Source organism: Flammeovirga sp. AWQ4_249, from assembly GCF_056161045.1.
On record NZ_JBSWYJ010000020.1, the window covers coordinates 57,672 to 110,981 of the forward strand.

At 33.6% G+C, this 53,310-nt stretch carries 49 protein-coding genes and 2 tRNA genes (1 of these 51 cut by a window edge); 12 read left to right on the forward strand and 39 right to left on the reverse strand.

Features of this window, described 5'->3' with window-relative positions; genetic code table 11:
• Together ACXAHM_RS15310 and ACXAHM_RS15315 are read left to right on the forward strand one after the other, a co-directional pair.
• A protein-coding gene (locus ACXAHM_RS15310) for a transglycosylase domain-containing protein (protein ID WP_474961330.1) crosses the window boundary here: on the forward strand, positions 1-1,134 show its 3' portion. The gene continues 1,296 nt to the left of window position 1, outside the view; the window shows 1,134 of its 2,430 coding nt (coding positions 1,297-2,430); its start codon lies beyond the left edge, outside the window; the stop codon is at positions 1,132-1,134.
• A 74-nt stretch (positions 1,135-1,208) separates the two neighbouring features.
• Complete coding sequence (locus ACXAHM_RS15315) at positions 1,209-2,024, forward strand: AraC family transcriptional regulator (RefSeq protein ID WP_474961331.1); 816 nt, start codon at positions 1,209-1,211, stop codon at positions 2,022-2,024.
• Positions 2,025-2,060: 36 nt separating this feature from the next.
• On the opposite strand, the gene ACXAHM_RS15320 is transcribed toward ACXAHM_RS15315, so the two are convergent.
• The 7 genes from ACXAHM_RS15320 to ACXAHM_RS15350 form a co-directional block, all read right to left on the reverse strand.
• Positions 2,061-5,735 carry a S8 family serine peptidase gene (locus ACXAHM_RS15320; protein ID WP_474961332.1) on the reverse strand — a complete coding sequence of 1,225 codons (3,675 nt, stop codon included), beginning with the start codon at positions 5,733-5,735 and terminating at the stop codon, positions 2,061-2,063.
• A 5-nt stretch (positions 5,736-5,740) separates the two neighbouring features.
• Positions 5,741-6,661: a hypothetical protein gene (locus ACXAHM_RS15325; protein ID WP_474961333.1), complete on the reverse strand. Its 921-nt coding sequence runs from the start codon at positions 6,659-6,661 to the stop codon at positions 5,741-5,743.
• 12 nt (positions 6,662-6,673) lie between these two features.
• On the reverse strand, positions 6,674-8,167 hold the full coding sequence (locus ACXAHM_RS15330; RefSeq protein ID WP_474961334.1) for a SusD/RagB family nutrient-binding outer membrane lipoprotein: 1,494 nt from the start codon (positions 8,165-8,167) through the stop codon (positions 6,674-6,676).
• Between the two features lie 4 nt (positions 8,168-8,171).
• Positions 8,172-11,300, reverse strand: a complete 3,129-nt coding sequence (locus ACXAHM_RS15335; protein ID WP_474961335.1) for a SusC/RagA family TonB-linked outer membrane protein — start codon at positions 11,298-11,300, stop codon at positions 8,172-8,174.
• Between the two features lie 332 nt (positions 11,301-11,632).
• The gene (gene hslU / locus ACXAHM_RS15340; RefSeq protein ID WP_474961336.1) at positions 11,633-13,003 is read right to left on the reverse strand and encodes an ATP-dependent protease ATPase subunit HslU; all 1,371 of its coding nucleotides are present in this window, start codon (positions 13,001-13,003) and stop codon (positions 11,633-11,635) included.
• Positions 13,004-13,044: 41 nt separating this feature from the next.
• The gene (gene porQ / locus ACXAHM_RS15345) at positions 13,045-14,109 is read right to left on the reverse strand and encodes a type IX secretion system protein PorQ (protein ID WP_474961337.1); all 1,065 of its coding nucleotides are present in this window, start codon (positions 14,107-14,109) and stop codon (positions 13,045-13,047) included.
• Positions 14,109-15,347, reverse strand: coding sequence for a M16 family metallopeptidase (locus ACXAHM_RS15350; RefSeq protein WP_474961338.1), 1,239 nt, complete (start codon positions 15,345-15,347; stop codon positions 14,109-14,111). Before ACXAHM_RS15350 ends, porQ begins: the two co-directional genes overlap by 1 nt.
• 181 nt (positions 15,348-15,528) lie before the next feature.
• On the opposite strand from ACXAHM_RS15350, the gene ruvB reads away from it, so the two are divergent.
• The 6 genes from ruvB to ACXAHM_RS15380 all read left to right on the forward strand — a co-directional run bounded on the left by ruvB (position 15,529) and on the right by ACXAHM_RS15380 (position 26,314).
• A complete protein-coding gene (gene ruvB, locus ACXAHM_RS15355) occupies positions 15,529-16,560 on the forward strand; it encodes a Holliday junction branch migration DNA helicase RuvB (protein WP_474961339.1) in 1,032 nt (343 codons plus the stop codon).
• A 161-nt stretch (positions 16,561-16,721) separates the two neighbouring features.
• Positions 16,722-18,893, forward strand: a complete 2,172-nt coding sequence (locus ACXAHM_RS15360) for a tetratricopeptide repeat protein (RefSeq protein WP_474961340.1) — start codon at positions 16,722-16,724, stop codon at positions 18,891-18,893.
• A gap of 49 nt (positions 18,894-18,942) precedes the next feature.
• Positions 18,943-20,442: a glycerol kinase GlpK gene (gene glpK, locus ACXAHM_RS15365; protein WP_474961341.1), complete on the forward strand. Its 1,500-nt coding sequence runs from the start codon at positions 18,943-18,945 to the stop codon at positions 20,440-20,442.
• A gap of 90 nt (positions 20,443-20,532) precedes the next feature.
• Positions 20,533-21,717, forward strand: coding sequence for an efflux RND transporter periplasmic adaptor subunit (locus ACXAHM_RS15370; RefSeq protein WP_474961342.1), 1,185 nt, complete (start codon positions 20,533-20,535; stop codon positions 21,715-21,717).
• Positions 21,717-24,884: an efflux RND transporter permease subunit gene (locus ACXAHM_RS15375; protein ID WP_474961343.1), complete on the forward strand. Its 3,168-nt coding sequence runs from the start codon at positions 21,717-21,719 to the stop codon at positions 24,882-24,884. The genes ACXAHM_RS15370 and ACXAHM_RS15375 overlap by 1 nt, the downstream gene beginning before the upstream one ends.
• 2 nt (positions 24,885-24,886) lie before the next feature.
• On the forward strand, positions 24,887-26,314 hold the full coding sequence (locus tag ACXAHM_RS15380) for an efflux transporter outer membrane subunit (protein WP_474961344.1): 1,428 nt from the start codon (positions 24,887-24,889) through the stop codon (positions 26,312-26,314).
• Positions 26,315-26,366: 52 nt separating this feature from the next.
• Here ACXAHM_RS15380 and ACXAHM_RS15385 read toward each other — a convergent pair whose 3' ends face one another.
• The 30 genes from ACXAHM_RS15385 to ACXAHM_RS15530 form a co-directional block, all read right to left on the reverse strand.
• Complete coding sequence (locus tag ACXAHM_RS15385; RefSeq protein WP_474961345.1) at positions 26,367-27,470, reverse strand: sulfotransferase family protein; 1,104 nt, start codon at positions 27,468-27,470, stop codon at positions 26,367-26,369.
• Between the two features lie 579 nt (positions 27,471-28,049).
• Complete coding sequence (locus ACXAHM_RS15390) at positions 28,050-29,330, reverse strand: M16 family metallopeptidase (RefSeq protein WP_474961346.1); 1,281 nt, start codon at positions 29,328-29,330, stop codon at positions 28,050-28,052.
• Positions 29,331-29,433: 103 nt separating this feature from the next.
• A complete protein-coding gene (gene porV, locus ACXAHM_RS15395) occupies positions 29,434-30,654 on the reverse strand; it encodes a type IX secretion system outer membrane channel protein PorV (protein WP_474961347.1) in 1,221 nt (406 codons plus the stop codon).
• Positions 30,655-30,803: 149 nt separating this feature from the next.
• The gene (gene porU / locus ACXAHM_RS15400; RefSeq protein ID WP_474961348.1) at positions 30,804-34,199 is read right to left on the reverse strand and encodes a type IX secretion system sortase PorU; all 3,396 of its coding nucleotides are present in this window, start codon (positions 34,197-34,199) and stop codon (positions 30,804-30,806) included.
• Between the two features lie 142 nt (positions 34,200-34,341).
• Entirely contained in the window at positions 34,342-35,436 is a 1,095-nt protein-coding gene (carA, locus tag ACXAHM_RS15405; protein ID WP_474961351.1) for a glutamine-hydrolyzing carbamoyl-phosphate synthase small subunit, read from the reverse strand.
• A gap of 144 nt (positions 35,437-35,580) precedes the next feature.
• On the reverse strand, positions 35,581-36,051 hold the full coding sequence (gene rplQ, locus ACXAHM_RS15410) for a 50S ribosomal protein L17 (RefSeq protein ID WP_474961353.1): 471 nt from the start codon (positions 36,049-36,051) through the stop codon (positions 35,581-35,583).
• Positions 36,052-36,205: 154 nt separating this feature from the next.
• Positions 36,206-37,201, reverse strand: coding sequence for a DNA-directed RNA polymerase subunit alpha (locus ACXAHM_RS15415; RefSeq protein ID WP_474961355.1), 996 nt, complete (start codon positions 37,199-37,201; stop codon positions 36,206-36,208).
• 100 nt (positions 37,202-37,301) lie between these two features.
• A complete protein-coding gene (gene rpsD / locus ACXAHM_RS15420) occupies positions 37,302-37,907 on the reverse strand; it encodes a 30S ribosomal protein S4 (RefSeq protein WP_062618555.1) in 606 nt (201 codons plus the stop codon).
• Between the two features lie 140 nt (positions 37,908-38,047).
• Positions 38,048-38,443: a 30S ribosomal protein S11 gene (gene rpsK, locus ACXAHM_RS15425; RefSeq protein WP_044203107.1), complete on the reverse strand. Its 396-nt coding sequence runs from the start codon at positions 38,441-38,443 to the stop codon at positions 38,048-38,050.
• Positions 38,444-38,478: 35 nt separating this feature from the next.
• Positions 38,479-38,847, reverse strand: coding sequence for a 30S ribosomal protein S13 (gene rpsM / locus ACXAHM_RS15430; RefSeq protein WP_474961357.1), 369 nt, complete (start codon positions 38,845-38,847; stop codon positions 38,479-38,481).
• Between the two features lie 64 nt (positions 38,848-38,911).
• A complete protein-coding gene (gene rpmJ, locus ACXAHM_RS15435) occupies positions 38,912-39,028 on the reverse strand; it encodes a 50S ribosomal protein L36 (protein WP_082026427.1) in 117 nt (38 codons plus the stop codon).
• A 223-nt stretch (positions 39,029-39,251) separates the two neighbouring features.
• Positions 39,252-39,470: a translation initiation factor IF-1 gene (gene infA, locus ACXAHM_RS15440; protein WP_044203105.1), complete on the reverse strand. Its 219-nt coding sequence runs from the start codon at positions 39,468-39,470 to the stop codon at positions 39,252-39,254.
• Between the two features lie 11 nt (positions 39,471-39,481).
• Positions 39,482-40,255 carry a type I methionyl aminopeptidase gene (gene map / locus ACXAHM_RS15445; RefSeq protein ID WP_474961361.1) on the reverse strand — a complete coding sequence of 258 codons (774 nt, stop codon included), beginning with the start codon at positions 40,253-40,255 and terminating at the stop codon, positions 39,482-39,484.
• Positions 40,255-41,580 (reverse strand): preprotein translocase subunit SecY, encoded by a 1,326-nt coding sequence (secY, locus tag ACXAHM_RS15450; RefSeq protein ID WP_474961363.1) that lies wholly within the window; start codon positions 41,578-41,580, stop codon positions 40,255-40,257. The genes map and secY overlap by 1 nt, the downstream gene beginning before the upstream one ends.
• Before the next feature lie 6 nt (positions 41,581-41,586).
• Positions 41,587-42,036, reverse strand: a complete 450-nt coding sequence (gene rplO, locus ACXAHM_RS15455; protein WP_474961365.1) for a 50S ribosomal protein L15 — start codon at positions 42,034-42,036, stop codon at positions 41,587-41,589.
• A gap of 59 nt (positions 42,037-42,095) precedes the next feature.
• The gene (gene rpmD, locus ACXAHM_RS15460; protein WP_044203100.1) at positions 42,096-42,275 is read right to left on the reverse strand and encodes a 50S ribosomal protein L30; all 180 of its coding nucleotides are present in this window, start codon (positions 42,273-42,275) and stop codon (positions 42,096-42,098) included.
• A 19-nt stretch (positions 42,276-42,294) separates the two neighbouring features.
• Complete coding sequence (gene rpsE, locus ACXAHM_RS15465; RefSeq protein WP_044203098.1) at positions 42,295-42,810, reverse strand: 30S ribosomal protein S5; 516 nt, start codon at positions 42,808-42,810, stop codon at positions 42,295-42,297.
• Between the two features lie 14 nt (positions 42,811-42,824).
• A complete protein-coding gene (gene rplR, locus ACXAHM_RS15470; RefSeq protein WP_474961370.1) occupies positions 42,825-43,178 on the reverse strand; it encodes a 50S ribosomal protein L18 in 354 nt (117 codons plus the stop codon).
• Between the two features lie 5 nt (positions 43,179-43,183).
• Complete coding sequence (rplF, locus tag ACXAHM_RS15475) at positions 43,184-43,741, reverse strand: 50S ribosomal protein L6 (protein ID WP_474961372.1); 558 nt, start codon at positions 43,739-43,741, stop codon at positions 43,184-43,186.
• 80 nt (positions 43,742-43,821) lie between these two features.
• The gene (rpsH, locus tag ACXAHM_RS15480; RefSeq protein WP_062619153.1) at positions 43,822-44,220 is read right to left on the reverse strand and encodes a 30S ribosomal protein S8; all 399 of its coding nucleotides are present in this window, start codon (positions 44,218-44,220) and stop codon (positions 43,822-43,824) included.
• Between the two features lie 55 nt (positions 44,221-44,275).
• Entirely contained in the window at positions 44,276-44,545 is a 270-nt protein-coding gene (gene rpsN, locus ACXAHM_RS15485; protein ID WP_044203093.1) for a 30S ribosomal protein S14, read from the reverse strand.
• 15 nt (positions 44,546-44,560) lie between these two features.
• Entirely contained in the window at positions 44,561-45,109 is a 549-nt protein-coding gene (rplE, locus tag ACXAHM_RS15490) for a 50S ribosomal protein L5 (protein WP_474961376.1), read from the reverse strand.
• A complete protein-coding gene (gene rplX, locus ACXAHM_RS15495; protein ID WP_474961378.1) occupies positions 45,109-45,432 on the reverse strand; it encodes a 50S ribosomal protein L24 in 324 nt (107 codons plus the stop codon). Before rplX ends, rplE begins: the two co-directional genes overlap by 1 nt.
• Positions 45,433-45,437: 5 nt before the next feature.
• Positions 45,438-45,806 (reverse strand): 50S ribosomal protein L14, encoded by a 369-nt coding sequence (gene rplN, locus ACXAHM_RS15500; RefSeq protein WP_044203087.1) that lies wholly within the window; start codon positions 45,804-45,806, stop codon positions 45,438-45,440.
• Positions 45,807-45,878: 72 nt separating this feature from the next.
• The gene (rpsQ, locus tag ACXAHM_RS15505; protein ID WP_044203085.1) at positions 45,879-46,133 is read right to left on the reverse strand and encodes a 30S ribosomal protein S17; all 255 of its coding nucleotides are present in this window, start codon (positions 46,131-46,133) and stop codon (positions 45,879-45,881) included.
• A gap of 21 nt (positions 46,134-46,154) precedes the next feature.
• Entirely contained in the window at positions 46,155-46,487 is a 333-nt protein-coding gene (rpmC, locus tag ACXAHM_RS15510) for a 50S ribosomal protein L29 (RefSeq protein WP_474961381.1), read from the reverse strand.
• A gap of 9 nt (positions 46,488-46,496) precedes the next feature.
• Positions 46,497-46,922: a 50S ribosomal protein L16 gene (gene rplP, locus ACXAHM_RS15515; RefSeq protein WP_044203083.1), complete on the reverse strand. Its 426-nt coding sequence runs from the start codon at positions 46,920-46,922 to the stop codon at positions 46,497-46,499.
• Positions 46,923-47,275: 353 nt separating this feature from the next.
• Entirely contained in the window at positions 47,276-48,163 is an 888-nt protein-coding gene (locus ACXAHM_RS15520; protein WP_474961384.1) for an SdiA-regulated domain-containing protein, read from the reverse strand.
• Positions 48,164-48,167: 4 nt separating this feature from the next.
• Positions 48,168-49,514, reverse strand: a complete 1,347-nt coding sequence (locus ACXAHM_RS15525) for a hypothetical protein (protein ID WP_474961386.1) — start codon at positions 49,512-49,514, stop codon at positions 48,168-48,170.
• Positions 49,515-49,572: 58 nt separating this feature from the next.
• Complete coding sequence (locus ACXAHM_RS15530; protein WP_474961388.1) at positions 49,573-50,055, reverse strand: NADH-quinone oxidoreductase subunit A; 483 nt, start codon at positions 50,053-50,055, stop codon at positions 49,573-49,575.
• An 83-nt stretch (positions 50,056-50,138) separates the two neighbouring features.
• On the opposite strand from ACXAHM_RS15530, the gene sdaAA reads away from it, so the two are divergent.
• Positions 50,139-51,041 carry an L-serine ammonia-lyase, iron-sulfur-dependent, subunit alpha gene (gene sdaAA, locus ACXAHM_RS15535; protein ID WP_474961390.1) on the forward strand — a complete coding sequence of 301 codons (903 nt, stop codon included), beginning with the start codon at positions 50,139-50,141 and terminating at the stop codon, positions 51,039-51,041.
• Positions 51,042-51,112: 71 nt separating this feature from the next.
• Here the strand turns inward: sdaAA and ACXAHM_RS15540 are convergent, their stop codons facing one another.
• Together ACXAHM_RS15540 and mazG are read right to left on the reverse strand one after the other, a co-directional pair.
• The gene (locus tag ACXAHM_RS15540) at positions 51,113-51,280 is read right to left on the reverse strand and encodes a hypothetical protein (RefSeq protein ID WP_474961392.1); all 168 of its coding nucleotides are present in this window, start codon (positions 51,278-51,280) and stop codon (positions 51,113-51,115) included.
• A 108-nt stretch (positions 51,281-51,388) separates the two neighbouring features.
• The gene (gene mazG, locus ACXAHM_RS15545) at positions 51,389-52,207 is read right to left on the reverse strand and encodes a nucleoside triphosphate pyrophosphohydrolase (RefSeq protein ID WP_474961394.1); all 819 of its coding nucleotides are present in this window, start codon (positions 52,205-52,207) and stop codon (positions 51,389-51,391) included.
• Positions 52,208-52,319: 112 nt separating this feature from the next.
• Between mazG and ACXAHM_RS15550 the strand changes: the two genes are divergently transcribed.
• The 3 genes from ACXAHM_RS15550 to ACXAHM_RS15560 all read left to right on the forward strand — a co-directional run bounded on the left by ACXAHM_RS15550 (position 52,320) and on the right by ACXAHM_RS15560 (position 53,292).
• On the forward strand, positions 52,320-53,000 hold the full coding sequence (locus ACXAHM_RS15550; protein ID WP_474961396.1) for a SprT-like domain-containing protein: 681 nt from the start codon (positions 52,320-52,322) through the stop codon (positions 52,998-53,000).
• Positions 53,001-53,109: 109 nt separating this feature from the next.
• A tRNA-Phe gene (locus ACXAHM_RS15555) sits at positions 53,110-53,182 on the forward strand.
• Positions 53,183-53,219: 37 nt separating this feature from the next.
• Positions 53,220-53,292: transfer RNA gene (locus ACXAHM_RS15560), tRNA-Phe, on the forward strand.
• The last annotated feature ends 18 nt before the right edge of the window (positions 53,293-53,310 follow it).

Genomic DNA, 53,310 nt, shown 5'->3' on the forward strand with positions numbered 1-53,310 from the left:
ATGGAGCCTAAAACAGGAGAAATTAAAGCTTGGGTTGGTGGTATTAATTACAAATACTTCAAATATGATCACGTAAGATTAGGTTATAGACAACCTGGATCTACTTTCAAGCCTTTCTTATATTCAAGAGCTTTAGAAGATAGATTCCAACCTTGTTCTCCTATCACAGATGTTCCAATTACATTTACAGCTGAAGAAGCTGTTGCTGATAAACCTTGGACTCCTAAAAATGCAGATAGATATTCTGGTCAGACATTTACTCTAAGACAAGCGATGTCTAGATCAATAAATACTGCTGCTGCATACCTTGTAAAAGAATTAACTGCAAAAGAATTAGCGGAATATTCTGCTGATAAATTTGGTTTTAGATATATACGTGATCAGATGTTTGATTATATGGTTACAGATGAAGAAAGAAAAAATGGAATTACAGGATACAATAAAAAACGAATCTTAGCTGTCCCTTCTTTATGTTTGGGTACAGAAGATGTTTCAGTTTATGAAATGGTGACTGCATATTCTACTTTTATTAATAAAGGTGTTTGGACAGAACCTCTTTTCATCACAAAAATTGTTGACAAAAATGGAAGAGTTCTAAAAGAGTTTATTCCTAAGAAAAGAGAAGCATTGAATGAAAAAACTGCCTGGTTAATGACGTATATGTTAAGAGGTACTTCTGAAGAAGCAGGTGGTACAGCATTAAGACTTAATCGTTATAATTTCAAAAGAGATCAAAAGACCGGAGAGGCATATCACGTTGGAGGTAAAACAGGTACTACAGCTAATTTCTCTGACGCATGGTTTATGGGCTTCACAAATGATCTTGTAACTGGTGTTTGGTGTGGAGGTGAAGATAGAAGTATTCACTTTAGAACAATCAAATATGGTCAAGGTGCAAGACAAGCTCTTCCTGCTTTTGCTTACTTTATGGAAGATGTCTACAAAGACAAAGCTTTATGTAAAGACCTAGGTTATAAAAGAGCATTATTCCCTGAACCTTCCAAACCTATTGGTATTGAATTGGATTGCAGTAAATACGATGTAGAGAACTTTGGAGAATATGGTGTTGAAGTAGATTCTTTAGTAGAAGAAGAATATATACAACCGACCGAAGCTACAGATGGTATTTTATAGAAATTAATTTATCTTTAGAGGCGAGGAAAAGAAATTTTCTTCGCTTTTTTTATTACCCTACCGAATAAGCTGAAATGGAAATTGAAATCAAGGACAAATTAAAAAGCAATAAAAGCATAAAAATAGAGCCTTTTAAAGAAAGTATTCGCAAAACTAAACCACACAAACATCATAAATATTTTGAGATTATCTATTTATATAAAGGAAGTGGAACCCATATTATAGATAATGATACATTTGAAATAAAACCGCCCACAATGTTCTTTATGAGAAAAGATCAATTACATTGTTGGGATATCACAACCGCTCCTAAAGGCTTTGTTATCATTATAAAGAAAGATTTTCTTGAAGATTCATATGATAAAGAACTTGAAAAACTTATTGCTCAACTGAGTAATCAAGTTTGTGTAGATGTAAAAGAGTTTGAAAAAATAAATAGAATTTTTGAATTGTTGGTTGAAGAAGTGAATAACTCTAGTAGTTATCAACAAATTATTGTAGAAGGTTTATTAAAAGCACTTTTTGCGAAAACTTTGACAACAATTTCCCCAATTGAGAGTAGTGTCAAAACTAACTTACCAACAATATTTATTGATTTTAAGGGATTGTTAGAAAATGAAGAAGTTATTCACAATAGTGTTAACAGTTATGCTGAAAAGTTAAATACAACTCCTCAAAATCTAAATACAATTTGTAGACAAGCTACCGGTATGTCTGCTTCAAAATTTATTGGAGAATATATCATCAAAGAGGCAAAAAGATTACTACTATATACTAGTATGCCGATTAGTGAAGTCGCTTTTAGATTAGATTTCAAAGATACTTCTCACTTTAATAAATACTTTAAAAGGAATACGGAGAAAACTCCTACTCAATTTAGAAACTCATAAAAAAAGAGCATGTTTTTAGGCATGCTCTCTTTATTTTTACTGTTTTATAAACTTCTTATGGAATATTTGTCCATCTCGCCTTTTCAGCTTAAGAACATATACTCCTTTCGGTAATTGAGAAATATCTAACTGTCCATTTACAGGCTGAGAATTGATATTTATAGCTTCTCCTGAAGTTTTATAGACGGATAGTTCATCAATTATTTGTTGCGATAAGATATTTAAAGTATGTCCATTACCTGGGTTAGGATATAATATTGGTGCTCTTTCAAACAACTCATCTTCAAGAGAAGTAACTGTTGAATTTGATGAAGTCGAAACATTGACTACATTAATAAATTCTTGTTGTTGGTTTGTTCCTATAACGAACATTACAAGGTCTTTACTTCCTTCTGTTGTATATTCTACTTCATGTGGACCCGCACCATAAACTATAAGAGGGTCTTCGGTTGGATCATCAAAAAATGCCCATCCTATTAAAGCCTCATCAGTATCAGAATCATTAGTAAAAGTGACAGTCTCATTTAAACCTACTGTAGTCTTATCTACTCTGTAACTTAAATTAGTAACTGTTGGCTCATAATCAACAACTTCAAAATCATCCATTGCTAATCCTGCTCCACCACTTGAATCTAAAGTTGCTCCAACAAAGAAAAATCTAAAGGCTATTTTTTGTCCTTCAAACCCTGCCAATGGGATATACTTTTTCTCCCATGCATCATTTGTGGAACCAGTCATAATAGGAAATCCTTCTCCTCCCCAATAATATTCACTTGACCACTCATTAGTCCATGCAGGGTCTTTGAAAAAACCTAGAGGGAACCAACTTTGGCCATAATCATCAGTATATTCTACATTCATACCATCGATTTGATTTGCAACATCCATTTTTAATTGGAAAGCAAACTGTTGGGTTGAATCATTTAAATCTTGATCTCCAGGCAAGTCAAAAACTGACGTATAAAAATAGAAACCTGTTGGAATTTCATATGCTGAAGTATCTGGCCCCAAAACATAAGCATTATCGCCACTTGTAGTTCCTGATTTTCCAGGAACTGTTGAATTTCCTTTTTCTAATGATGTCCCAGCAAGATTTAAAGAATAAAATAATAATTCATCAGATTCTAAATCACCTCCGTCTGAAGGTAAGAATGGTGTTTCCTTTATTCCTAAAATTCCCATCGTATCTTGATAAGCTGAAGCAGGGTTATTATCTACTTCTAATTCTACAATAAATCTACCTGCGGTTTCATAAGTATGTGTTGGATTTTCATCAGTAGAAGTAGTTCCATCACCAAAATCCCATAAATAACTAGAGGCTCCTCCTGAATTATAAATAAAGTCAATTGGTCTATTTACATAAGCAATATCGGATGGTTTTGTAAACTCTCCGGTAGGATCTTGTTTTGTTACATTAAAATCATGTATCATAAAACCATCGTCTGTATCTTCTATCATAAAGGCTGATTCCATTCGGTAGATAAATCTAAACCTTACCATATTTCCCGTTAAGAAAGAGACATTATATGATGTAGAATCTCTATCAAAGTTACCTAACCAACCTGTTTGATTTTGAAAAATAATAGGATGAATTGCACATCCATCATCAGGTGTTTTATTGTACCAACCTATACCTAATCCATCATAAGCTTCTCCTAATAGTCGCCATGATGCTCCATTATCAGTTGTATATTGCATTTGAGCAGCGGCAGGAGCATTACAATACGTTATATGCATACTTTTCAAGAAGTTAATCTTATATTCTTTTCCTTCTTCAGTTAAATCAAAAGTTGGTGTATAAAGAATAGCTGCAAATGATCTTAGAGGAACACCACCTGCTAAAGTTGTCGCCCATACTAATGAATCTCCACTATCTAAATCATCTCCTAGTGCTCTACCCCATTCCCAAACATCATTACCATCTCCTCCATCCAAGAATATAGTTTCTGTAACAAATCCTCCAGTATCTAACTGAAAATCGGTTGAGAAAGGTAGCATTTCTGTTGGACCTTCAGGTGGTCCTTCAGTCATACGTATACCCCTTCTAAAAGTATTTTGTCTTCCTTCATCATCTGTAACAGTCAAAGTGATTACATAAGAACCTAATACTGTTAAAGAATCGTATGTATGAGATGGATTCTCTTCAGTTGATGTTGTTTCATCCCCGAAAGTCCAAAAATATGTAAGGTTATTTCCAAAAGATAGATTTTCAAATTCTAACGCCTGCCCCACTATTCCATTATCTGATAAAATATTAAACGCAGCTAAAGGACGATTAGATTGTAAAGCATCCATTGCAGCACTCATATTAATTCTACCAGAACCTAATGCATTTTGATAATTAGGGTTCCTAGGGTTAATATCCGTTGCAGTTCCTAACAACACAGCCGTTAGTTGATCCGGTGTTAATGATAGGTTTTGTGTTTTAAGAAACGCTGCGGCACCTGCTACCATTGGACAAGACATTGATGTACCTGTATAAGGTGCATAATCACCAGAAGGGTTACCATTATCGGCCGCTACAGTACTAATAATGTCTGTACCTGGAGCAGAAACATCAATCCATGCACCATATTGAGAAGAAGGCGATTTCACATCATTGCTTGTAGTATTGGCAACTGCAATTACATTATCATAACCTGCAGGATAGCTTGGTAAATTAACATTATCATTACCTGCTGCAGCTACAAACAACATTCCTTGCTCTTCTGTAGCTTCATTAATCATTCTTGCGACAGTTGCAGAATAATAATAACTACCATAAGACATACTTACTATATCAGCATTCATTTCAATAGCATACATTAATGCTTCGGTAGAATGTGTAATTGCTCTAGCATTTGGTGTATCATCAGAAGTCGCTTTTATAGCTAGAATTTTCACTCCTGAATTCACTACTGATGCACCTCCTGTTCCATTGTTAGTTACTGCACCCGCAATTCCAGCACAATGTGTGCCATGTGAAAAATTGAAACGACTTGCCTGGTCTGTTGGTGGATTTGGATTAGGATCCCCATTTTCATATTCATCCCCTGAAGCATCCCAACCTGAGTAATCATCTATATAGCCATTTCTATCATCATCTCTACCATTGTTTTGTATCTCAGCATCATTGACGAAAATATTTGCTTGTAAATCTTCATGAGTGATTAAAACACCATCATCAACTATTGCGACAACTACATCTCTTTGATTAGCATTCACTGTTCCTTTACTCCATGCATCAATTGCTCCCACTAAGTTTAAGTGATATTGATCTTCAGCTAGAGGATCATTTACATCATTAAACTTAATTGGTAATGGAACACTTTCAACATATAATACATTAGGATCACTACTTAACTCTCTTCTGTAACTTTCCATGTCGTCCTCACGAAATAATGTAATCTGCAACACATCTGATACACTATTTTTCAAGACTGACATTGGTTCCAAAACAGATTTTATTCTACCATCAGTTAATAAATTGTACAGTCGTCTCTTTTCACTAGTTACAAACTGAGGTTGTCCAGATTCCATATATGCATAAGATACATCTCTTACATCCTTCAATCTAACAAATAGCTTTTTTGGTGCCGTCTGAATAGAAGGTGTTATCCATTTCTGGCCTGGTGAACTTATCAATTGTTGCTGACCTTGAGCATTTACTCCATTACTAAAAAGGAGACAACCTAAGACAGCTAATAGGATATTTAAATATTCTTTTCTCATGGCTGTTATCTTTTAGTTAAATAAAGTATCCACTGTTTGGTTGTAATTCCATCCGTAAATAGAACTTCCAAAGCAATTCTACCATCTGAAAGTGTTTCTCCTTGAAGTGAAATATAATTATCAGATGGACCTAAAAAGTCTCCACATTGATCAATAATCTGAAAAGGAATATCCTGAAAATCTCCTGCAATATTAGAGATATCATATAACCCCCAAATTTCATCCGGATTACCTAAATCTCCTACTGCACTTAAGGTGACATCATCCACATCTTTAATTCCTTCTTCAGTAGACATTTGTGCTGCATAAGTACCATCTAAAGATGTTGGACAATGAATATCTTCGATTACAATATTGTATTCTCCTCTAATTCCACCTTGTCCAACAGTGATAGGTGATCCATCATCTAAATTTTTAGCAGATTCTAAAATGACATTCAGTTTCTTTCCCCCTGCCTTATCAACTCCATAAACTACTAATGGAGAAATCTCAATATTTGCAGTATTTCTTGTATTTGTATAGCTTTCTTCTCCACTTTGATCTTGAGAAGTAATTCTATTTTTAATGATAAAAGTTCCTCCTGCAGCAGTCGCAAACTTCTCCGTTATATCAGAAAAACTAGCATTATTTCTTTCAATCGCTTTAGCAGTAAAGTCCGTTCCGAATTCTGCTTCTCCACTAAAAGAATATGTGATTTCTATTCCTCGATCAGTATCGATTGCCATGGGCATTCTTACCTCTAAACTTAGAGGAATAGAATTTTCTTTTATGGAATCAATTTCGCCAATTGGTGTGGCTACTGTAAATGCTACGGTTTCTCCGATAAACTCTGCATTTACTTCGTTATTATAGGTATCATAAAGCTCACAACTTTGAAAAAAGAGAACTCCAAAAGTTATAAGCCCTATTAAAAGTTTCGTTCTCATTTGCTTAGTAGGTTAATTAGATGTCATAAACCACATTGGTTCATCTAAAGGTTTTTGCTCTGGAATATTAGGATTTGCACTGATTTCATTTGGTGAATAAGGTAACCTTGCAATATGCTCACCCAAGACAGCATCTACAGGTAAAGGCATATTTTTTGGATAATTTGTTCTTCGAACATAAGTCCATGCGTCTATACCTCTTTGGAAAGTTTCAATATAACCCTGTAAATACACCGCATCTAATGCATTATTAGGAGCTAAAGTCTGTAAATCCGGCAGAGAATTATTGTAGTTATCATATTCAAATTGAGTGACTCCCTCATTATTATCTTGAACTGCTTGAAGAGAATTTAGATGAATGATATTCAATATTATTCCTTCCCTATAATATTCGTTTGCATCAGCAGCATTACCAGGAAGCCAACCTCTTAAAATTGCTTCGGCTCTCATAAACTTTAATTCTGCTACAGTTATCCAATAATCAGGTGATGTCGCAGTTATAAAATTTAAGCTTAATACAGAAGTAGAAGTGAATGCACCACTTGCTCCTGGAGAAACACCTGTATGTGGAACGGCATCCACTATACCTTCTGGTCTATCATAAAATAATTCTAGTCTAGGATCATTTGTTCCTCTTAATAAATCAATAAAAGGAGTACTTGCATAAAAGAATAAACTTTCTCCTCCTGCATATTGATAATGAAGTTTATAAAACTGATTTGCATTATTAAGATCATCATAATAATCCATTCTCACTTGGTCTGTCAAATCTTCAATATGATCTTGAGAAAAAGCAGTTTGAAGTCTTGGTCTTGCATATTCTTCATCTTTCTCAGCAATTATCATCAAAGTTTTAATTTTTAATGAATTGGCCATTTTAGTCCATTTCAATAAATCACCTTGAAATAATAAATCTTCTCCAGCAACTTTATTAGGATTTTGATAGTCAAAATTTTCAACAGCTTCATCCAGCATTTCAACAATACCTTTTAAAACAACTTCTTGAGAATCTCCATTTGGAAATAAAATATCAGTATTTAATGCTTCACTAAACGGAATATCTTCAAACATTAGTGTCAAATGAAAGAAGGCAAAGGCCTGCATAATTTTAAATTGTGAAGCTGTATTGACTTCTCCAATTTCATTCGCTAAATATTCACCTCTACTCGCATTTTTTAATGAATTCACATAATAAGTAGACCATGTATTAGTTTGAGGGAAAGCAGGTATAGAATAGTTATCAGCGGAATAAAACACTGACGCTCCTGCTCCAACATAATGCTGTGACCATCTATTAAACAAATTTGTTTCCATGACTCTATCAGAACTTATATTCGTCATGATTGTAGTCATTAATAATCCAGGCTGCTCGGCCACTTGACCATCTCCAGCAGCAAAAGGATCTTCATTAATATCTAAAATACTATCACAAGAAAATGATAGTAAAAATAAAGTAACTAACCCTGATCTTGTTAGTATACTTCTATATGTTTTTTGTTTCATCATTTTTCTAGAATACTATTTTAAGGTTACCACCAAAACTTCTTGTAGAAGGTAAACTACCCATCTCTACAGCTCCTGAAGCATCACTTGCTGCTTGGAATAAACTTGTTTCTGGGTCAATATGAGGAATATTACTGTAGATTAACCAAAGGTTTCTTGCTTCAAAACCAACGGCCATTGATTTAATAAAACCTGATTTTTTCAATAAAGAAGATGGTAAAGAATAAGCAACACTAATCTCTCTAAGCTTCACATATGTTTTATCAAAGACAGAACCTTCTGCAATTCCACTTGTTGAATAAGCTTGCCAATAATCTTGATGAGTTACTGCAATGTCATTTGGTCTTACTGAACCATCTCCATTTTCGATGTAGGCATTTTTATCAATAAACACTTGCCCTCTATTTACTGCAGTTTCTTCCGCTAGTCCATTATACCTTAGATCTCCAACAGTTCTAGAAATCATTTTTCCACCTTGATTCCAATCAATCAAAAAGTTTAGTGTCACACCTTTGTAGGTAAAACTGTTTTGGAAGCCTAGAAGGAATTCTGGTTGTATCTCACCAAATGTTTCTTCATCTCCTTGCATTCTTAAACCTGTTTTAGGGTCTACTAAAATTTCACCCGTTTCTGATCTTTTAAAACCGACTCCTTGTAACTGTAATGATTCTCCAGGTACAGCTTGAACAGAAACACCATTAAACCCTGATGCAATTTGAAGTTTATCTAGACCTTCTGTTAGCTCAGTTACTTTGTTTCTATTTCTTGTAAAATTAATTTGAGAAGTCCACTCGAATGAGTTCGTTTGAACAGGAATAAATGAAAGCAATAATTCAATACCTTTATTTGATACTGCACCTGCATTTACTCTTTTACTTCTGTATCCAGTAGATTCAGGAGTTGGAACAGCCAAGATTTGATTTGACGTTACAATATTATAGTAAGTGAAATCTACGCCTATTCTACCATTGAAAAAGCTTAATTCTGTTCCAATTTCCCATGAATTTTGTCTTTCAGGTACTAAACTTTGAGGTGGAATTGTACTCGTTGCCGAATAAGCTGTCTGACCATTAAATGGATAATTATTAGTAGTACCATATTGACCGAAATAACTTGACAATGGATAATAGTAATAATCTAATTGATATGGATTTGTATCATTACCAACTTGGGCAGCACTTAAACGAAGTTTACCAAAAGAGAAAATATCATTATGAATTTTGAAAGCATCTGAAAAAACAAAAGATACACTAGCTGATGGGTAGAAATAAGATCGGTTATCCTTTGGTAAGGTAGAAGACCAATCGTTCCTCATTGTAAGGTTTAATGTCAAATAATTATTGTAAGTCAACGAAATATCACCATAAGCTCCTAATAATCTCGACTCAACAAAATCTGTCGTACTCGTCGTATTTTTTGCATTCGCTGGCGTATACAAATCAGTTACTGATAATTCATTAGCAGTTAATGTACTTCTTTTAAAAACTCTGCTATTATATTCATGGCCAACAATAGCAGTTAACTTCAGTTTCTCTCCAAACTCCTTTTGAATAGTAGCCATTAAAGAGGTTGTCAATTCTGTATTTTCAATATCATCATTTGTAAACGCTCCATTAATAGCACCTAATGTACCTTTAGCAGATTTTCTAAATCTCTTGTCAACTCTGTAATCCATACCCACTCTAGCTCGGAATGATAACCAATCTGTTGCGTCAGCTTCTAACATTCCAAAACCAAAGAATCGGTTTAGATTTACATCATTACCATTTTTTTCAGCTACCCAATAAGGACTATTTGAAAATCTACCTATTGGATCTTGCTCTCCATTTACTAATTGAAGTCTTTCAAGAGAAGTGGTTCTTGGTATTCCATTGATGATTGACGTTAATACATTTGGAGAGTTACCACCTTGTGATACAGAACCTCGAGTTTTAGATTGAATATAATTCATACCTACTCTTGATTTGATCACTTTATTCAATTGTTGTCCAGCATTTACTGCAAAAGTATATCTATCCAATCCTGCTCCAGGAACAATACCTTGCTGATTCATTGATGTAAATCCTAAACGGTAATCACCTTTTTCTGTCGCACTTGATACATCTACTGAGTTTATAAATAATGTACCTGTTTGATAAAAATCTTTTACATTATTAGGATAGGCTGTTAATGATTCTAGTGGCCATTGATCTTCTGGAAGATCTGCTGTATCTGCTGAATAATCATAAGCGGGAACAATTTGTCCTTCTATTCTAGGTCCCCAACCATTTTCAGATCTTTTATCATATTTGCCATAAGACCCTTGTGCATATTCATTTTGAAAAGAGGGTAATCTATTAGGCATTTCTGCTCTAAAACTAGAATTAATGCTTACGGTTGGACCTTGCGAGGCTTTACCTCTTTTTGTAGTAATGATAATTGCACCATTTGCTGCTCTCGATCCATACAAAGCTGCTGCTGATGCACCTTTTAATACTGTTACAGAAGCGATATCTGCTGGATTAATTTCTCCTGCGCCATTACCAGCGTCAAAAGCACCTTGAATACCACTACCTGTTGATACATTAGCATTACTCACTGGTACACCATCTACTACCATCAAAGGTTGATTTCCTCCACTTAGTGAGTTGGTACCTCTGATGACAATTCTTGTTGATCCACCTGGATTTGAACTAGCTTGTGAAATTTGAACACCTGGCACCTTACCAGAAAGTGAGTTTAAAAAGTTTGTAGATTTTACTCTGTCAACTTCTTCGCCTTTAACGGAAGTAACAGAATATCCTAAAGTTCTTTTTTCTCTTTCAATAGCATTGGCAGTTACAATTACTTCATCAAGTTGTTCTGTATCAGCTTCCATTACAACATTGATAATGGATTGTGAGCCAATTTCTACTTCTTGTGATTTTAGGCCTATGAAATTATAAACTAATATTTTATCTGCTTGTTGCAGTACTAATTTATATTTACCATTTACATCTGATACAGCACCTCTAGATGTTCCTTTTATCATCACTGTAACTCCGGGCAATGGATTGCCTTCACTGGTTATCGTACCCGTTACTACCCTTTCTTGTGCAAGTGAAATTGAGATCGATAATACGGAGAGCAACAAACATAAGATTGTTTTAAGTCTCATTAGTTAAGGTTGGTTAAATGAATAGAAGTTTACTTTTATTTTCACCTCTGATAGATAGCATTAGATCTTATTATAGGGAGAGTAGTAATAAGTGCTTAGTCATGTTTTTGAGTATAGTCTACGCAATGCTTTATAGCTTAATATCGAAGATGAATAGAAAGGTTAATTTCTTTCTATAATAATACATAATTTTCTGATCATTTCCTTTGCATCACTCTAATAAAAATTTGAACTTATTTAACATTTAAGCATAAAATGAAAAATCCCAACCTCAAAAAAATGAAGTTGGGATCCTTTTTTAATAAAAAATATCAAAATTCTAAGACAACACCTTAGATGATATATTGACTTAAGTCTCTATTTTTCACAAGACCAGAAAGTCTCTCATTGACCATTTCTTTGGTAACTACAATTTGTGCATTTGCTCCAATTACATCAGGAACATCAAATAACAAATCATTTAATAAGTGAGACATTACAGTATGTAAACGTCTTGCTCCAATATTTTCTACCTCTATGTTAATTTCGTAAGCTAATTTTGCAATTTCATCTAAAGCATCTTCATTGAAACTCAATTTTACATCTTCAGATGCAAGTAAAGCTTCATATTGTTTCGTTAATGCATTTTTAGGCTGACGTAAGATAACCTTGAAATCTTTATCCGTAAGAGATTGTAATTCTACACGTATTGGAAAACGTCCTTGCAATTCAGGAATTAAATCTGAAGGTTTAGCGACATGAAAAGCACCTGCTGCTACAAACAGCATATGATCTGTTTTCACAATACCGTGTTTCGTATTGACTGTACTACCTTCTACGATTGGTAATAAATCTCTTTGAACACCTTGTCGAGAAACATCTGCTCCGTTCTTATTTCCACCACTTGCTACTTTATCAATCTCATCGATGAAGATTATACCAGAGTTTTCTGCAAGACGAATTGCTTCATCTTTTACCTCATCCATGTCAATTAATTTCGAGCTTTCTTGATCCACTAAAATTTTTCTTGCTTCACCAATAGACATTTTTCTTTTCTTTGTCTTTTTAGGCATCATTCCATTGATCATTTCTTGAATATTCATCATAGAACCTTCATCAATTGGAGAACCTCCTATAAAGCCTAAATTACCTCCATTTTTATCGACAGAAACATCTATTTTTCTATCTTCTAATTCTCCTGCACGAAGTTTTTCTCTAAAACGCTCTCTTGTTTTTTCGTTTAATTCGTGATCTGAATTAATATATTCTCCATTATTATTTGTCGGAGCACTTTTTATCGGTGGAATTAATGCATCTAAAATTACATCTTCTACCGCCTGTGATGTTTTTTCTTCAACTAATTCTTTTTTCTGGTCACGGATCATAGTAACAGCTTGCTCTACTAAGTCTCTAACCATACTTTCAACATCTCTACCTACATATCCTACTTCTGTAAATTTTGATGCCTCTACTTTTACAAATGGTGCTTTGGCAACTTTCGCTAATCGTCTAGCAATTTCAGTTTTACCAACACCTGTAGAACCAATCATTAGGATATTATTAGGCATAATTTCTTTTTGCATATCGCCGGCAACATTCATACGTCTCCAACGATTTCTTAAAGCAATAGCAACGTTCTTTTTAGCATCATCCTGACCAATAATATACTTATCTAATTCAGCGACAATCTCTCTTGGGGTTAAGTATGTTGAATTTTCTAACATGTTATAGATTTAATCTTTATAAAATTCTTTTCTCAATTGATTTATTCAATAACCGTTTTCTTTCTTTTATCCCATCCTGAAGTAGCAACTGAAAGTGATAAACTGTTCGTCGCTCCTGCAACATGATACCAAGCGGCACTGTAACCAAAATCAATATGTTTTTTAATTTTCAATGACATCCCCAAAGACATACCAGCTAATCCTTTTACGCCTTGAGTAATCATTTCCTTTCTTCGCATCACGTTATATCCCATGCGAAGGTTTAATACTTTCCCTAAAACAAATTCACCGCCAAAGCTAAAGTGTCGTGACAATTTGTCAGCAAAACTAGGATCTTCATATAAGGGATTACCAAAAGCGTCTTCTTCTCCTTTGAGTGAAGTATCTACATAAGTAATATCAAATTGGTGCAAATGATGATAAGTTACCGAAAAACGAATAGGCATTTTTTCAGGCTTAAAAGAAATACCTAATTGTGTATCAAAAGGTAATTCTGATGTATCATTTGGCTGATAATCTCTCATTACAAAACCTGCATTCTTGATCACTAATCCGATTACTAAATCTTTTGTTGGGTGAATAAATGAGCCATTAATATCAAACATTAAGGCATTTGATTTATAACTTTCAATGGTAGAGGCTGCAAATTTCATATTAGCAGCAAATGAAAATACACCTTGTTTACGAGTATAACTTCCTTGAAGCCAAAAATCATTGGCAGAATATGTACCTGTATAGTTTCCAACTTCATCAAAACCATCAAAATCTCCATATCCCATATAGCCCATTCCAAATCCTACAATACCTTTTCCTACTTTATGGGCATATCCCAATGTTGTAAGACCAGATGTTGAATTATAGTCGTAATAATTAAAAATTACTTTCTCTACTGAATTTTCTCCCAATAAAGATGAATTATAGAACATAGCATTAGCATCATCTATACCAGAAGATACTAGAAAACCACCCAAACCGACTTGTCTTGCATTCGTAGGAACATTTAAAAAATTATAAGTTTCTGTTCCACCCAATTGAGCAAATGCATTGATTGATGTCGATAGTATAGTTAAAAAAATTAAGTTTAGATAGATAGATAATTTTTTCATTATCGTTTTGCCTTATAGTATAATGTTGAACTGTTATTACTATCAAATAATGTTTTCAATTTTGACTTCACATCACTGACTGTAACTCCACGTAGTTTTTCTTCTTCTTCATTTATTAAATTAGGGTTACCAAGCATCGCTCCATATGCGATAGACATTGCCCTTGGTAAAATTTCTGTCTTTCCATAAGTCATCGAAAATTCTGCTTGATTTTTTACCTTCTCAAGATTTTCATTATCAATATCTGAATGCTTAAAGTCATTCAAAACAGTATTTAGACTTTCTTCTACTTCCTCCAAAGTCACTCCATCAGACACTTTTCCAGTAATACAGAACAATCCAGGCTCGAAAGATCCAGTAATATAAGCTGATAAGCCAGAATATATTGGATTATCTTTTACCAGTTTTTGATAAAGTAACGAAGATTTTCCTCTTCCCAATAAATCACTGATTAAATCGGAAGTATAATAACCTTGTTGAGACCTTCCTTCCATATGCCATACTTTATAAAGCATATCAATTGGAACTTTCTCTTCTACTATTTTCTTTCTAGGTGCTATTTGAATAGGTTCGATTGGAATATTTCTTTCCGGTTTTGTTCCAGAAGGGATAGGTTCAAACCATTTTTTAGCCAATCTTTTGACTTCTTCTAATTTTACATTCCCTGCCACTACCATCACAGCATTGGATGGAACATAATATTTATGGAAAAATGATTTCACATCTTCCATTGTAGCCTCTTCAATATGCTTAATTTCTCTTCCGATAGTTGGCCATCTGTAAGAATGTTCTTTATAAGCTAATTCCCTCAGATAATGCCAAACATTTCCATAAGGCTGATTAATATATCTTTGCTTATATTCCTCTATCACAACTTTTCTCTGAACCTCTAATACTTTGGGATCAAATGACAGACTTAACATTCTATCAGATTCTAACCAAAATGCAGTTTCTAAATTCTGAGAAGGTAGCGTTACATAATAATTTGTGATGTCAGGAGAAGTAAATGCATTGTTAGTACCTCCTACTTTTTGTAGAGGGGTATCGTAAGAAGGAATATTCACCGATCCACCAAACATTAAATGTTCAAATAAATGTGCAAAACCTGTCTTTTCTGGATCTTCATCTCTTGATCCTACATCATACATTATATTTACTACTGCTGAAGCGATATTATGATCTTCATGAACATATACCCTTAAACCATTATCTAAGATGAATGTTGAAAACTCTACCATGTTGTATTTTAATAATAAGTATATAAAGTTAGCAGACCTATATCACTTTCCAAATTCAATTTAGAGCAAACATTTTAGTAACTTTGCTTTTAGCATTAAAATTCTAATGCAATTTGATTGATTTTTATCCTAGGTTTTAACTAAATCTTAAATTAATAGTTAGAATCAAGTATTCATATATATGAGAGAAGATTATTTAAAAGGAGATAATGAAGGATTTTCAGATGCAGAAAGGGATGTTGAAAAAGCATTAAGGCCTCTCTCATTTGATGATTTTACAGGTCAACAAAAAATTGTTGAAAACTTAGAAATTTTTGTTCTTGCAGCGAAGAGAAGAGGTGAACCTCTTGATCATGTACTTTTACATGGACCTCCTGGCTTAGGTAAAACCACCTTATCCAATATCATTGCAAATGAAATGGATGCTGAAATAAAAATTACTTCTGGACCAGTTTTAGAAAAACCAAGTGATTTAGCAGGGTTATTAACTAATTTAGAAGACAATGATGTTCTATTTATTGATGAAATACATCGTTTAAATCCTGTAGTTGAAGAATATTTATATTCAGCAATGGAAGATTTTAGAATAGATATTATGTTGGATTCTGGACCAAATGCTAGAACAATACAAATTGATCTAAATCCTTTTACTCTTATTGGAGCGACAACTAGATCTGGATTGTTGACTGCTCCTCTTCGTGCTCGATTCGGAATCAATGCACGTTTACAATATTATGATTCAAAATTATTGACGTCTATTATAAAAAGGTCATCAGGTATTCTTGAAACTCCAATCCAAGATGATGCAGCATTTGAGATTGCAAGAAGGTCAAGAGGAACTCCACGTATTTCTAATAATTTATTACGTAGAACTAGAGATTTTGCTGAAATAAAAGGTGATGGCACCATTACTTTGGATATTGCCAAAATGGCCTTAGGAGCTTTAAATGTTGATCAAGGTGGATTAGATGAAATGGATAATCGAATCTTATCTACGATCATTGAAAAGTTTAAAGGCGGCCCTGTGGGAATTACAACAATTGCAACAGCTTGTGGGGATGAAGCTGAAACTATCGAGGAAGTTTATGAACCATTTTTAATTCAAGAAGGGTTTATTAAACGAACTTCTAGAGGTAGAGAAGTAACATTAAAAGCTTATGAACATTTAGGTATTGTTCCTCCTTCAGATGGTTCTCAAAGTAGCCTTTTTTAGCTTTAATATAATTGATATTACATCAAATTAAGATCAGAGAGAGAAAACTCTTTGATCTTTTTTTTTTACAAAAAAATATTAATATAATTATAAAAAAAATATAAATTATCACTTGTACTATCAAAAGCTTATTCCTACTTACACTTACTAGTCTTTTAATTTTGACTACAACTTTAGGGTCTAACAGACAAAATTCAACTTATGATACAACATCTATAAGTAGTACTTTTTCTGAACAGAAACCTATTGCTCAAGAAAAAGTCATTAGTATTTATAAAAACAGACTTTACGATAGTTGTATAATTGAATCTGAAAAACTAATAAAACACTTACTTCAAAATCTTGAATATCAAAACTTACCTACTGCTTACAAGTATTTAAGTAGATCTTACCGTAAAACACATCGATATAAAAAAGGTTTAATAGCTGCAAAATCAAGTATTTATTGGGCAAAAAAAACAAATCAATTTGAAGTTCTTTCAATTCTACTTATTGAAGTAGGTAAAAATGAATATGCACTTCAACAATATGATAATGCTATTGAAACTTACCAAGAAGTAATTGATCATAGTGAAAAATTCAACGATTTCGAAAGTAAATCTGTGGCTTACAATAACATAGGAAATGTATATAAGGCTTTAGGAAAGTATACAAAAGCAATTCAATATTATATTAATGATGCTGAATTGAACAGTAAATTAGATAGGCAAAAAGATCTTGCAATAGCATATAATAATATTGGACAAATTCATTTAATAACAAAAGAATACGAACTTGCTCAAAGTTTTTTCACAAGATCTAAAGATATTAGAGTTGAATTAAATGATGAATATGGGCTAGCTCTTGTTTCTAATAATCTTGGAGCGCTTTATAAAGATACTTATGATTTTGATAGTGCACTTGATCAATTCTACATCGCTCTTGCTACATTTGACAAGTTTAATATCAAAAGTAGAGTAGCGGAAGTATATCTTAATATTGCTGATATTTTTCTCTCAAAAAAAGAAACTAAAGATGCTTTTACTTTTGGTAAAAAAGGCTTAGAAATTAATAAAGAAATTGAAAATAAGTATGGTATTAATAGAGCTTATAGAATTTTAGGAGAAGCAAAATTGATTGATAATGAAAATACTGCTGCTCTTAAATATTTCAAAAAAGCACTACTTTACTTTGAAAAAAAGAAGCATTATACACCTGAAAAAAGAAATCTATACAAACTTCTTGTTAAGGTGTATCAAAATAACAACAACTACAAAAAAGGATTTGAGTTTCAACAAAAACTATATGATCTAGAAGTAGAGTTTACTGACGCCTCAAATAAAAAAGATTTAGCTTTTATTCATGAAAAGTTTAATCAAAGAGATCAAATACAAAAAATAGATAAACTTCAGAAAGAAAAAGAACTAAGAGACAAAGCAATTACCTATCAAACACAATTAAACCTATCTTTCTCAGTAATTATTGTCGTTCTCTCAATTTTTGGAATATATATTTATTTCATCAATAAAAAAGTTAGAAAAGCACATTCTAGAATTAGAACTCAAAATAGAGAAATGACAGAAATTCACGCTGAGCTAACAGATAGTTTAAAATATGCTTCTCAAATTCAACAATCATTAAATGCTATTCCAAATGAAATAGATGCATTTATTAATGATTACTTTATAGTATGGCAACCCTCACAAGAAGTAAGTGGAGATGTTTATAATGTTACAGTTATTGATCATAAAGTAATTATTACAATGATGGATTGTGCTGGACATGGTGTTCCTGCTGCTTTACTGGCTACTTTAGGTATTAAAACATTAAATCAAGTCATTCAGTCTGGTATCACATCTCCTGATAAAATCCTCACTAATATGGATGAGATTATGAAAGACATTTTCGATCAAAGTGAAGATTTAGCAGGAATTGACATGGCTGTTGTAACAATTGATTTAAAAAATTATACACTTGATTTTTCAGGAGCAAGAAGACCTTTATTATATATTGAAAACAATAACCCAATTTATATTAAAGGCACTAAAAAATCAGTTTGTGATAAACTTTCCCCTTTCAATTATACTTATCACAAACATAGAATATTGCTAACCTCAGATATCAAATTCTACCTTTACTCAGATGGTTTACCAGACCAGTTTGGAGGAGAGCATGACAAAAAATTTAAAGAGAAAAATCTAAGGGCTCTTCTTATCGACAATGCTTCAAAAGATTTTGAAACACAAAAAAGAATAATAGAAGAAGAAAGAAATAATTGGATGAATCCAAATCAATCTACTCAGAATAAACCTACCGACGATACTTTAGTCATGGGATTCCATATTAATCTGTAATTTTTTTGCTATTTTAGATGATGTTCTAAAAATTAACATGACATCATTTATGAGCAAAACCAAACAATACATTCTCTCTCTTGATCAAGGAACTACAAGCTCTAGGGCTATTTTATTTGACCGAAAAGGTAAAATAATAAATACAGCCCAAAAAGAATTTAAACAAATTTACCCTAAGCCTGGATGGGTAGAACATAATCCTAACGAAATTTGGTCTACTCAAGCTGGTGTTGCAGCTGAATGTGTCGCTAAAGAAGGTTTAACAGGACTAAATATTGCTGGTATTGGTATTACAAATCAAAGAGAAACAACTATTGTTTGGGATGCAAAAACCAGTAAACCAATCTATAATGCTATCGTGTGGCAAGATAGAAGAACTTCAAAATTCTGCGATTCTTTAAAGAAAAAATATTCAAAGAAAATTCAGAAAAAAACTGGGTTAGTCATTGATGCTTATTTTTCAGCTAGCAAAATCCATTGGATACTTGAAAATGTAAAAGGAGCCCGTAAAAAAGCAGAAAAAGGTGAATTAAAATTTGGTACTATTGACTCATGGTTAGTGTGGAAATTTACAAGAGGAAAATCACATATAACCGATGTAACGAATGCCAGTAGAACCATGCTTTTTAATATTCACACTTTAAAATGGGACCAAGAACTACTTGATATTTTTAATATACCCAAATCCATGCTTCCTGAAGTGAAAAGTAGTAGTGAAATTTATGCACATACCGCTACGACTCTTTTTGCTACAAAAATTCCAATTGCAGGTATCGCTGGTGATCAACAAGCCGCCTTATTTGGACAAATGTGTACCAAGGAAGGTATGATTAAAAATACATATGGTACAGGTTGTTTTATCATGATGAATACCGGTAAAAAGGCCGTTACTTCAAAACATAAATTATTAACAACAATAGCATGGCAAATAGGTAAAGATGTCAACTATGCATTGGAAGGTAGCGTATTTGCAGCTGGTGCAGCTATTCAATGGCTAAGGGATGGATTACAAATAATCAAAAAAGCACATCATTCTGAAAAAGTAGCCAAAGAAGTAAAGGACAATGGAGGAGTAACTTTCGTCCCTGCCATAGCTGGATTAGGAGCACCCTATTGGGATCAATATGCTAGAGGTACAATGATTGGTATTACAAGAGGTACTGAAAGAGGGCATATTGTAAGAGCTACTTTAGAAGCTATCACTCATCGTTCTCAAGATGTCATTGAGGCAATGTTAGCTGATGTAAAATATGAAGCAAAAGAATTAAGAGTTGATGGAGGTGCTTGTGCAAATAACTTGTTAATGCAAATTCAAAGTGATATTTCAGATATATCCGTTGTTCGTCCTAAAATTTTAGAAACGACTGCTATGGGGGCTGCTTTTTTAGCAGGAATTGCCGTTGGGTATTGGAAAAACATTGATGATATTCATGAAATATGGAAGAAGGATAAAATTTTTAATACAAAATTACTTTCTAAAGAAAAAAATAAAGCTAGAAGGACTTGGAAAAAAGCAGTACAACGAAGTTTTGATTGGGATAACTCATAAAAGTACAATAGCAATCCTAATATCTCCTATATTCATATTTTAAAATTTAGTAGTTTTACTATACTTAAAAACTCTATAATCTCTCTAATAATGTCTATTAATTATTTGAATACTATTCCTAAGGTATTATTTGTAGTATTCTCAATAAATCTATTCATTAGTTGTGGTAATAAATCTGTTGAACAGAAAAAAAGTATGCCTCAACTAGAAATCCCAATTACTGAAGTAACTATTCGAGACGTACCGCTAACTAAAGTATTTGTAGGACAAGTTTATGGTACAAAAGATATTCCTATCCGATCTCGTGTAGAAGGTTATCTTGAAGGAATATATTTTCAAGAAGGAAGTAAGGTAAAAAAAGGACAACTACTTTATAAAGTTGACCCGCAACAATACGCTGCTACAGTTGCTATGAGAAAGGGAGAATTAGCAGAAGCCGAAGTAACGCTAGTTAGAGCTTCAAATGATTTGGAAAGGATTCAACCCTTAGCTGAACAAAATGCAGTTTCTAAATCTGATTTAGATGCAGCTTTAGCAGAAAAAGGTGCATCCAAATCTATGGTAGCTGCTGCAAGAGCAAATTTAAGAATGGCTGAAATTGAATTAGGTTATACGCAAATTTCTTCTCCTATTAGTGGCATCATAGGCAAAACAGAAGCGAAAGTAGGTGAATTTGTTGGTAAAGATCCAAATCCTGTAATACTAAATACAGTCTCTAGAATTGATTCTGTAAATGTGAGATTTTTTGTTAATGAAAATGACTACTTAAAATTTGCAAGATATGCTGTAGAACAAAAAAAAGCTGGAAATACAAAAAAGGATAAAAAAGACCCTAAAGACAATCTTGATCTGATCTTTTCTGATAATACGGTCTACAGTAGAAAAGGACATATTGATTTTGTTGACAGAAATGTAGATTCAGAAACTGGTGCATTACTCGTTCAAGCTACTTTTCCAAATCCTGATGGTTTAATTAGACCTGGGCAATTTGCTAAAGTAAGATCAATCATTGATGTTGTAAAAGATGGAATATTAGTCCCTCAAAGAGCTGTTTCTGAATTTCAAGGTAGAAACTTTGTTTATGTTGTTGATAAGGATAACAAGGTTAAAGAGCAAGAAGTAGATTTAGGAAGAACATATAAAGATTATTGGAGAGTACGTTCAGGACTTAAAGAAGGAGACAGAGTAGTTTTAGAAGGTCTTCAAAAAGTACGCGAAGGCCAAACAATTAAAGCAAAACTTGTAAAATTTGAATCACAGTACGATCAAGAATAATGAGTCAAGAACAAATTAAATCGAATTTCTTTGTTAGGCGACCTATTGTAGCCATGGTAATTGCTATTATCATGACGATCGTAGGTGGTGTTTCGATTACAGGACTCCCTATCGAACAATATCCTAACCTAACCCCTCCAATTGTAGTAGTTTCAGGTACTTATACTGGTGCTAGTGCATTAAATGTAGAATTATCTGTCGCAACTCCTTTAGAACAAGAGATTAATGGGGTTGAAAATATGATTTACATGAGGTCAACCAATGCGAATGATGGAACAATGTCTATTGAAACATCATTTGAAATTGGAACTGATCCTGATATGAGTACCGTATTTACACAAAACAGAGTCTCTACAGCTTCTCCAAAATTACCTGAAGACGTAAAAAGAACTGGGATTAAAACGGAAAAAACTTTCTCTAACATTCTATTACTTGTTACACTAATTTCTCCTGACGGAAGATATGATCAGAAGTTTTTGGGTAACTATGCACTAATTAACATAAAAGATGTTTTAGCACGTATCAAAGGTGTGGGTAGTGTAAAAATATTTGGTAGCTCTGATTACTCTATGAGAATTTGGGTCAAACCTGATATTCTTGCAAAACTAAATCTAACAATACCAGAAATTACACAAGCGATAAGTAAGCAAAATGTGATTGTTCCTGGAGGTAAGTTTGGAGCTGAACCTGCTCCTAAAGGAACTGAATTTACATATACAGTTCGTCTTCCTGACCGTCTTGAAAATGTAACTGAATTTGAAAACATTGTCGTTCGTACAAATAAAGATGGTAGTCAAGTTCGTTTAAGTGATGTTGCTAAAATTGAATTAGGTGTTGAAACATATAATTCTTCCGCAAGATTAAATGGTAGTGATTGTGGTACAATTGCCTTATATCAAGCTCCAGGATCAAATGCGGTAGAACTTGCTGAAAAAATTGTAGAAGCTATGGAAGGTCTAAAAAAAGATTTTCCTAATGGTATTGATTATAAAGTTTCATTAGATTCAACAAAACCTATTACTTCAGGTATTGATGAAATCATAGAAACACTAATTATAGCACTACTACTCGTTGTACTTGTAGTTTATGTTTTTATACAAGATTGGAGGGCTACTTTAGTTCCTGTAATGGCAATACCGGTTTCATTAGTCGCTGCTTTTATGCTTTTCCCTCTATTAGGTTTTACGATTAATGTACTTTCATTATTGGGATTAGTACTCGCCATTGGTATTGTAGTAGATGATGCCATTGTTGTAGTTGACGCAGTACAGGTTTACTTAGAGGAGGGATATTCACCAAAAGATGCAACAAATAAGGCAATGGCTGAAGTTACAGCTCCCGTTATTGCTACTACGCTTGTATTAGTTGCTGTATTTGTTCCTGTTGCCGCAATGTCAGGAATCACAGGTAAATTATACCAACAATTCGCCATAACAGTAGCCGTTTCTGTATGTTTTTCATCAGTGAATGCACTAACTCTATCTCCTGCTCTTTGTGGACTTATTTTAAGAAAGTCCGAACCCGTCAAAGGTCCATTGGGCAAATTCTTTGATATCTTTAATAACATATTTGACCGTTCTACAGTGTCATATTTAAGTGTAACAAAGATTGCAACTCGAAAAATTGCAATGAGTGTTACTTTTATCTTATTGACTCTTGGAGCTGCAGGTCTATTGGGGTTAAAAGTACCAATTGGTTTTATTCCTGAAGAAGACCAAGGTTACTTATTTGTCAATATTCAATTACCAAATGCAGCTTCATTACAACGTTCTGATGCTGTTACAAGAAAAGTTGAAAAGATAGTTTCTAAAATACCAGAAGTAGATTTAGTAACAACTGTAACTGGTTTCTCTCTTTTAACTGGTAGTACATCTTCAAATACAGGTTTCTCATTTATCGCTCTAAAAGATTGGGCTGAAAGAGAGAAAACTGCTAAAGAAGTACAACAACAATTGAATTATTTATTTGCAACTCAAATCGCAGAGGCACAAGTATTCTCATTTGGACCACCAGCAATTCCTGGTCTAGGTAATGGATCTGGTTTTAGTATTATGGTTCAAGATAAAGGTGGTAACACTCCTGAATATTTAGCTAGATATTCAAATGAATTTATTCGTGCTGCTAATGCTCGACCTGAAATAGGAATGGCATTCAGTACTTTCCAAGCTAATGTACCACAGCGATATATTGATATCAATCGTGATAAAATTTTAAAATTAGACGTAAATCTCGATGATGTTTACTCTACAATTGGTGCGTTCTTAGGAGGTACTTATGTAAATGATTTTAATAAATTTGGACGTTTATATAGAGCTTATATTCAAGCAGAACCTGAATATCGACATGATGAAAAGCAACTTGATCTATTTTATGTAAAAAGTAGAAGTGGGGCAAAAGTTCCTTTATCCACATTAGTGAATGTTGAAAAAATTAGTGGGCCAGAATTCACTAACAGATTTAATCTTTTAAGATCAGTTGAAGTGACAGGAGCTCCTGCACCGGGCTTTAGTTCAGGACAAGCAATGGATGCTCTCGAAGAAGTAGCAAGCGAAGTTTTACCAGCTAACATGACATATGCATGGAATGGCATGTCTTATCAAGAAAAACAGGCGTCAGGATCTGTATTTATGATTTTTGGATTCTCCCTGCTTTTCGTATTCTTAATTCTTGCCGCTCAATATGAAAGTTGGTCAATGCCTTTTAGTATACTTTTAGGTACTCCATTCGCTGTATTTGGTGCATTTTTACTTCTATGGTTTGCTAGATTCTTTAGTGAAAGTTATGAAAATAATGTCTTTGCTCAGATTTCTCTCGTAATGCTAATCGCCATGGCTGCAAAAAATGCTATTCTAATTGTTGAATTCGCCAAATTAAAATTTGATGAAGGACTCAATTTATTCGATGCTGCCATCAAATCTGCAGAATTAAGATTTAGGCCAATCCTGATGACTGCATTCTCATTTATTTTAGGTGTTTTACCTTTAGTAATCGCAACAGGATCAGGTGCAGAAGCAAGAAAAGTAATGGGTATGGCATTACTTGGTGGTATGGGAATGGCTACTATCTTGGGGTTATTCTTATACCCAATGTTATTTGTACTTGTAGGAAAATTAGCCAAGTACGAAGAAAAAAGAGATGCTGAAGTTCAACAAAATGGTGAAGTATAATTATGAGAAATACATTATTTTATAAAAATAAATTAGCCATTCTTCTTGGACTTACTTTTACCTTACTTTGGGGCTGTAAGCTTGGAGAAAATTACCAAAAACCTGATGTTGATGTACCACTAGAATATAGATTTGGGAATGATAGTTTGATATCTAGTGAAGATGATACAATAGGCTGGTGGACTCTAATTAATGACAATGTTCTAGACAGCTTAATTTTAGTTGCACTTCAAAATAATCAAGATGTAAAAGTAGCTTTACAAAGAATTATTGAAGCTGAAAAACTATATAGAATTCAAAAGGTAAATACCAGACCTCAATTTGGGTATGAAGGTTCTTACACTTATGGAAACTATGGAGTAATTACATTTGATGATGCTGCAGGAAACTATTTTGGTGGAGCATCTCTCAATTGGGAACTTGATTTATGGGGAAAAAATAGAAGCTTATCTGAAGCTGCTCAGGCAAACTATTTAGGCACTGTTTATGGACTAAGAGCTACACAAATCTCTCTTATTGCAAATGTAACAAGTGCTTATGTTCAATTATTAGAAAATAAAGCTAGTTTGAAAGTTGCTGAAGAAACCCTAGCATCAAGAGATAGCTCTATGATTATAATGGAAGCAAGGTATAGACAAGGTACGATTCCTGAAATTGATCTTAATCAAGCACAAATACAGCAAGCTATTGCTGAAAGTGCAATACCCGTTTATAAAAGAGGAATAGCTCTTTCTGAAAACCGTCTTGCCATTTTATTGGGCGAAAACCCAAAGTCTATCATTACAGGAATGGCATTACAAAACCAAATGAAACCTCCTGTTATCCCTGCTGGTATTCCGGCAGATTTACTTAAACGAAGACCTGATATCTTAAGAGCAGAACAAGATGTAAAAAGTCAAAATGCTCAAGTTGGTGCTGCCATTGCAAATAGATTTCCTACAATTAGCATCACTGGTGTTGGAGGTGTTGCGTCTCAAGCTTTAAGTACTACAAATACTGCTACAGGAGCTTGGAATATTGGTGCAGGCTTAGTCGGCCCCTTATTCCAATGGGGACAAAATAAAAGAAGAGTTGAAGCTGAAAAAGCTAAGCTAGAAGCATCTATACAGGAATATGAGAGATCTGCCATTAAAGCTTTTAAAGAAGTTGAAGATGCATTAGCTTCTGTTCAGTATTATCAAGAAGAAATGGTTGCCAGACAAAAACATGTCACTGCAGCTGTTAATGCAGAGTATTTATCTAAACAAAGATATGATAAAGGTGTAACAAGTTATCTTGAATATCTTGAACAGCAACGACAAGCTTTTGAAGCTGAACTTAATTTAGTAAAAGTTCAAAGTGATATTTTATCATCATATATAAAGTTATACAAAGCATTAGGTGGAGGATGGATAACTCCACAAGAACAACAAGATGCTCAAGGAAACTAATTAATATTTGATCAAACAAAAAATGGAGTAGACTTTAATCTACTCCATTTTTTTATAACATCTCATAATTCCATTTATCAAAAGCATAATTCCAATTTGAATTTACTTTATCAATAGTTTCCTGAGGGAAATTATATTTATGTTTTTTATGTGATCCTAAACTATCTAAATAGTTCTGCATAATATCCTTTACTTTATTAAAATCACCCAAATTCAATTGTTTATAAATCGAATCAAGGTAACCTAAATTATCCTTTGAGAACTCCTCGTATTTAATTTCAACTAGGTTTTCAGAAGGAATTAAACTTTTATCTTGCTCGTATTTATCGAACATTTTTGTAAATACTTTCAAGATATTTTCACTCAACTCATCGTCAGAAATCTTTTGGAATTGCTGACTTGGTAATACACCTTTAAAAAACCTAAAAGTTGATCCATATACTTCATAAGGGTTTCTATATATATAAATAAACTTAGCATTTGGATAAATCTTCAAAAGTTCATCAACTCTTGCTGTATGCGGAGGGTTTTTCGATAGAAATCTTTTACCTTTCGTTTGCCATAAAGCTAACTTTGCAAATCTTTCGTATGTATCTCTCCACTTTTGTTTATCTGCCTCTGACATTCCTTTACCTAACAGAAATTTATCAAATATTCGTATTGTATCCTGAGGGAAATACCAGAAATAGTAATAACACATGTCATGAATATTACCTAAAGCAAATTCTTCTTCCTGAGGAAAAGATGGATCTAATTTTAGACCATCAGCAGGCCGCTCTTTTGGCATAAACATCTTCATTAAAGGAATAAAAATATTTCTACCAAACATTAAAGCATTAGGAAATACACTTTGAAATGTATTGACAAAACCAAACTGTGGATCTTTACTTAATAAATTATGAAGGTGTGTAGTACCACTTCTCCAGTGTCCTAAAACGAAAACGGGATCTTTATCCATTTTCATTTTATCAATCTTTTTGTATAACCAATTTTGATTTATTGATTCTACTGGTGAACATAATTTACTTATAAGTCTTGCTTTATTGAATTTCTTTTTGAATTCATCTTCAATAGTATATTGAGCTTCTAATTTTTTAAAATTTGAGCTTGAACTACCAGCTAGGGTAGCCATATCTAAGTTATCAAATGATGCCATTTTCGAGAATAAGTTAAGCGTATAGATTTTCTATTACATACGCTAATAGTTTTTGAGAGAATGATTTAATTAATAATTATTTAAAAATAAGACATGTACATAATCATGTAATATTTTATTAATTTTTCAACTTTTTTGAATTATTAAATATTTATTACTTATTATTTGATTTTTTTTTACATTTTATGATTTAACAGATTATTCTATCATTAATTAAATAAAATATATAAATTATTTAATATTATCAAACTTTTTTGTTAACAAACATTGCTTAAAATACATGATTTTAATACTATTGCATCAACAAAAAAACAAAGTAAGAAATTTTAATTTTATTAGTTTTTTTGATCCACTTTAATGGATAACTAAGCAAACATTACGACTTTTTAAAGAGTGCATTGACAAACTTTCAACTTAAAGAAAAACTAAACGAATTTTGCACTCAAACTTTTTACACTAAAATACTAACATCGTTATTTAATGACTTAGTCATTAACATTACTGAACAACAAAACTTTCAAGCTTCATTTCAACAATGGGAATGTAGTAAGCTATTAAAGCTTACTACTGCTCCTTGTTTTATCCTACACATACTTCTAACATTTCTTGTTTGAAGTATTTTTTTGCCACATTTTTTATTTCTTCAGAAGATATCTTTTGAATTCTACTAACATAATCGTCATAGTAGTCAAAAGAAAGGTTCTTTTTGAATAGAGATTTTGTTACTTCTAGCAACGATAAATTTGAGTTGATCGACATTACAAAATTTCCAGTCATATAGTTTTTAACCGTCTCCAATTCATCAATTCCAATTTCTTCTTCTGTTAAAATATTTATCTCTTTATATATTTCAGTTAATGCTAAATCCTTTGATTCTTTCTTTAAGTCTGTACTTATAATAAAATAACCTTGGTTAATTTCATTTCTAAAAGAAGAGTGAATTCCATAGGTTAAACCCTTTTCTTCTCTTACATTTTTCATTAACCTTGATCCAAAATATCCACCAAGTACTTCATTTAGAATAGTAAAAGCTTCTAAATCTTGATTAGGTAACTTAAAAGTTGGGCAGCCAATACGAATACTTGTCTGAACTGCATCATCTTTTTCTTGATAGATATATAAATTAGGTGAACTTATTTTACTAACAAATTCAGGGTAAACAAAAAAAGCACTTTCTTTCACCTTTAAAGTACCTAGGTTTTCTTTAATCTCATTTATTTCTATTTCAGTTACATCTCCTGTTATAAACAACGTAAAAGGAAGACCAACTACATTATTTTCATAATAGTTAACAACTTCTTCTAGCTTAAAGTTCTTTAATGCCTCTACTGAAAGAGATTTACCATAAGGATGTTGATTTCCATAAAAGTTTTCTCTAAACAATTTTGTCGATAAATACGATGTTTTTTCTTCATTTACCTGTTGCTGTTGAAGCATTACTTTTAGAATGTGTTGAAAGTCATCATTATCAAAAGTAGAGATCGTTAGATACTTTTTCACCAATAATATAACTTCACCAAAATATCTTTTTAAACAGTGTCCACTAATAGTGAATGAATCGATATCACTAGTTGTAGAAACAATTGCTCCTAATGATTCTAATTTATGATGTAAAGCCTTACTGTCCATACCTTGTATTCCTTCACCCACAAGCTTAGCTGTTAATGCTGCAGCTCCTTGTTCTTTCTCTAAAAGTTTACCTCCTTTAATAGATAAAGAAAAATGAATAATAGGTTGGGCATTATTAGGAATACTATAAACTTCACAGCGATTTTCTAACGTAAATTTCTGTGGCTTAGGCAAAGAAAAGTCTTCAATTGCATAAGAAGATGGTGCAATAGTTCTATCTATACTACTCATTATAATTTTTGATAAAATAAAAAAGTGAGGCAATTAAATAATTACCTCACTTTAATTTAATAGACTATAGTTTTATATCATAATTCAATTTGAATAAAAACTATTAAATATCATCAGCATTAAGCGTATCAGAACTATTATTGTTACTTCCTTTACCTTTGCCTTTTGCTTTACTCTTACCTCCCTTAGAATTTCCAAAGTTGAATGCAAGTGTAAATCTTAATGTATCTTCTAATGGATTATTTCTTTCAAATGCTAGTAAGTAAGAGAAATCTAGACTTACTACTTGATATCTTATACCAAGACCCATTTGTAAATACTGTCTGTCTCCTTTATTAGGGTTTTCGTAAAAATAACCAACACGTGCAGCGAATAAATCATTATACCAATATTCTGCACCAACACTCCACATGAATTCTTGCATTTTCTCACTAAATCCTCCAGGAGCTTTAGTTAACCCATACCACATACCTTCAAGAACACCTACAGATTTGTAATCATATGTAGAATCTGGTGTAGGTACTAATAATTTGTTTACATCTACACCAAAAGTAATTTTATTATATGGATCTAATTCAGTTGTCAAAGTAGCTCCTAATCGAAGGTTTGTTGGTAAAAAGTCTTCTTGTGACTCATTAGAATAGTTCATCTTAGTACCAATATTCGATATATTCCACCCCCAAGCAAACTCTGCATCATAAGTACCTAATTTTACATCAGGGTTTACCCAATAACCAGAAATATCTGCCGCAAATGCACTTCCAGGCTTACTATCTTGTGCACCTGTATTAATTGATCCAGCTAAGTTTGAATAAATATATCTTGCTGAAACAGCCATACTATATCTTTTTGATAGTTTCATTGCAAAATGACCATCAAAAGAATATTCTCGAGGATTAAAGTTTTGAGTAATATTTCCTGTTCCATCTGTAAAGTCAATACTACCTAAATCAAAATATTTCATACTTAGGCCAACAGTTTGTCTATCATTCAAACGATAGTAACCTGATAGATAACTAAGCGACATATCTCCTACAATTTTTTGTAGCCAAGGATTGTAAGATAAAGAACCTCCAAAATCCTCTTCAATAAAAGCATATTTAGAAGGGTTCCAATGTGCTGAATTTACATCTGGTGATGTTGCTGCACCCATATCACCCATTGATGCACCTCTTGCTTCTGGAGCAATTGTTAAAAACGGCACTGCGGTAATAATAGGATTTGAATTTTTATCTTGTCCAACTATTTGAGATTGACCGTATGAATCAATTACACTAAAGACTGTCAGTATAATGAGTAGGTATTTAAAATTTTTATTAATCATAATTATCTAATGTACTTTTCTCAAGTCTAAAAAAAATAACCTTAGTTCTTAAAGGTATGAATGTGTAAAAGTTAGATTATAGGCATACGAATTTTAACAACTCTTAAAGATACTAAAGATTTATTAAAAAAATTATTAAAGCTGTTTGTTTATTTAAGTACTATCCTACTTGTTTGATAAGTTTTAATTCCTAAAGCAGGACAATTAATTATTAATTGTACAATATAAACTCCACTTATCATTTGATAATTACTTCTTAAACCTTCATAGCTTATTAAAATTTCTGATTCGGAATTAATTACTTCAAAGTCATTAGTAGCAACAATATTGCCATTCATGGCTATAATATTTGATTTAATATCTAAATTTTGTCCTAATAAATTATGTGTGAATCTAATGTCAAAATCATTGATTATTGGATTTGGAAAAGCTATATAATTAGTAATTTCAATATCAGACACTTCGCTTACAAAAAATGAAATAGTTGTAGAGGAACGATTATTTGAAATATCCCAAGCTTCTAATGTAAGAGTATTTTCTCCCTCTGGTAGATCATTTAATGGAAATGTAAAAGTGTAACTTGAATTATCATCTATTATTGGGCTTAAATAGTCATTGACTATCCATGTAGAATCTCCACTATTCAACATTAATAATACATCATGTCCCGCTCCTATTCCAGATAAATTAATTCCACTTTCATCTGATATAGTTGCTGTTACATAGGTATCCGGATAAACAATATTTTCTTTTTCTGAATAAATATCTAATTCTATTTCTGGAGGTGTATTGTCAATCATTGGTGAATCAGAAGTTCCTCCTAAAATTATATTTTTATTACTACCAATACCATCTTCATTTATTTCACTCTTAGCATAAAAACTAAACTTTGCATCGTCATAAGCATATCTTATATCTTTAGGAATTGTAAAATTCATTTCAAATTCACCATTTACTACAGACGACACCCCTCTATAAAGTTGATATTTTCTTTCTAAATAATTAAAAACTGTCTCTGGACCATCATTACCTCTAGTTTCAGATTCTGTTTGTTTTTCATAAAGCGTTAAATATACTTCCCCATTAAAAGTATTATCTAATTGATTATTTATTTCAATTTGACCATTTAAGTGCACATGATCTAGTGCTTTCAAAGTATCAATATTTGAAATATCAATATCATTAATTGCAGTTATTGCTACTTCTCTTTGTGGAATATTTAAATGTAATGATGGATCTCCTAATAAGGCAAAATTTCTATTATTAACCCCTGATAAACTATTATTTTTTGTAAGTCTAAAACTTTCACCCAGAGTAATATAATTATCATTATCATCTTTAAGAAAGATGGATTCATAAAATGCTTTATTGATTTTAAAGTTACTTGAAGCATAAACTGGACGTGTTGTCGTTAATAAACTCATGCTTCCACCACTTTCATTAAAAAGTAATCGTTCTGCACTTGATAAAATATTAGGGTTATCATATCTTCCAAATTCACAAGTTGCCGTAAAAAATAGAGATAATTGATCATTATTGGTAAAGTTTTCAACCATATCAGCATTTAAGATTCCTTCTTCAGCCCAATTTGTAATTGAACCATGTCCACTATAATTAACAATAAGGACTCCTTCATTATCTACCCAATTCACTAACTCTTCATTAATCTGAGGTGACTTTGCTCCAGATGGTGTTGAAACTTTTGGCTGATTATCAATATAAACTCGTTGAGAATTAAAATCAGGATAAGTCTCCTCTACATATAATGCTAAACTATTTGCATCTCTTTGATGTGTATTTCCATCCCCATCATCGGCAACAAACAATACATTCTTCTTCCATCCTGAATTGTTAACTGAATTTGTATCGTATGCGATTAATTTGTCCACTAAAATTGTTGCATTATCAACATTCCTTGCTGGGAGTCTACCTATTCCTATTTCTAAATCATCATTATCAACTCTTCCATCAATATTTTCTCCCCAAAAACCTTCATCTTCATCAAAAAAACCAAAATAGTCATCTGAAGAAAAAGACCTTACCCGATGTAAAACATCTCTTGATTCATAAATTGGAATCTGACTTTGTCCTTGATATCGGATACCTTTATAATCATAAGATCCTTGACCAAAAAGTAATAAATACTTAAACTTTTCAGTGTTTTCAAGATATAATGATCTTGCAAAATCTCGAATTGCTGTTATATCCTGTCTACCAGAAGAAAATTCATTGTATACATGATTTATATCAACAACTTCTACATCTATGTTATTAAATGATTCTCTATGGTTGGCTAACCTTTGAGCTTGATTTAAATATTCAGAACTAGTAATTATCAATAAATCTGGAACATTTATATTTCGCAAATCTTGGTTTTCAATCTCACCTATTATTTCTGGAGTATTTACATCTTCTATATCAAAACAAATTATTGAAAAATAATTTTCTGTTTTATTAATAGTAATTTCAGAAGAAGAAATTAATGCGTCTTTTACATCATGAGTATTTGTAATGTCCCATACGTAATCGAAGTCTTGTGATGTTGGAACTGTAACACCATCACTCTGAGGTTCTATTTTTTGGTAGTAAACTAGGTTTGTTTTATCCTGACTTAATGATGTAAAAGTATTTAATGTTAGATAATCTAAAAAGCCTTCTGAATCAGATTGTGGTTTACTAAAAGTTATATTAATTGGAATACTATTACTTTCATAGTCTAATTTATCAAAATATTCAAACTCCATATATCCTTGTCTACCATATCTATAGTTATTAAAGTCTCGGGCACCAGGCACTGACAACTCTCCTATCACATGATTAGGTATAGATAAAGTAAAATTACTTAATTCTCTAGATTTAGCCATCACTCCTGCTTTCAACTTAAATGATGATGATGAATTAACTGTAATATTCACTTCCATTGAAGTATTATTAGTAAAGTTTTCTCCAAACCAGAACCTTCCTGATGGTTCTGTAAGTGCTGTCACTTGTTCTAATTCATGATGATAAACTTGAATTAAATTATTTATTGTTACTTTATTAGCAGGTCTTGATGTTTCTTGATTAATATTTTTTGTTCTTTCTCCTCCATTAATTCTTAAGTAATAATAATTTGATACATCATATAAATTAAGCTCATAATCAAAAAAGTCACGAGAAGAATTATAGGTAATTTTATCTGCACCTTCAGCAAAAAATAAAAAATAGTCAGATGAATTTAAATTATTATTATCACTGCCTACATATTTTAAAGGTACTTCAATCAAAGTTTCAGGTCTTGATATTGAATTTTCTTGAGGTAACATTCCTAATCCAAATCCAAATACAGCTATATTATTCTGATCGATTGATGAAATATCAACTCCTAATGAACTTAATAATGCCTCATCGATTTTATATATACCAGACTCTTCAACTTTTAACTTATAAACTTCTCCAGTACTAAGTGGTCCTAATTGAGCATGAGTAGTTGTCACCATAAAAGTAAATAATATGGTATAAAATAATCGAATTATTAATTTGGTTATATCTAATAAAAAAGTCATTTCAAAAAAGGAGTATGATTGATAAAATAGGCTTATGAGAAAGTTTGTTTGACCTATAAAAAGTAATTATATCTTTTTCATAAAAATAAAGAAGCCCAATTAGAAAAACTAATTGGGCTTTTAAAATATGATCTACTTAGTATTAATTATCTTGAATTAACTCTAAGAATCTAGTAAATAAATACCTTGAATCATTTGGTCCTGGTGATGCTTCAGGGTGATATTGAACAGAAAAAGCTTTTTTGCCATTCACTTTTATACCTTCAACAGTTTCATCGTTAAGGTTTTTATGTGTTAACTCAACAATATCACTATTTTCCACGCTATCCATCTTCACTGCAAAACCATGGTTTTGTGAAGTAATTTCAGATCTTCCTGAAACTAAATTTTTCACAGGGTGGTTTGCTCCTCTATGTCCGTGGTGCATCTTATAAGTATCTAAACCTACTGCTCTAGAAATGATTTGGTGTCCTAAACAAATTCCAAATAGTGGTTTGTCTGCTTCTAAAATTGCTTTTGCTGTTTCAACAACAGCATCCATTGCACCTGGATCTCCAGGTCCATTTGATAAGAAATAGCCATCAGGTTTCCACTGCTTCATTTGTTCAAAAGTAGTATCAGATGGGAATACTTTACAAAGCATTCCTCTTTCTGTAAAGTTTGTTAGAATAGATTTTTTAACACCTAAATCTAATACTGCAACTTTTACAGAAGCATGTGGGTCTCCTACAAAGTAAGGTTCTTTTGTACATACTTTAGAAGATAATTCAAGTCCATCCATATTTGGAGTAGCTTTTAAAAGCTTCTTGATTTCTTTTAAATCTTCTGTTTCTGAGGTAATGATTGCATTCATTGCACCCTGAGTACGAATGTGCTTTACAAGTTCGCGGGTATCAATATCTGCAATCCCTACTAAATTTGCAGCTTCCAAATAATCTTGTAAAGAACCCTCGGCAGTACTTCTTGAGAATACGCTTGAGAAACTTTTTACAACAAGACCATTAATCTGTGGCTTAGACGATTCATTTTCAGTTTGTACTGTACCATAATTTCCAATATGAGATACAGTATTTACAATGATTTGTCCATAGTATGAAGGATCTGTATAAATTTCTTGATATCCAGTCATACTTGTATTAAAACAAATTTCTCCGGTTGTGGTACCAATTGCACCGATAGCAGTTCCTTTGTAAGTTGTGCCATCTTGAAGCATTAGTATCGCAGTCTTTTTCTCCATTGATATTATAGTCTTATTGAACTTAGATTGTGCAAATTTAATAAAAAATAGGAATAAAAATATTGTTTCATTTTTAGACCCAAAAAAAGGGAAATAGTTTTTAAAACTATTTCCCCTATTTATATTAATAACTATTCATCAGAATTATTCTGCTGATTCGTTATTGTTTTCAGCTTCTGCAGTTGGCTCTGCACTAGCTGTTGACTTCTTTCTTGAACGACGAGTTTTAGTTTTCGTCTCTTTCACGTTGTAGATTTCGTTGAAGTCTACAAACTCGATCATTGCCATTTCAGCACCGTCACCTAAACGACGACCAGTTTTGATGATACGAGTATAACCACCTGGACGATTGATAACAGCATCACGAACTGTAGTAAACAACTCAGTAGTTGCTTCTTTATCTCTCAAGTAAGAGAAAACTACACGACGAGAGTGCATTGTATCATTTTTAGACTTAGTTACTAATGGCTCAACGTAAGTACGAAGTGCTTTTGCTTTAGCAACTGTAGTGAAAACACGCTTATGCTCGATTAAAGAACAAGCCATGTTTGCAAGCATTAATTCTCTATGCTTCTTTTGTCTACCTAAGTGGTTGAATTTTTTACCGTGTCTCATTTTTCACCTTTTTTAATGATAAAGCCGTATTAGGAACTCTATCAAATTATTTAATAATATGTGGACTAATAAGTATCAAGAAAGCCGTAGCTTAATTTTTACCGGTGATTTCAATATTTGCCGTGTCCAAGGAACAAATATCTATTCAGATAGATTAATCCTCGTCCAAACGGTACTTAGAAACATCCATTCCAAATGATAAATTTCTGTCAGACATTAAAGTTTCAAGTTCAGTAAGAGACTTCTTACCAAAATTTCTAAACTTCATCATATCAGAAATTTCTAAAGAGGCTAAATCACCTAATGTTTTCACATCGGCAGCCTTTAAACAGTTATATGCACGAACTGATAACTCAAGGTCAGAAAGTGATGTTTTAAGTAGCTTACGCATTCTTAAATATTCATCATCTATTTCAACTGCACTACCATCTGTAGGATCATCCATAATCATGTTTTTGTCTGAGAATAACATGAAATGTTGGATTAAGATGTTTGCAGCTCCTTTGATTGCTTCTTCTGGATGAATAGATCCATCAGATTCTACTTCTATAATCAGTTTTTCAAAATCAGTACGGTCATCAACTCTAAGGTCTTCTACTCTATACTGAACATTTTTGATTGGAGTAAAAATAGCATCAATTGGAATAAAACCAATGATATCGTCAGCTTCGCTCTCAGTTTGGTCATCTGCAGATAAGTAACCTCTACCATTATGAATGGTAAATTCTACTTGTAAGTTTACACTTTCATCTAGGTTACAGATTACAAAATCTGGATTTAAGATTTCATATTCCTCAGTGAACTGAGCAATATCTCCAGCCTTAAATTCGCTTTTGCCACTAAGATTTACACTGATTTTTTGTGAAGGATTTTCACTAACAGCTTTGAATCTAACTTTTTTAAGATTCAAGATAATCTCAGTTACGTCCTCCACAACACCATCGATTGTAGAATACTCGTGAAGAACATTTGGAAACTTAATTCCTACAATAGCATACCCTTCTAGTGATGAAAGTAATATACGTCTAAGCGCGTTACCTATTGTTAAACCGTAACCTCTTTCTAGTGGTTTGAACTCAAAAAGGCCTTTGAAATCATCAGCCTGTTCCATTACCACCTTATCAGGTTTTTGGAAAGCAAGAATTGACATATAAAAGTCGTGGTTTTAATAAATTTAATAAGAACTCATACGAAAAGCTCCTAAGAAAATTAAATATAATCTTCTTAGAAGCTTTTTCCAAAGATCTATATTACTTAGAGTACAACTCGACGATAAGTTGCTCTTGAATTTGTTCAGGAATTTCATCACGTTCTGGGAACTGAACGAATCTACCTGTCATATTCTCAGCATTATACTCTAACCAAGAATAAGCAGTACGTTGCTTACCAGAAGTTGCTTCCTTAATCACTTTGTTTGTTTGTGACTTAGCACGAACACCAATCACGTCACCAAACTTCAAAGTATATGAAGGAATATTCACTACTTTACCGTTCACAGTAATGTGTTTGTGTGATACTAATTGACGAGCAGCACGACGAGTAGGAGCGAAACCTAAACGGTATACTGTGTTGTCTAATCTTGCTTCTAATAATTGAAGTAAGTTAGTACCTGTGATGCCTGATTTATTGGCAGCTTTTTCGAATACGTTACGGAACTGACGTTCTAATACACCGTAAGTGTATTTAGCTTTTTGCTTTGCAGCAAGCTGGATAGCATATTCAGACTGCTTACGACGTCTGTTTTTACCATGCTGTCCTGGAGGATACGCCTTTTTCTTAAGTTCCTTGCATGCCCCGAAGATTGGATCATTAAACTTTCTAGCAATCTTCGACGTAGGCCCTGTATATCTAGCCATTTTTCTCTAGAATTTTAGGAGTGTCTATAATAATTTTAATTCAGGAGGTGTCAATGATCTCTGCCGTGGCTTAAGACGACAGACCGTTTTAATGGTTAACACACTCTTAGTTGTAATCTCAACAAGTTGAGAAGGTCAAATTAGACTCTTCTACGTTTTGGAGGACGACAACCGTTATGAGGTAGAGGAGTAACATCTTTGATGATAGTTACTTCGATACCTGAGTTTTGCACGGTACGGATAGCCGCTTCACGACCTGATCCTGGACCTTTAACAAAAACCTCTGCTTTACGCATACCTAAGTCATATGCTACTTTAGCAGCATCAGATGACGCTTGTTGTGCAGCGTAAGGAGTGTTTTTCTTTGAGCCTCTGAAGCCCATTTTACCAGCTGAAGACCAAGAAATCACTTGTCCTTCCTTGTTGGTGAAAGAGATGATAATGTTGTTAAAAGAAGCCTTGATATGTACTTCTCCCTCCTGAGTAACATTAACTACTCTTTTCTTCGCTTTTTCGTTTTTTCTTCTTTGAGCCATAATTCTTATTGTTCAGCTAAACGCTAAAAACTAAATTATTTCTTCTTGTTTGCAACTGTCTTACGCTTACCCTTACGAGTACGTGAGTTGTTCTTGGTATGTTGACCACGAACTGGCAAACCTCTTCTGTGACGAAGACCTCTGTAACATCCGATATCCATTAAACGTTTGATGTTTAATTGAATTTCTGACTTTAACTCACCTTCGATTTTGTGACCTTCTGTAATAAGTTCACGAATCTTTTGTGATTCTTCGTCTGTCCAATCTTGAACTTTTTTATCCTCGCCTACTCCTGCTTCAGCAAGGATATCTGCCGCTGACGATCTACCAATTCCGAAGATGTAAGTTAATGCAATTACACCTCTCTTGTTATTTGGGATGTCAACACCTGCAATACGTGCCATGTTTTACTGTGAACGGTTACTTTGTAAAACTAAATTTTAACTATCGCTCTTTGTACTTAAAGAATTATCCTTGACGTTGTTTATGTCTAGGGTTTTTCTTGTTAATAACGTACAATTTGCCTTTGCGGCGGATGATCTTATCGTCCGCACTGCGTTTTTTGATAGAAGCTTTGACTTTCATTGCTCCAATTGTTTATAAAACGTAATAAATCCTTGATTAAAATGTCAAGGCACCCGAAAGTCGCCTATCCATGCTCAGTTTATCCATAAAAAAACATCACATGCACATAACCTACCTTCTTAAATGCAAAAATAGAGGGAATAATTCCCTTATTTTGTTACCGCATGTTAACCTAAATGAATAAAATTAAATGCGAGCGTGCAAAGATAGACATTTTTTTGAATTATTTATATCTATAAACAATTCTTCCTTTAGTAAGATCATAAGGTGACATTTCTAAACGCACTTTATCACCAGGGAGGATACGAATGTAATGCATACGCATTTTACCAGAAATATGTGCTATTACCTGGTGTCCATTCTTAAGCTCCACACGGAACATTGCATTAGAAAGTGCCTCTACGATCGTACCGTCTTGGGTAATGTTAGACTGTTTTGGCATTTGATATTGATTTAAAATGGATATACTTCCTCAATGTACTTGAACGTTGTCAACACTTCAGTTTTTCCATCAATGATAGCTACTGTGTGTTCATAATGAGCTGAGGGCTTACGATCTCTTGTACGAATTGTCCAACCGTCTCTCTCTTGAGTGATTGCTCTCGTCCCCATATTTATCATAGGTTCAATTGCTATAACTAATCCGTCCTTGATTTTTAATCCTCTTCCACGTTTGCCATAGTTAGGTACTTCAGGTTTTTCATGAAGGTTTTTACCTAAACCATGACCAACCAATTCTCTAACCACGCCATAACCATGCATTTCAGCATGCTGTTGTACAGCATAACTTATATCTCCAATTCTGTTATTGATTTTGCATTCATCAATTCCTTTTTGCAAGCACTCTTTAGTTACTTTCAAAAGTTTCATTGTTTCTGCATCTACTTCTCCTACAGGATAAGTATAGGCACTATCCGAATGATATCCATTTAAGAAAACACCACAATCTAATGATATGATGTCTCCATTTTTTAGGATATAATCAGAAGGTAAACCATGTACAATAACGTCATTTAAAGACATGCAAAGTGTACCGGGAAACCCCTTATAATTCAAGAATGAGGGGTGAGCCCCATTGTCCTGAATAAATTCTTGAGCGATTTTATCCAGAGCATTAAGGCTAACCCCTTCTTTAATATTTTTTGCGACCTCACCATGAGCTCTACCGAGTAAATCACCCGATTGACGCATAAGTTCGATCTCTTCTGCTGTCTTATAGTATACCATTAGACTGTTGCCACATTTTGGCGGCCTTTGATATTACCGGACTTCATCATTGTATCATAATTTTGCATTAGCAAGTATGATTCAATTTGTTGCAGTGTATCTAAGATCACACCCACCATAATGATTAATGAAGTACCTCCATAAAATCTAGAGAATGTTGAACTTACCCCTAACATACTTGCAAATGCAGGTAAAATAGCAACTACAGCTAAGTAAATTGCTGAAGGTAAAGTAATACGATCTAAGATCCAACTGATGAACTCAGAAGTCTCCTCACCTGGTTTCACGTTTGGAACAAATGCATTATTTCTTTTTAAATCTTCTGCCATTTGATCAGGATTGATCGTAATTGCAGTATAGAAATAAGTAAATAATAGAATCATTAATCCAAATGTTAAGTTATAAGCAAAAGATGTATAATCAGAGAAATTCTGCATTATCCATCTTGCTGTATCACTTTCATCTTGGAATGCTCCAGCGATCAATGAAGGAAGGAACATCAATGATTGGGCGAAAATAATAGGCATAACGTTCGCAGCATTCACTTTTAAAGGAATGTATGAACGTTGACCTGTAGCAAGCGTACGCTTTTTACCTCCAGCACCAACAACTTGACGAGCATATTGCACAGGTACTTTACGAACAGCAGCATTTAATAAAACAACTCCCATTACGATAAAGAATAGTGCAATTAATTCAGCAATTAAAAAGATCAAAGATGAACTTTGAGTTTTTACCTCCTGAACGATTGCAGTAGGGAAACTTGAAATAATACCGATCATGATCAGCATTGAAATACCGTTTCCAATTCCTTTCTCAGTGATTTTTTCACCAAGCCACATACAGAAAACTGTACCTGCAGTCAAAATAATCATTGCCGCAGGATAAAATAATGACTGGCTGATTACGATTGCCTCATTAGGAATAGTTGAATACAAGTATCCAGATCCTTGAGCAAGTGTAATCACGATCGTCAAAACACGCGTAATTTGGTTCATGCGTTTACGTCCTGACTCTCCTTCCTTCTGTAAACGTTGGAAGTAAGGTACAGCCATACCTAACAATTGGATCACAATTGATGCCGAAATGTAAGGCATAATACCAAGAGCAAAGATAGAAGCACGCGTAAATGCTCCACCTAAAAAGATGTTTAACATCCCCATAAGACCACCTGATGTTTCAGATAGTGCATTTGGATCTACTCCAGGAAGGACGATATACGACCCCAATCTAAAAATCGCTAGGAAACCCAGAGTAAATAGAATTCTATCTCTGAGCTCCTCGATTGAAAAAATGTTCTTCAGTGTCTTGACAAACTTATTCATAGCTTCTTACAATGTAATCGCTTTTCCGCCTGCTTTTTCGATTGCCTCTTTAGCAGATGCAGAGAAAGCGTTCGCCGAAATCTCTACTGTTGCAGTTAGCTCACCATTACCAAGAACTTTAACTTTACCGTTCTTAGCAACAACGCCTAACTCCACGAATGTCTCAAATGCGAAAGTAGTAATACCTTTCTCTGTAGCGATCTTTTGGATATCATCCAAGTTGATTACGCTATATTCAACTCTGAAAGGAGCTTTGAAGCCAAATTTAGGCACGCGGCGCTGTAATGGCATTTGACCTCCTTCGAAGCCAAACTTCTGGCTGTAACCAGAACGAGACTTAGCACCTTTGTGACCACGTGTTGACGTGCCACCACGGCCTGAGCCTTGTCCACGACCTACGCGCTTATTTTGGCGAACTTTACCGCCTTTCGCAGGACTTAGTGTATGCAGTTTCATGACTGTTTCCCAATTAATACCTTTAAAGTACTAATGCCTTGTGCAAAAGTACAAAGAATTTACAACTCTTCAACACTGATTAGGTGATCAACTGCCTTAACCATGCCAAGGATCTGTGGATTTACTTCTTTTTCCACAGTTTTGTTGATTTTTCCTAAACCAAGTGCTTTAATTGTGCGTTTTTGTCTTTCAGGACGACCGATCAACGATCTAACCTGAGTAATACGGATCTTTGCCATAACAGATTAAATTTATTGATTAGCCGTTAAAAACTTTGCTCAATTTCACGCCGCGTTGTTCCGCTACCATACGTGGATCACGCATTTTTAGTAACGCGTCGAAAGTTGCTTTAACCACGTTATGTGGGTTAGAAGAACCTTGCGACTTTGCCAATACGTCATGAACACCTGCTGACTCTAGTACTGCACGCATCGCACCACCTGCGATAACACCAGTACCTGCAGAAGCAGGTTTGATTAGCACGCGTCCGCCACCGAATTTACCTTTTTGAGGGTGTGGTACAGTACCTTTCAATACTGGAACCTTCATAAGGTTTTTCTTAGCGTCGTCGATGCCTTTAGTGATTGCATCAGTTACTTCGTTAGCTTTACCTAAACCATAACCTGCAACACCATCACCGTTACCTACAACTACGATAGCAGAAAAGCTGAAGCGTCTACCACCTTTTACTACTTTAGCAACACGCTTAATAGCAACAACTTTTTCTGTAAGTTCTAGATCGGCTGATTTTACTTTTGTTACGTTCTGTTTCATCTCTGACAACTTCTTTAGAATTTCAAACCACCTTCTCTAGCACCTTCTGCTAACGCTTTAACTTTACCGTGGTAAAGGTAACCGTTACGGTCAAATACGACCGTAGAGATACCAGCAGCTGTAGCTTTTTCAGCAACCTTTTTGCCTACTTCTGTAGCCAAAGCAATATTCGCAGATTTGCTATCAGCATTAATCTCACGAGAGCTTGTGGCAACAACAGTACGGCTGTTTAGGTCGTCGATCAACTGCACATAAATTGCAGTGTTACTCTTATATACAGAGAGTCTAGGACGTTCTGGCGTACCAGAAACTTTCTTACGAATGCCCCTTTTGATTCTCAGTCTTCTCAGATCTTTCTTAGTGGCCATACTTGTTATTTTTTACCAGCAGCTTTACCTGCTTTTCTTCTAATCTCTTCACCAACATACTTCACGCCTTTACCTTTATATGGTTCTGGCTTTCTGAATGAGCGAACTTTAGCAGCTACTTGTCCTACTAATTGCTTATCGATTCCCTCGATAGTAACTACAGGAGCTTTACCTTTAGCTGTTTCAGCACTCACCTTGATTTCCGCTGGAACTTGGAAAAGGATACGGTGTGAATAACCAAGATCAAGGTCTAATAATTGACCTTGTACCGATGCTTTAAAACCAACACCAATTAACTCTAATGACTTTTTATATCCTTCAGATACTCCAGTCACCATGTTTTGAGTTAAAGCTCTATAAAGACCGTGCATAGAGCGATGATCTTTATGATCTGATGGACGTACAAAACGTACTTCAGAACCTTCAACTTCAATATTGATGTCTTTGTTGATTTCCTGTTGTAATTCACCTTTAGGGCCTTTCACTACTAACACGTTAGCGTCAGTAACTTTCACCTCGACACCTGAAGGGATAGTAACAGGTTTTTTACCAATTCTTGACATGGTTTTTACTATTTAGGCTTAAGGCTTTCGACTATGGAAAGCGGTCAGCCAATTATTTAATAAAAGTATTTCTTCTACTCTTAGTATACGTAGCAAAGAATCTCTCCACCAACGTTTAATTCACGTGCTTCTTTGTCAGTCATTACACCTTTCGAAGTAGAAAGGATTGCAATACCTAAACCATTTAATACACGCGGCATGCTCTTAGCGTTAGCATACTTACGGAGACCTGGACGTGATACACGCTCTAGATCAACAACCGCAGGTTGCTTAGTTACTGGGTGGTATTTCAAAGCGATTTTGATTACGCCTTGTGTATTAACACCATCCTCAAACTTGTAGCCTTGAACGAAGCCTTTCTCATGCAGTACCTTAGTCATCTGCTTCTTGATATTAGAAGCAGGAACTTCTACGATACGCTTGTTAGCGCTAATCGCATTTCTAAGTCTCGTAAGGTAGTCCGCTATAGGATCTGTCATTGCCATTGCTTGCAAATATTTTTACAACACTAATGTTGTAGGTTCCTAAATTTAATTACCAGCTCGATTTTGTAACGCCTGGGATCTTACCTGCTGATGCCATTTCACGGAATGTAACACGTGAAATACCAAACTTACGCATGTAACCTTTTGGACGTCCAGTTAATTTACAACGATTGTGTAAACGAACTGGTGAAGAGTTCTTAGGAAGAGCATCTAAACCTTCCCAGTCACCTGCTTCTTTTAACGCTTTGCGTTTTGCTGCATACTTTGCAACAAGTCTTTCACGCTTACGTTCTCTCGCTTTTATCGCTTCTCTTGCCATAATTTCTCGTGTTTACTACTTTTTCTTAAAAGGCATTCCAAATAATTTCAGAAGCTCATATGCTTCTTCATCAGTGTTTGCAGAAGTAGTGAACGTAATGTCCATACCTGTCACTTTCTTTACTTGATCAATTTTGATCTCTGGGAAAATGATCTGCTCTTTCACACCTAAAGTGTAGTTACCGCGACCATCCAATTTATCTTTGATGCCTTGGAAGTCACGCTCACGAGGAATAGCAATTGTGATCAAACGATCTAAGAATTGATACATTCTGTCACCTCTTAATGTTACACGAGCACCGATTGGCATATCCTCACGTAATTTGAAGTTCGAGATTGATTTCTTAGACATCGTTGGAACTGCTTTTTGACCAGCGATAGTAGAAAGTTCTTCTACTGCGATGTCTACAAGTTTTTTATCTGCAACTGCCTCACCAACACCACGGTTGATAATAATTTTCTCCAATTTTGGAACTTGCATTACAGACTTGTAATTAAAACGTTCCTTTAATGCTGGAACGATTTCCTCCTGGTATTTGTCCTTTAATCTTGTCGCTGTAGCCATTAGTCGATAAATTTTCCAGTGTTCTTAGAATATCTTTTCAACTTACCGTTTTCGTCTTGCTTACGACCTACGCGAGTTGATTTTCCCGTTTCAGGATCGATTAACATGATGTTAGAAACGTGAATTGGTGCTTCTAATTTTTTCACACCGCCCTCTGGCTTTTCAGCTGTTGGTTTGATGTGCTTAGTAACCATATTCACACCTTCAACAGTGGCACGCTCCTTCTCACGATCGACATTTAGTACTACACCCTCTTGACCTTTATGGTTTCCAGAGATGATCGTTACTTTGTCGCCTTTTTTGATATGGAATTTTCTATTCATAACTCTTAGAGTACCTCAGGTGCTAACGAAACGATTTTCATAAATTGCTTCTCACGAAGCTCTCTTGCGACTGGTCCGAAGATACGAGTACCTCTTGGCTCGTCTTGCGGGTTTAATAAAACCGCTGCGTTATCTTCGAAACGAATGTAAGAACCGTCCTTTCTACGAACTTCTTTTTTTGTTCTTACAACAACCGCTTTAGATACAGTCCCTTTCTTAACGTTTGAAGAAGGGATAGCTGACTTCACAGAAACGACAATTTTGTCGCCTACAGAAGCGTAACGTTTTTTAGTACCGCCTAAAACGCGAATACATAAAACTTCTTTTGCTCCTGAGTTATCTGCTACTGACAGTCTTGATTCCTGTTGTATCATTCTCCTATCCTATTAAGGATTCTTTTTTTGGTGATTGTAAAAATTTAATTTTTCGATGGATAGAAAAAGGAATTACTTCGCTTTCTCTACGATCTCCACCAATCTCCAACGTTTACGCGCACTCATTGGGCGCGTCTCCATGATTCTAACGGTATCTCCGATACCTGCAGTGTTACTGTCGTCATGCGCCATAAATTTCTTAGTCGTCTTGATGAACTTACCGTACATCGGGTGCTTTTGACGTGTTTCCACTTGCACTGTGATTGACTTATCCATTTTGTCGCTTACAACGATTCCAGTACGCTGCTTTCTGAAGTTTCTTTCCATGATCCTCTTCTGTCAGGTATCTTAGTTGTTAACTTTCTCAATGGCTCTTAAGACCATCTTCTTGTTTACAGGCGCTAGGAACGTTGACTTTTGCAAGAACTCTGAGATAGTCTCACGAGTTACGTTCTCAGCTTTAACCTTTTCCTCCAACTCAACAGTCACTTTTGCGTGTAACTCAGTTTTTAAACGAGCTACTTGCTTTCTTAGTGAACTAAGTTGCATTGGGTTCTCCAATGGTGATACTGCATGAGCATAAGCTAAATCTTCTAATTGCTTCTGAGAAGTTTTGATATTCTCAGCTAGCTCTTCTGAAGACATTGCTTTCACCTGCTTTTTTAAATCTAGTGTTTTCATCTTCTAAGCTTATCCTACGTAGTCTGGTCGAACTACAAACTTCACTTTGATTGGGAGCTTTTGCGCAGCCAATCTCATTGACTCCTGAGCTCTCTCGATTGATACTCCATCAGATTCGAACAAGATTGTTCCGGCTTTCACTGGAGCAACCCAATAAGCAGGGGCACCTTTACCCTTACCCATACGTACTTCGGCTGGCTTTGAAGTAACTGGTTTGTCAGGGAAGATACGGATCCATACCTGACCTTCACGTTTCATCGCACGAGTCATCGCAATACGAGATGCCTCAATTTGACGAGCAGTGATCCAACCACCTTCAAGAGCTTTCAACCCAAAGCTACCGAAAGAAACGCTATGACCGCGTTGAGCGATACCATGGCTTCTACTTCTTTCTTTTTGTCTCTTTCTGAACTTGACTCTTTTTGGCTGTAACATTTTCGTTCTGTTATTTACCTACACACAGGAACCTCCTGTGATTTCTTATGCCTAAGTGCACAAACTACTCGGAGAACTTTAAGCGCAAATTGCTAAAATCCTTTTCTAACAGAATTAATATTTCTAATAGTCAAATAATTTAGGACTTGCGTTCATGTCTAATAATAAACGTAGTTTCCCGAGGTTTGGACTGCAAAAGTATAACACTTTTTTTTGTAATCCAAGTAGTTAGCGAAAATATCTACTTAAATTTAAAAACTTTTACACTTTCATAGTTTTACCTTGTGCTCCGTACACATCATCTAACACAAGGGTCATGAAAAAAGTTAAATTCAATTACATTTATTTAGATTTTAGAAGTCAATTGGCTTATCAAATATCAAAATAACAGGTAAATCACCTTTAATATTGTACTTATCTTTTGCAAAACTTGATACTTCAACACCATTATTATCCCAACCAATCCAAATTTGATCATTTTTTATCATTAAAGCTTCAGCCATTCCATATTTAGCTGGCTCATATAATTTTTCTCCTTTATAAGTGGTAGATTTCTTAAAACTGTAATGTTGTACAATCTTTTTAGTCTCCAAATCTATTTTTGCGATGCATTGTGCATTTCTTTCTAAACCATATAAATATCCATTGTAATAATATAGATCTGCGAAATCCTTTGAACAAGACTTTTTAAGGTCGTATTCATCTATTATTTTATTGGTCTTTAAGTCAACTTCAATAATTATCCTAGGATCTCGTTCTTTTGCTAAATAAAGAATATCCTCTTTTGTATTTATTGCCACTCCCTCAAAGCCTGCATTTTTCATCCATTTATTCCTTGGTAAGGATAAATTACTCCAGTCAATAGGTAATAGCTTTGTATTTTTAGTGCTTAAGTTGAGCGCATACACAGAATTATCAGCTTCATTAATAAGAATAACATTATCCTTATAATATGAGACACCTTCGAAATCATTATTATTTTTTATCAAAATATCAATTGCAGGAGTAACTGTCCAATTATCCTGATTCCAATTTAATTTATATATGAAATGATTTTCTTTTTTATCAGCAATAATATAGATAGAATCATTAAAAGTAGTCATTCCACTTAAATCAAATCTACCTTCGTAGTTTGTCATTTGTTTACATTCTTTCAACTCTAGATCTTTAATCCATTCTTGTTGAGCGAATAATGTCGTATTTATTGTCAGTGAAATTATTATTTGTAGTAGAGTTTTCAACTTTTTATTGAATTGAGTCTTGAACATATTGTAAAGCACCAATATCTGGCGGTGATAATCTTTCGTTACCTATTTGATCAATATTAATTCCTTCAATATCAATACCAGCGCTTCTTGCAGGACTATCTTCAGCTATTTGATAGTTATATGAATACGGAATTTTAAAATAAGGGTCTACATTTATCAAATTAGTTTCATCAAAGTCTGTACTTGTTGTTTTTATTATATTATGTACTACGCTTATTTCATCAACTCCTGAAGAAATAAGCATTTCATCATACAAACTGCCCCATACTATATTATTTTGGAAAGTTAAGTGGATCGTTTCATTATGAGGATTATCTTCTAATATTGACTCAAAAGCAATTGATGGTTTCTCTCTAAAGTAGCCCGTATTTTCATTAACTATTGTATTAAAAATGAAATTACAAACACCACCAGAAGCATGTGCATATGCATAATCTATTGTATGACTAATTGTACTATTAATTACAGACACATCAGCACCTATTACACTTACTCCTACAAGAGAAATATTTTCTATAGTTGAATTTTCAATAGTAAGATCGATATCATTATCATTATCAGGGTGATAAATATACAACCCAAAACTAGCATTTTTTAAATATGTGCCAATTATCATATTGTTATTACTGAGAGAATCGAAAATTATGCCTCCCCATTGTCCAGGTGAATCATAATAGTTACCATCTGTACGAATACTCTCTAATCGAATTGAATCTACAGTAGTACCCATCAGTTTGAGAGAACCACTTACTTGTATTTTTGCTTCATTATCAAAGATTATACTTGCACCAGCTTCTACTGTTAAGGAAGAAGATTGTGATATATATAAGGAGTCAATAATTACGTATGGTCTTTCTTTCCCCCAATATACATCACCTAAAACAACACTACTACTTGAAACATAGTAAGGATCTTGAGCAAAAGCATTTAAAATAACTTCTTGTCGATTTCCATTAGTGTAAAAGTTAACTGCTCCAGAATATTCTCTAATATCATCTTCATTTTCATATGGAATATTTGCTTCTGTAAAAACAACCATACTATCTCCACCTCTTAGAAAAGTATCTTCGACTCTATCTGATGCTTGTCCATTGATCAATACATTATAAATATTATTAGGATCCGAAAGTGCTATTTCAGAAATATTTACAGCATTTTCACTTGTATTATAAACTGTAAATCTCTTTGTAATACTTTTCATATCAATACCTTCGTCTTCTTTTGATGTAAATAAGGTATCAAAGAATACGGTATCTTGACTGAAAGTTAAAGTCAAGTTTGGATCGGTAGATAAAATTTCATCTTGAGGATCACAAGAGCTCAATAAAAAAATAGATCCAATAAATATGTAAAAAAATAGATGAATAAATCTCAAACTAATATTATTTAGTGTATTGCTTATTAAAATTATCGTAAAGATCTTTCTTAAAACCTTTAGGAGTAGACTTATTTTGAATATTTGTTGGTTTCACCCAATCTAGAAATCCTTTTTTCCAAACGTATATCAAGCCAACAATTAAAATTCCAACAAAAAGAAAAATTTCCACTAATGCAAACCATCCCCATATTCCATTTGTAGCTTCAATTTTATCAGCATCTCCAAAAATTGTTGCCCAAGGAAATAAAAATAGTATTTCGACTTCAAATAAGAGAAAAATCAGAGCAATAATATAAAATCGTATATTAAAACCTCCCCATGCTGAACCAATTGGGTCTTCCCCACTTTCGTAAGTTGTTAATTTTTCTACTCCTGGTCTATTTGGACGCACTAAGCTTGCTGTAAATAAACCGCCGAATACAAAAATAACACCTACAATGATAAATAAAGCTATATTTCCGAAGTCTGTTAGGATTTGATTGTCCATAAAAGTAGAAAAATCGATGTTGAATTATTTCTTTTTTATAAATTTCGGTATAAAAATACTAACCATATAAACACAATCATAACATGGCTGTACTTTTTGAGACATTTTTAGAATGGAAAGAGTATTGTAACAAGAAAAATGTACCTCTTTACCAACCTGTTCTTGATTATGAAATCAGAGAAAAAGAAAGAACAAAAGAGGAAATTCAAGTTGCATTGAAAAATGCTTTTTTTGTAATGAAAGACGCTGTAAAAACAGGGTTAAATGAAGACATGACATCTAGATCAGGAATGATTGAAAATGGAGGTAAGAAGGTAATGAAAACTCCTATTAATGTACTGTCTGAGGAGTTTAAGCTTTTAGTTGCGAGAGCTCTTGCTGCAAAAGAAGTAAATTCTTGTATGGGTAGAGTTGTTGCCGCTCCAACTGCGGGTGCTTCTGGAATTCTTCCTGGTGTATTGGTAACATTACAGGAATTACATGATATTGAAGATGATAAAATTTATGAAGGTCTTCTTATCGCTGCTGGTATTGCATTAATAATGGAAAAAAAATCTGGTATTGCAGGTGCAGTTGGAGGTTGTCAGGCTGAAACAGGTACTGCTGCAGCTATGGCTTCTGGTGCAATTGTATATTGCCTAGGTGGTGATATAGACATGATTTTTAATGCTGTAGCAATTACTACTCAATGCATGCTTGGGCTTGTTTGTGACCCAGTTGCAGGATTAGTGGAAGTTCCTTGTGTCGTAAGAAATGCAAGTGCTGCGGCAATTGCTAATTCATCTGCTCAAATTGCTTTAGCTAATGTGAGTGGAGTAATTCCTGTAGATGAATGCGTAGATGCTATGGGAGAAGTAGGGCAAAGCATGGAAGATCGTTACAAAGAAACTGCATTAGGTGGTTTAGCTGCTACTCCAACAGGAAAAAGTATCTCCAAAAAAGTCTTGATCTCTGATATTGACATCATAGACTCTAGTGAAGAATAGATAAAATTTAAGGATGTTTATTTCTTTCAATAGATAGAATAAACATCCTTAGGTAAATAAATTCTTAGGATCTACAGGATATAACCTTGGAATTTTTTATTCAATTCCATCTTATTTCTAACTTTTTCTTCTTCAGTAAAAAGTTCTAGGTTTTTGATAGCAGTCTCGAACTGATCAGCGTAATTCTTATATTTTGTAGTATGAGAGTTGCTTTTTTTCTTAAAGTTAAAAGTTACCATATCATCAATTTTAACGGAAACAATTTGAGATTTTAAAACCTTATATTGTTTAGATAAAGCTTTTGTATTGATGAGACAATTAACTAAAAAAGGTAGACAAAAATTTTCTTATTTTTTTTCATTTTTTTTACTTTCTTCCCAAAGTTTATCCATTTGCTCTAGAGACAACTCATCAAAAGACACTCCTATTTCACTCATTTTCAGTTCCATCTCATTAAATCTTTGTATGAATTTTTTATTTGTTTTTTCTAAAGCATCTGACGGATTTATTTTTAAGAATCTAGCATAATTAATCATTGAGAACATTACATCACCAAATTCATCTTCTATTTTTTCTAAATTATCAGCTCCTTTATCGTGAGCAATTACTTCATCTTGTAGCTCGATGATTTCCTCCTCCACTTTTTTGAATACATCTTCTTTATTATCCCATTCAAAACCAACTCCTGCAGATTTATCTTGAATTCTTAATGCTTTCACAATTGCAGGCAGAGATTTAGGAACACCTCCCAATACTGTCTTTTTCTTGTTCCCTTTTTCCTTCAATTTAATTAATTCCCAATTTTTGCTAACTTCATCTGCGTCTTGCACCTCAACATCTCCATATATATGTGGATGTCTTACAATCAGTTTCTCACAGATTGAATCAATAACTTCTGTAATTGTAAAATCATTTGTTTCTGAACCTATTTTTGCATAAAAAACTAAATGAAGCAATACATCTCCCATTTCTTTTTTTATTTCTTGTTTATCATCCTCTAAAATAGCATCAGATAACTCATAAACTTCTTCAATCGTTAGATGTCTCAAAGATTCTAAGGTTTGTTTCTTATCCCATGGACATTTCTCCCTTAAATCATCCATTATATCTAATAATCTTTTAAAAGCTCTTAATCTTTCATCTTGAATATTTAAATCTCCTTTCATGTTTTTTTGCTTTTATTTCAAAAGTTTCGGTTTAATATTGTCAATTAGAAACACATTATTGTACTAATCAAGTAAAAGTTGAATAAAGAAATCAGAAATCGATAAATTCTATATGAAAAATAAAATAGCAAATACTCAAAATCAGTCAATGACCCATACAGAAATTACGGAACGTTTGTCTAAATACACAACTCCGGAAGCTGCTTCGATTTTTGCCCAATGGATATTGAAATATCAGATTTATGTTACAATAAAAGGTGGAAGAAAAACTATCAATGGTGATTATAGACCTCCACAAAGAGGTCATGGTCATAAAATTAGTATTAATGCTAATCTAAACCCCTATCAATTTATTATCACTTTTACACATGAAGTTGCACATCTTATTACATGGGATAAATTCCAGAATAGCGTTGCTCCACATGGAAAAGAGTGGAAAACGAATTTTGGTCAGTTATTAGATTTTCTTTTAAAAGAGAAGATTTTTCCAAATAACTTAATCGTAGAGGTTGAATCACATAAATTAAACCCTTCTGCTTCCAGTGGAAATGATATTCAGTTGAAAAAAGCTTTGGCATTATATGACTCTGAAGTTGATGATTCTTTACTATATTTAGACGATTTGGTAGATGGTGATGAGTTTTCAATGGAAGATGGTCGAATTTTTATTAGAAATAAGAAACTAAGGAAATATTACCTTTGCACAGAAAAATCATCAGGCAAGCAATTTAGAATCAACTCCTTAGCTAAAGTACAACTTCAAGATGGCTACGATCACGATAAAGCCTGTTAACTACTGTTTAATTAAAATTTAAATTTTCTTCGTCAGATAGTTTGATTTAAAATACTTTTTCCCCACTTTTGCATCGCTTTAAGCAAAAAAGGTACTTTTATAGCTACCTGGTGATGTAGCTCAGTTGGTAGAGCATCGGACTGAAAATCCGTGTGTCGGCGGTTCGAATCCGCCCATCACCACAAGTCTAAGGTTAAACAAGACTATAAATTGTTTCCCGGTGATGTAGCTCAGTTGGTAGAGCATCGGACTGAAAATCCGTGTGTCGGCGGTTCGAATCCGCCCATCACCACAAGTCTAAGGTTAAACA

Bases quoted from the DNA above. Each gene is read 5' to 3' on its own strand.
- ACXAHM_RS15315 (WP_474961331.1), top strand. From the start codon at position 1,209: ATGGAAATTGAAATCAAGGACAAATTAAAAAGCAATAAAAGCATAAAA.
- ACXAHM_RS15320 (WP_474961332.1), bottom strand. From the start codon at position 5,735: ATGAGAAAAGAATATTTAAATATCCTATTAGCTGTCTTAGGTTGTCTC.
- ACXAHM_RS15325 (WP_474961333.1), bottom strand. From the start codon at position 6,661: ATGAGAACGAAACTTTTAATAGGGCTTATAACTTTTGGAGTTCTCTTT.
- ACXAHM_RS15330 (WP_474961334.1), bottom strand. From the start codon at position 8,167: ATGATGAAACAAAAAACATATAGAAGTATACTAACAAGATCAGGGTTA.
- ACXAHM_RS15335 (WP_474961335.1), bottom strand. From the start codon at position 11,300: ATGAGACTTAAAACAATCTTATGTTTGTTGCTCTCCGTATTATCGATC.
- hslU (WP_474961336.1), bottom strand. From the start codon at position 13,003: ATGTTAGAAAATTCAACATACTTAACCCCAAGAGAGATTGTCGCTGAA.
- porQ (WP_474961337.1), bottom strand. From the start codon at position 14,109: ATGAAAAAATTATCTATCTATCTAAACTTAATTTTTTTAACTATACTA.
- ACXAHM_RS15350 (WP_474961338.1), bottom strand. From the start codon at position 15,347: ATGGTAGAGTTTTCAACATTCATCTTAGATAATGGTTTAAGGGTATAT.
- ruvB (WP_474961339.1), top strand. From the start codon at position 15,529: ATGAGAGAAGATTATTTAAAAGGAGATAATGAAGGATTTTCAGATGCA.
- glpK (WP_474961341.1), top strand. From the start codon at position 18,943: ATGAGCAAAACCAAACAATACATTCTCTCTCTTGATCAAGGAACTACA.
- ACXAHM_RS15370 (WP_474961342.1), top strand. From the start codon at position 20,533: ATGTCTATTAATTATTTGAATACTATTCCTAAGGTATTATTTGTAGTA.
- ACXAHM_RS15375 (WP_474961343.1), top strand. From the start codon at position 21,717: ATGAGTCAAGAACAAATTAAATCGAATTTCTTTGTTAGGCGACCTATT.
- ACXAHM_RS15380 (WP_474961344.1), top strand. From the start codon at position 24,887: ATGAGAAATACATTATTTTATAAAAATAAATTAGCCATTCTTCTTGGA.
- ACXAHM_RS15385 (WP_474961345.1), bottom strand. From the start codon at position 27,470: ATGGCATCATTTGATAACTTAGATATGGCTACCCTAGCTGGTAGTTCA.
- ACXAHM_RS15390 (WP_474961346.1), bottom strand. From the start codon at position 29,330: ATGAGTAGTATAGATAGAACTATTGCACCATCTTCTTATGCAATTGAA.
- porV (WP_474961347.1), bottom strand. From the start codon at position 30,654: ATGATTAATAAAAATTTTAAATACCTACTCATTATACTGACAGTCTTT.
- porU (WP_474961348.1), bottom strand. From the start codon at position 34,199: ATGACTTTTTTATTAGATATAACCAAATTAATAATTCGATTATTTTAT.
- carA (WP_474961351.1), bottom strand. From the start codon at position 35,436: ATGGAGAAAAAGACTGCGATACTAATGCTTCAAGATGGCACAACTTAC.
- rplQ (WP_474961353.1), bottom strand. From the start codon at position 36,051: ATGAGACACGGTAAAAAATTCAACCACTTAGGTAGACAAAAGAAGCAT.
- ACXAHM_RS15415 (WP_474961355.1), bottom strand. From the start codon at position 37,201: ATGTCAATTCTTGCTTTCCAAAAACCTGATAAGGTGGTAATGGAACAG.
- rpsD (WP_062618555.1), bottom strand. From the start codon at position 37,907: ATGGCTAGATATACAGGGCCTACGTCGAAGATTGCTAGAAAGTTTAAT.
- rpsK (WP_044203107.1), bottom strand. From the start codon at position 38,443: ATGGCTCAAAGAAGAAAAAACGAAAAAGCGAAGAAAAGAGTAGTTAAT.
- rpsM (WP_474961357.1), bottom strand. From the start codon at position 38,847: ATGGCACGTATTGCAGGTGTTGACATCCCAAATAACAAGAGAGGTGTA.
- rpmJ (WP_082026427.1), bottom strand. From the start codon at position 39,028: ATGAAAGTCAAAGCTTCTATCAAAAAACGCAGTGCGGACGATAAGATC.
- infA (WP_044203105.1), bottom strand. From the start codon at position 39,470: ATGCCAAAACAGTCTAACATTACCCAAGACGGTACGATCGTAGAGGCA.
- map (WP_474961361.1), bottom strand. From the start codon at position 40,255: ATGGTATACTATAAGACAGCAGAAGAGATCGAACTTATGCGTCAATCG.
- secY (WP_474961363.1), bottom strand. From the start codon at position 41,580: ATGAATAAGTTTGTCAAGACACTGAAGAACATTTTTTCAATCGAGGAG.
- rplO (WP_474961365.1), bottom strand. From the start codon at position 42,036: ATGAAACTGCATACACTAAGTCCTGCGAAAGGCGGTAAAGTTCGCCAA.
- rpmD (WP_044203100.1), bottom strand. From the start codon at position 42,275: ATGGCAAAGATCCGTATTACTCAGGTTAGATCGTTGATCGGTCGTCCT.
- rpsE (WP_044203098.1), bottom strand. From the start codon at position 42,810: ATGAAACAGAACGTAACAAAAGTAAAATCAGCCGATCTAGAACTTACA.
- rplR (WP_474961370.1), bottom strand. From the start codon at position 43,178: ATGGCCACTAAGAAAGATCTGAGAAGACTGAGAATCAAAAGGGGCATT.
- rplF (WP_474961372.1), bottom strand. From the start codon at position 43,741: ATGTCAAGAATTGGTAAAAAACCTGTTACTATCCCTTCAGGTGTCGAG.
- rpsH (WP_062619153.1), bottom strand. From the start codon at position 44,220: ATGACAGATCCTATAGCGGACTACCTTACGAGACTTAGAAATGCGATT.
- rpsN (WP_044203093.1), bottom strand. From the start codon at position 44,545: ATGGCAAGAGAAGCGATAAAAGCGAGAGAACGTAAGCGTGAAAGACTT.
- rplE (WP_474961376.1), bottom strand. From the start codon at position 45,109: ATGGCTACAGCGACAAGATTAAAGGACAAATACCAGGAGGAAATCGTT.
- rplX (WP_474961378.1), bottom strand. From the start codon at position 45,432: ATGAATAGAAAATTCCATATCAAAAAAGGCGACAAAGTAACGATCATC.
- rplN (WP_044203087.1), bottom strand. From the start codon at position 45,806: ATGATACAACAGGAATCAAGACTGTCAGTAGCAGATAACTCAGGAGCA.
- rpsQ (WP_044203085.1), bottom strand. From the start codon at position 46,133: ATGGAAAGAAACTTCAGAAAGCAGCGTACTGGAATCGTTGTAAGCGAC.
- rpmC (WP_474961381.1), bottom strand. From the start codon at position 46,487: ATGAAAACACTAGATTTAAAAAAGCAGGTGAAAGCAATGTCTTCAGAA.
- rplP (WP_044203083.1), bottom strand. From the start codon at position 46,922: ATGTTACAGCCAAAAAGAGTCAAGTTCAGAAAGAGACAAAAAGAAAGA.
- ACXAHM_RS15530 (WP_474961388.1), bottom strand. From the start codon at position 50,055: ATGGACAATCAAATCCTAACAGACTTCGGAAATATAGCTTTATTTATC.
- sdaAA (WP_474961390.1), top strand. From the start codon at position 50,139: ATGGCTGTACTTTTTGAGACATTTTTAGAATGGAAAGAGTATTGTAAC.
- ACXAHM_RS15540 (WP_474961392.1), bottom strand. From the start codon at position 51,280: ATGGTAACTTTTAACTTTAAGAAAAAAAGCAACTCTCATACTACAAAA.
- mazG (WP_474961394.1), bottom strand. From the start codon at position 52,207: ATGAAAGGAGATTTAAATATTCAAGATGAAAGATTAAGAGCTTTTAAA.
- ACXAHM_RS15550 (WP_474961396.1), top strand. From the start codon at position 52,320: ATGAAAAATAAAATAGCAAATACTCAAAATCAGTCAATGACCCATACA.